The organism is Lysinibacillus sp. OF-1, assembly GCF_028356935.1.
Taxonomy (GTDB): domain Bacteria; phylum Bacillota; class Bacilli; order Bacillales_A; family Planococcaceae; genus Lysinibacillus; species Lysinibacillus fusiformis_D.
The window spans coordinates 576,514-634,184 of sequence record NZ_CP102798.1 but is presented as its reverse complement, the minus strand read 5'-3'; the positions used below and the strand labels follow the sequence as shown (position 1 = coordinate 634,184).

The window sequence follows — 57,671 nt, the reverse complement described above, 5'->3', positions numbered from 1 at the left end:
GCCACTGAAATTGAACAACAGCAACAACAAATTGTGAATCTTCTATCCAATGACGATATCAGAAGTGATACCTTTATTCGTGTGACATTGGAGGACTCAGAAGTACGGTCTTTTTTACGTGAGGATCTCGCCAGATTACAGGCACTTGGTTTTGATGTTGTACTCCCTGCATGGCTAAAAGATTTAAAACAATCCAAATTACGTGTACGTGTAACAACTAACAATGTCTCCACTAAGAAGGTAGCAGGATTAGATGATATTTTAACGTTTAAATGGCAATTTTCTATGAATGGGCAAACGATTTCAGCTGAGCAATTTAAAAAGCTGGTGGATGAGAAACGTGAATTTATTCGTATAGGTACGGAATGGTTCCGAGTCGATGCCAATTGGATGCACGAAATGCGTGAACTAATGCAGCAGGCAGAAGATGAAAGTTGGACTGTTCGAGAATTGTTGTTTAGAGAATTACCCGAAGACTTGTCTGCGCCTCTCGAAGAAGATGCCGATGATGCGTTAAGAGATGATCCAATTTTCGCACTGGAAATACAACAATCATTAAAATCATATATGGAGCAGCTTTTGGAGAAGAAGGGCTTGCCAGCAGTACCGATTCCTTTATCCTTACAAACCGAATTACGTCCTTACCAACAAGAGGGCTTTGAATGGTTAATCTTTATGCGCGAACAAGGTTTTGGTGCATGTCTAGCCGATGATATGGGACTTGGGAAAACGGTACAACTAATCACCTATTTACTTCATATTTATGAGACAGCAGCTGATTATACGAAGCCAACCATTATTATTTGTCCAACCTCAGTCCTCGGTAACTGGCAAAAAGAACTCGCTCGATTTGCCCCTTCACTGATTGTGCATACGCATTATCAGACAAATCGAGCTAAGGATGAGGATTTTAAAGAGCTAGTGACTGCCGAAAAACCACATGTTATTTTATCAACCTATGGTACTGTGTCACAGGATACTGAATTTTTACAGAATATAGAATGGGCAACTGTTGTGCTTGATGAAGCTCAAAATATAAAAAACATGCAGACCTTACAATCAAGAGCCATTCGTAAATTGTTAGGAGACCATCATATTGCCCTTACAGGAACACCTGTAGAAAACCGCTTATCTGAGCTATGGGCTATTTTTGATTTCATTCATAAGGGTTATTTAGGTAGCTTTGGCCGCTTCAATGAAGAATTTATTTTGCCTATTGAACGAGACGAATCTGAATCACATAAGCAGAAGTTACGAGCTAAAATTCAACCTTTCTTATTGCGTCGTACAAAGCGTGATCCCCATTTACAGCTTAACTTACCAGATAAGCTAGAATCGAACGAATACTGTCCATTAACAGCCGAGCAAGCTTCTCTCTATGAAGGATATATTTTAGAGACACTCGATCAGCTAGAGCAGTTAACAGGTTTTCAAAAAAAGGGACGTGTTTTAAAGATGCTTAGTAAGTTAAAGCAACTATGTAATCATCCTGCCTTATATTTAAAGGAATCTTTCGAGGATGCCGAAACAATGCTTGCACGTTCGACTAAGCTAGAGCGCATTGTACAAATGGCAGCAGAGATTGTGGACAATGGCGAACAATGCCTTATCTTTACACAGTATATCGGAATGGGGCAATTGCTACAGCATTGTTTAAGTGAACTATACAATGTGGATGCACCGTTTTTAACTGGTGCTATGCCTAAGCAGCAGCGTGACCGCTTAGTAGAGGCTTTTCAGGCAGGAGACTTCCCTATATTTATTCTTTCCTTAAAAGCAGGTGGAACAGGTCTTAATTTAACAGCTGCTAATCATGTTTTACATGCAGATCGCTGGTGGAACCCCGCTGTCGAAAATCAAGCAACTGATCGTGCTTATCGCATTGGGCAGACACAATTTGTGCAGGTCCATAAATTTGTAACCATCGGTACAATTGAAGAAAAAATTGATAAAATGCTGGTGCAGAAATCTGCATTATCCGAAGAACTCATTCAATCAAGCCAGTGGTTGACCGAGTTAGAAGATCAAGAACTTCGTGATCTAATAACATTGGACATATAGTAATTAGATGCGCCAAGAGCTACATTGTTCTTGGCGCTCTTTTAGTGGAACCTCGTTACTTCTTATCCCTACTTACTTCAAACATTCTTATTTAGTTGTGTCAAAACATCCATTGCTGTGCGGTCTTCAGCAATGTCTTTTTAATATGTGTATACATCATTCCTTTCTGTTGCTACGGTGCAAGAAATATAAGGAGAATGGCGGATCAGACAACGATATTTCTCTTGCTCCGTATGTAAATAGCTTGTCTATGGTAAAACAAAATCTTTTAAGTCTTCCTGTTCATTCGGTGGCTGTGGCGGTACAATAGCCGTTTCGTCACTATTCCTTTGTTTGAGATGATAAAATCGTATATCTTCTACAACCACCTCTGTCATAAAAATCTTAGTGTTTTCTTCATTTACAAATGATCTTGTTTGAATACGACCATTTGCACCGATTAAAGAGCCTTTACCGCAATATTTGACGATATGTTCTGCTAGCCTTCCCCAAGCTGTACAGAAAATAAAGTCTGCATCTACTTCTCCACGATTGTTTTTAAAATTGCGGTTAATGGCCAATGAAAAATGAGTCTGTACACGATTTCCAGATAAGTAACGTAACACCGGATCTTTCGTAAACCTTCCGACCAGTCCGACTTGATTCATTCGTTCACCACCTTTCTGTTGGATTGCTTTCATCTTACAAAAGGATATCCGCATTGGCAAAATCCGATATTATAAATTTCCTTCTGTTTTGCAGCATAAATTGGGTAAATTAGCATTTTTAATTTGCTAATTTTTTTTAATTTTCTAGCTGAATGCTTTGGACTGTAATGGCAAATGCTATTTCATGAAATCAGCATTTTCGCAGGTTTTGAAATATCGTCACAGGTGCACATAACAAACAGCCACTACTTCATGTGTTATAATAAAAGAATGACAGACTTAGGAGGAATATACATAATGAAAACATTTAAAATGCTTTCCTTTGACCTTGTCACGAAAGATGGCGTACAACCATTCCCTTTAGTCGATGGCATTATTATTAATCAGGAAAACAGCCATCAATCTTGGATACTAGAATTGTTTATGGAAAAACAATATCGCTCAACCTTTGATGAACTCTTAGTAAATGCTACCGTCTGCAATGTCCGTGCAGTTATTTCATTTCCAGATAATGAACCCGCTCCTTTTCAGGTAATCGTACATACAGTTCAAGAAATTGGTGATCATGTTTCAGTACTACTAAAAGGAACACTCAAAATTAAACGCTCTAAATATGCTGAACAATTGCTTTCCGAGCTACTTGCTGAGGGTGTATCCCTAGAGGATTTACTGGAGCGCTTTACGAAAGATATGAAGCAGCGACCAAAATTAAAAAATGATTAGCGATGCGAATTTTGCATCGTTTTTTTATTGGACAAGCTGCCATTTTTCAGTACAATACAATTTAAAAAGGAGCGTTATATTTGGTTATTGCTATCAGAGAGAAGCCTTTAAAATTATTATGGCTTGAGGCTGTGATGAGGAGGCTTTTAAAGAATGATGTTGAGTTTCACTATTATCAGGAACAATATCGCCGACTGGATGCAGGTTTTGCTGGTGAACAAAAAGTGGACCGCGAATGGCATGAATTACTATGTCCAAATACTTTTTTCGTATTACATAATTTGTGTCTCAAGAACACTGCTCAACATATGCATCAGCTTGATACACTCTTTATTTGCTCTCAATTTATCTTCGTTTTAGAAATTAAAAATATTCATGGTCGACTAGAATTTAATCAACTCACACATCAATGTACACGCACAAAGGCAGATGGCACAGTAGAAGGATTTCCAAATGCGTTTACCCAAACTGAGCGTCATATGCGTTTTCTTAAAAGTCTTTCTTACTCACTCCCCATTGAAGGTGCCGTTGTCATAGCAAATCCTTCAGCGATCATCGTTAATCCTTCTAAAGCGCTCCCTATTTTTCATGTGTCAGGTCTTCATCAACATCTCCAGTCACTTTTTAAAAAGCATCCTCAAAAAATGCTAACAGATGATCAATTAGCTCAACTGGTTCAAGGGCTTCTCTCCAAACAAACGATTCCTCACATTCAAACTTCGATTGCCCCATCACGATTTCGGCATGGTGTGCTTTGTCCTAAATGTTCCTATCAACATAATATGTATTTCTATCGGGGCATTTGGAAATGTTCATTTTGTCATTATCGGAGTATAGAAATTTTTGCAGAAGCCATGCTCGATTATCAACTATTGGTTAGCCATTCTATTACTAATCAACAGTTACGTAAATTTTTCAAAATTGATTCTATCGATACAGCTACACGATTGCTTCAGAAATTTCAGTTCCCTTATACCGGAACCTATAAAAATCGTGTTTACCATTTACCTGAAAATTTATTGGATTACATGAAGAGATTTTTTGAGGGTTGATTGGCTCGCTTCACTGGCGAGAGTATTTGCAACGCTCATGGGGCATACACTTCGCTTTCGCGAGTATTCACCTTTCTTCCGCGAGTATTCACTTTCCTTCCGCGAGTATTCACTTTCCTTCCGCGAGTATTCACTTTCCTTCCGCGAGTATTCACCTTCCTTCCGCGAGTATTCACCTTTCTTCCGCGAGTATTCACCTTTCTTCCGCGAGTATTCACCTTTCTTCCGCGAGTATTCACCTTTCTTCCGCGAGTATTCACCTTTCTTCCGCGAGTATTCACCTTTCTTCCGCGAGTATTCACCTTTCTTCCGCGAGTATTCACCTTTCTTCCGCGAGTATTTACCTTTCTTCCGCGAGTATTTACCTTTCTTCCGCGAGTATTTACCTTTCTTCCGCGAGTATTTACCTTTCTTCCGCGAGTATTTACCTTTCTTCCGCGAGTATTTACCTTTCTTCCGCGAGTATTTACCTTTCTTCCGCGAGTATTTACCTTTCTTCCGCGAGTATTTACCTTTCTTCCGCGAGTATTTACCTTTCTTCCGCGAGTATTTACCTTTCTTCCGCGAGTATTCACCTTTCTTCCGCGAGTATTTACCTTTCTTCCGCGAGTATTCGCTTTCCTTCCGCGAGTATTCGCTTCTTTTTATCAAAAAAGAGTGTTTTCCATTTAGGAAACACTCTTTTTTATGTTATCGGTTGTTCATACCATCACGGTACTTTTCAGTGTCTTTGACTTTATCGTCGACAATATCATTATTATTGTTTACGTTGTCATTACGTTCAACACCGTTTACACCATTAGCATTTGGTACGTTGTCATAGCCGTTTGTGCTGTTGATATCGGCATTTGATCCAGGTGTTGTCGCTTCAGGCAATGTTGTATTTTCGTTAACAGTACCTCGGTTAGTACCATCTACGTTGCGATCGTATGCATCGTCACGATTATTCGGGTCTAATGCATCTTCCACATTGTCTACACCACGACGAACGTCATTTTCGACGTCTCGAACAGGGTGATCTTCGACTGCATTATTTCCCCAGTTACATCCTCCAAGGAATACAGTTGCAAGAATAATGGTTAAAAATGACATTTTCCACATAGTAAAAAACCTCCTTTCTTGGGTACTATGTCAGCAAATACATCGTGTGTATTTGTGATCCTACATAGATTGCCCGGGAAAGGAGGGAACTATCCGATATTTGTACAAACTATTTTTGTTTTTCTTTTAATACTTGTTCAATGTATGCTGCTTCTGCTTTACAGTCATAGCTATAGTTTGTGCCTAGCTCTTTTTGCAATGCCTCGATTGTTTCGATCTGCTGCGCTGTTGGTTCTTCATTTAAAATTTTAGCAATGACCTCATCGATTTTTTGTGCCATCTCTTCATGAAACTGTGCACTCAACAATATATCAGCAGGGATTTTTTCGATCCATGCGGCATTCTCCTGAAAATAAGTCTGCCAGCTTGCAATGAAGTCTTCCATAGAAAAGCGTTCTTCATCCCAACCAATACTTGCTAAGTATGCTTCAAAAGATGTCGAAATCGAACGAGTAATGCTAATTTTAATACCTGAAGACAATTCCTTATACATCTTAATAATCCTCCTACGTTTGTAAAACCTAAAAATTACATCTATTTCAATTCCCAAACGCTTTTTCGCCACTGCAATTTAAGAACCTACTAATCAACTTTTAACTTGACTTTATCTATTTTATATCTTTTGGTCTACAAATGCAAATTAGGCTTGTTTAGGCTGTTCAGGTCCAATCGCAAATAGAATATCGGCTTCACATACAAGTTCTCCATCTACAGTCGCTATACCATGACCTTTACCCATTGCGCCACGAAGTTTAACAAATTCTACTTCCAATTTAAGTTGGTCGCCAGGAACTACTTGACGCTTGAAACGACAATTATCCACACCTGTTAAAAAGGCTAAACGTCCCTTGAATTCTTCTGCATTTAATAAAGCGACTCCACCCACTTGTGCTAATGCCTCTACAATTAATACACCTGGCATTACAGGATAGCCTGGGAAGTGTCCATTAAAGAAGTTTTCATTGATCGAAACATTTTTTAAACCTACTGCGCGTTTACCTTCATCTAATTCAACAATGCGATCAACGAATAAAAAAGGATAGCGATGTGGTAAAATTGCTTGAATTTGTTCTGCTGTTAACATGTAATTTCCCCCTCGAAATTAAGTATGTATACACAAAGTAAGGTAAAGAATATTGCTATTCTTTACCGTTCATAATATCAAATATATGCTGCCATGTGTCCCTTTTAAAAATATCCATAGCATTGCCTTCTCCAATCACACTGAAGCCAAACATTGCGCCTAATGCTGCGGCAGCAACGACTAAGACGAGAACAATTACAATGCGTAACCAAATCGGAATCAGTCGGATTTGCACCCAGCGAACCTCGCGTTGCTCTCCATTTGAGCGGCGTTCTTTCTTTTCTGGTTGCGTATCGGTTTCTTGTGTCGGCACAGAACGTCGACGTGAATCGTTTGTCATAGATTGTACTCCTCTTCATTCCTAACTATGTGTTTTTGGATGACTTTTTATCGAATGCCGTTAATTAGTCCTAGCATTTGATCTGCTAATGTAACCGCTCTTGCATTGAACTGATAAGAACGTTGAGTTTGTATTAGTTCTGTCATTTCCTTTGAGAGGTTTACATTGGACATTTCTAGTGTACCACTTTGCATGCCAATTTGCTGACGGTTCGCACCCACAAGCTCTGTCAGAACTTCCGCTTGTGTAAAGCCAAGTTCAGCTAGATTGTCTGGTAAACCAACATAAGAACCAGAAACATGTTCCATTAATTGTGGTTTTTGGAATTCTGTTACAGCTAAATCCGTACGAATGATATCACCATTTGGATAAGATGCTTCTAAAACACCACCATCTCGAACGGCAAACTTTTGAACAGTATCTGGTAATGTAATAGCTTGTCCTGCTGCATTGGCTACGGGATAACCCTCTGCCGTTACGAGCATTACTGTTCCGTTATTCAACGGAGATAAATAAAAGTCACCTTGTCGAGTATACACTGTTTCAGTTCCATTTTCACCATTTGGCATTAAAATATTGAAATATTGTTTTGCTTTTGTGAAAGCAAAGTCTAAATCTCGATTCGTTGTTTGTAATGAGCCTTGCTTTTCATTGGATTTAATTTGTCCAAGCATGGCACCAGATCCATAGCGAATACCAACTGGTGTTTGGCGTTCAGCTCGGTCCTGCTTATCATTGTTAAATTGCTGATAAAGTAGTTCATTGAAGGATGCTTCCTTCGTTTTATAACCGGTTGTACTACTATTAGCAATATTATTACTAATTGTATCTAGTTTATTTTGTAATTGACCCATTGTGTTCGTTGCTGTCATCATTGTACGTAGCATTTATAAAACGCCTCCTGTTCGCCCGTTAGATTTTCCCGATTTCATTCACTGCCTTTTCCATGCTGCGATCATAAGCTTGTAATACTTTTTGATTTGCTTCGAATGCTCGGTAGGCTGTCATTAAATCTGTCATTGTGCGACCAGAATCTACGTTTGAACCTTCTAAAAAGTTTTGACGTAGCGTAAAGGAAACGCCATTCGCACCATAGGCTGTTGGTAAGTTCTCACCATTTTCCGTACGAATAAGACCATTATCCTGTTTACGTAGCATGTTCGGATTAGCAGCATATGATACGCCAACTCGTGCTACTTGCTGATCGTTTACAAAAATGGCTCCATTTTCATCGAGGCGAAAATCATCGTTTGGAAGCTGGATACGTTGTCCTGCATCATTGAGTACGTATAGACCCTGCCCGTTTACTAAATGGCCTTGACCATCTAATGTGAAATTACCATTACGTGTATAGGCCTCACCACCAGCTGGATGTTCTAGACGGAAGAAAATTGACCCCGTAATCCCATCTTCGTTTTGTGGTAAGTTTCCATCAATTAGCGCCATATCTGTTGTAAAATCAGTGCTATAGATTTGGCCTTGTATGTAATTTGGCAATGTTTCTTGTAAATATGTTCCTGTATTTAAAGCTCCTACTTGACTCATATATTCAGCGCCTGCTTGTTGATTGGCGGGAGCATTTGTTTTACCAATACTAGACATTAGCATGTCTGGAAATGAGCGAATAGTTGATTGATCTGCTTTAAATCCTGGTGTATTCGCATTTGATAAATTATTTGTTAGTAATTCTGTTCTTCTTTGTTGCGTGATCATACCTGTTGCAACTGTATAAAACCCTTTAAACAAAGAAATCACCTCATTTTATTTTTATAAGGATGCTGGCACACGATCAATGTTTTCTAGCATTATTCCCGTACCAATTGCTACACAATCCATAGGTCTCTCTGCAACGAAGACAGGTACCTTTAACTCTTCTATTAATAGCTGATCCATTCCATGTAATAGTGCACCGCCACCCGTAATAATAACGCCACGGTCAATGATATCGGCTGATAGCTCAGGTGGTGTTTTTTCTAAGACATTTTTTGCTGATTGGACAATCATCGCTACAGACTCGTGCAATGCTCGTTCAATTTCCTCGGAATGAATTGTAATAGTACGTGGTAAACCTGTTACCATGTCACGACCACGAATATCCATTGTATCGTTGCGGCTACCTTTGAAAACCGTACCAATTGTCATCTTGATTGCTTCTGCTGTACGTTCACCAATTAGCAATTTATATTCTTTTTTAATATATTGCAAAATGTCGTTATCAAACACATCTCCTGCTACTTTAATGGATTCACTTGTTACAATATCACCCATTGATAGAACTGCGATATCTGTTGTTCCGCCACCTATATCGACTACCATATTACCACTTGGTTGGAAGATATCCATACCTGCACCGATAGCAGCTACTTTTGGTTCTTCCTCTAAATATACCTTTTTACCGCCAGATTTTTCTGCGGCTTCACGGATTGCTTTTTGCTCAACACTTGTGATGTTCGTTGGACAGCAAATTAAAATTCGTGGCTTCGCCAAAAATCCTTTTACATTTAATTTATTGATGAAATGTCTTAACATCGCCTCTGTCACATCAAAATCTGCAATGACTCCATCTCTTAGTGGGCGAATTGCTGTAATATTACCTGGCGTTCTCCCTACCATTTGGCGAGCTTCTTCCCCTACCGCTAATACTTTGTTTGTCTTTTTGTCAATCGCCACCACAGATGGTTCATTTAGGACGATTCCTTTACCTTTAACGTGGATTAATACGTTCGCAGTTCCTAAGTCAATGCCAATATCTTTCGAAAACATTCTATAATTTCTCCTTCCCGCCAGTTCCAACTACATAACGTTCATTTTATCTCTTTATCTAGAATATTTTATCATATTCTATTGGTAATTTCACCTAAATTTAGTGAATGGGACTGTTTTCTTTTCAGGTTATGAACGGCTATAATATAGAATTACTATTCCATAGAATTCGTCATAAATACATTTCCAAGACAATAAAAAAGAACGAATCAGTCTTGACTCGCTCTCTCTTTCCACTTGTTTTTCGTTGCTTCTCCTCCACGAATATGACGTACGGCCTTATGGTAGGCGAGTATTTCTTTCACTTGGTCAGCTAATCCTTCATGAATTGTTGGTAATCGCTCTGTTAAATCCTTGTGCACCGTACTTTTTGAATAACCAGTCATTTTCGCGAGGACACGCACAGTCTCACGCGTCTCAATCAGTAATTCACCGAGGCGTATGCAGCGCTTCCGAATGTGCTCATGCACTTTCTTCGTCCTTTCCACACAATTTCACAAAATGCTTTGGCAATCAGATGCACATTTGCGCATTTCTTCACCTTATGTAAGGACAAAGCTATTCAGAACATTTTTTGCATTTTCCTGATAAAATGCTGACTTTTTATGCGTTACTAGCTTTTCGAATTAAAAAGCTAGTAATTTTTTCGGATTAATATATTTTCCGTCTTCAAGAACTTCGAAATGCATGTGGACGCCAGCCGCTTGATTCCACTCGTTATCAGTTGCTTTTCCTAATGCCTGACCTTGTGTAACCTCATCGCCTTCTTTAACAGCGATATCCTTTACAGAGCTATAATGTGTTTGCATACCGTTTGGATGCTCAATTACAATCTTATTGCCTGTAAATGCGTCTAGTTTTACCTCTAGTACTTTACCACTCATAGCAGCTAGTACTTCAAATTCTTCACCATTCATAGCGATAGAGATACCAGAAGACGTTGTAAATGTTTGATTAAATACCATTAGTGCATTTTCACGGGACTCTTCATTTGCCTCTAACTCGTAGAACTCTTGTAAAACTTGTACTTTACTAAGACTCTCTTCTTTGAATGGGTACTTCATGTTTTCAGTACGTGCATTTGTTTCTACTACAGGACCTGGATCAACTTCCGCTAAATCTGGTAAAGGAGCCTCTTCTACTTTTGATACGAGACTATTGTAACCAAATAACAATCCTGCTAGAACTAGTGCACCACCTGTGTAAACTGCTGGCCAAAACCAAGGTTTCTTTTGTAATTGACCATTTTCCTTTTGATTTGGATTTTGGTTTTGAGAAGTTTTATTGTTTTTATCCTCTCTCATTTTCATCACCTCTAGTTGCAGTGTGAACAACTAGAAGTTATTTTAAACATGCATCTATTTTTTTTATTTCAATATCTTGATAATAATAGTGTAAAATTTCGGCAGCCGTTTTCCCTTCGTTTGCCATTGCCTCAGCGCCATATTGACTCATGCCCACGCCATGACCATAACCTTGGGTTGTCACATGGACCTTTCTTGTCTTCGCGTCATAGACAATTGTAAAATCAGTTGATGGTATGCCAAGAAGTGTTCTAACCTCTCTACCAGTCCAGACATTGCTCCCTAACTGTAAACGCTCTACTCGCCCTGACTCATTGTAAAATAGCTGGATACGATTAAAATCACTAGCTTGCCACTGTACAGGCCACAACTTATTCCATTGTGCTAATGTCCATTCTTGCTGAGCCTCAAACTTCGGTGATGCTTGATCTGAGATACTTGCAACACTTTTCAAATATGGAATATCATTCCCACTATAGCCAAAGGCACTTTCTGTTTTACCATTGCTTGTCGAGTGAAACATGGCTGTAATTAGTTCCTTATTATAAAGAAGAACTTGTCCTTTCGTTTCATTGATTGCTTCGACAATTTTCTTTTCATTTCCCAGGAAATTGCTAGCCCAATTCGCCTTTCTTTGCTCCTCATCATAAAAAACTTGCCTTGCCACAGTTGGAGCAATTGCAGTTTTACCGTAATTTGTCGTTTTCAGTGCATATGTGCGTGCTGCAATCGCTTGGGCTTTCAATGCCTCCTTTTTAAAAGAAACAGGCATTTCCGCTGCAACAACACCTGTAATATACGTTTCCAAAGGGATTTTTTCCTCTTGTCCCTCCACTTCTATAAATATTTCACAGGCATTCTCATCACTAGGTGGAGGTTTGACAGCCTCTCGTCTTTCACTAAGCCCTATAACAGGAAGCATGTATAATACTCCAATCAAACAAATGACACCTATACTAATCATCCATTTTTTCATAAGGAATAATATGCTAGATCTCTTAAAGTTATGAGCAAACAAAAAACCCTCTGCTCCAAAAGCAAAGGGTTGAGAAATCCATTTAGTTTGTAGGTAATTCAATTATTGTGTCTTCAACTGTCACTACTTCTTCAGTAAGTTCAGTAATACGTTCAATGTTGGCACCAAGCGATGCTAGCTTGCCATGGAAATCAACATAACCACGGTCTAAATGATGAAGCTTCGTCACACGTGTTATTCCTTCAGATACAAGACCTGCTAAAATTAGGGCAGCCGCAGCTCGTAAATCCGTTGCCATTACTTCAGCTCCCTGAAGATTAACCGGCCCCTCGATAAACACAGAACGTCCTTCTATTTTAGCACCAGCATTCATGCGACGGAATTCCTCAACATGCATAAAACGATTTTCAAATACCGTTTCTGTAATAATACTCGTACCTTCCGCAGTTAACATTAATGCCATCATTTGTGATTGCATATCTGTTGGGAAGCCTGGATGTGGCATTGTTTTAATATCAACAGCTTTTAATGTATGAGGAGCACGTACACGGATTCCCTCATCCAGTTCAGTAATCTCTACACCCATTTCACGCATCTTAGCAATTAAAGCTGTCATATGCTCAGGAACAGCATTTTCAATGACTACATCACCCTTCGTAATAGCTGCTGCCACCATAAATGTACCAGCCTCAATACGATCGGGAATAATATGGTGCTCTACTCCATATAATGTATCGACTCCTTCGATACGTATTGTATTTGTACCAGCACCAATTACACGACCGCCCATGCTATTGATGAAGTTTGCAAGATCGACAATTTCGGGCTCCTTCGCAGCATTTTCAATTACAGTTGTCCCTTCTGCTAAAGATGCGGCTGTCATAATATTTTCAGTAGCACCAACACTAGGGAAATCTAAATACACATTAGCCCCTTTTAAACGACCTTCCGTTTTTGCCTCTACATATCCGTGACCAAATGAAATTTTTGCACCCATAGCTTCGAAGCCCTTTAAGTGTAACTCAATTGGACGAGAACCGATTGCACAGCCTCCTGGTAGTGCCACGCGAGCATATCCATTACGAGCAAGTAGAGAACCCATCACTAAAATAGATGCACGCATTTTACTAACAAATTCAAATTGAGCTTCACTTGAAAGTTCTTTAGTTGCATCTATATATACGGCATTATCTTCAGGTATATATGTAACTGCTGCGTTTAAACTTTTAAGTACTTCGTTTATTGTAAAGACGTCTGCTAAATTAGGGACTTCTTTAATTACATTTTCTCCTTTTGAAGCAAGTAAAGCTGCCGCAAGGATTGGTAACACTGCATTTTTTGCGCCCTCTACACGTACTTTTCCCTGTAGTTTTTGGCCGCCAGTCACTATTATTTTATCCACCCTATGTCCCTCCGAATTCAATCTATTAACCTATCGAATTTTTATTTTAAAAAGAAGTATAATGTCATAATCAGTAAACAAACAACTCTATAGTACAACTTTTCTAACGCTCGTTCAAGCGTCCAAATCACTATTTTAAGGCATTATTAGATATTTTGCTATTTATTTATTGTACGCTGTCATTTTTTTTTTGTGAATGACCAATAACCCGTTCACTTTCAATACATACCCAAAGATATATGCACAAAAAACCTATTTTATCTTCATTCAGTAAAATATTCCCTTTACTATATGAATGCATCATGTACATATTTTGTTAGCGTGCGTCTTACCAATAATAGACGCATCGTAAGCTGTAATGATGCCAAGGCAAAACTGGTACGAAAGATTTTTATACATAGTTCAAAGGGCCACACAAATGGTATTATAAAGTCCTTTGAAGCATGTAGGTGCATAAATCTTATAGTATTTAACAACGATTGCTTTAAAATAAATAGGGAAGTTTGCCTGACCAGCTAGATATTTGGAGAAAGAAATTAGATACTGCTGAGCCTATCGTAATACTGAGTAAAATATAAATAAGTTGAATTTGAAATACTCGATTCTTCTTAAATAGTTTCTCCACCATAAAAGCTTGTAATGCGTAAAAAGTAATAGCAATAAAAAACAGATGAGATAAAATGCCTAGTAATGCTTCTTGTCCTATCGCTTCATACAGTTCCATGCTACCCCTCCTTCAATTTATTTCACCTTAAAAAACGGGCAGATACTATATCTGCCCGTTAAAAATGAATTAGATATTACCCTCATGAACGTTGATACGATTCAACGCACGTTTTAATGCTAGGTCAGCACGTTTGAAATCAATGTCGTCTTGTTTACTTTGAAGACGTCCTTCAGCGCGTTTAACGGCTTCTTTAGCACGTTGAACATCGATATTTTCAGCAATTTCAGCAGAAGGCGCTAAAATTGAGATCTTTTCTGGACGAACTTCAATGAAACCACCGCTTACAGCAACAATATCAGTCGAACCGTTTTCTTTTTTCAGCTTCACTGCACCAATTGCAAGTGGAGCAACCATTGGAATATGGCCTGCAAGAACACCGATTTCTCCTGAAGTTGTTTTAGCGATTACCATTGATACTTCAGAATCGTATACTGGGCCGTCGGGAGTGACAATATTGACTTGAACTGTCTTCATATTTTTTCCTCCTCGTCCCTAGTATTAAACCTCTACGCCCATGCTTTTCGCTTTTTCAACTACTTCATCAATAGAACCAACTAGACGGAAAGCATCTTCTGGAAGGTGATCCCATTTGCCATCAAGGATTTCCTTGAATGAACGAACAGTTTCTTTTACAGGTACATAAGAACCTTTTTGACCAGTGAATTGTTCCGCTACGTGGAAGTTTTGTGATAAGAAGAATTGAATACGACGAGCACGTTCTACTGTTTGTTTGTCTTCATCAGATAACTCATCCATACCTAAGATTGCAATGATATCTTGTAATTCACGGTAACGTTGGATTGTACGTTGTACACCAGTAGCAATTGCGTAGTGCTCAGCGCCTACGATTTCAGGTGATAATGCACGAGAAGTCGAAGCTAATGGGTCAACCGCAGGGTAGATACCCATTTCTGATAATTTACGCTCAAGGTTAGTAGTTGCATCTAAGTGGGCGAAAGTTGTAGCTGGAGCCGGGTCAGTATAGTCATCGGCTGGTACATAAATCGCTTGGATAGAAGTTACAGATCCTTTGTTCGTAGATGTGATACGTTCTTGTAGTTTACCCATTTCAGTTGCAAGTGTTGGTTGGTAACCTACCGCAGAAGGCATACGACCTAATAGGGCAGAAACCTCTGAACCTGCTTGTGTGAAACGGAAGATATTGTCGATGAATAAAAGTACGTCAGCGCCTTGCTCATCACGGAAGTATTCCGCCATTGTAAGACCAGTTAAAGCTACACGCATACGTGCACCAGGAGGCTCGTTCATTTGACCGAATACCATCGCTGTTTGCTTGATAACGCCTGAATCGCTCATCTCGAAGAATAAGTCGTTCCCTTCACGAGTACGCTCACCTACACCAGCAAATACAGAGATACCTGAGTGCTCTTGTGCAATGTTATTGATTAATTCTTGGATTAATACTGTTTTACCTACACCAGCACCACCGAATAGACCGATCTTACCACCTTTAATATAAGGTGCTAATAAGTCTACTACTTTGATACCTGTTTCAAGAATTTCAACTGTAGTTGAAAGTTCATCGAATGCTGGAGCTTCGCGGTGAATTGAATCACGACGAGCATCTGCTGGAATCTCTTCACCTAAGTCAATTACTTCTCCAAGTACGTTGAATACACGACCTAATGTCACTTCACCAACTGGTACTGAGATAGCTTTTCCTAAGTCTGTTACTTCTGCTCCACGTTGTAAGCCATCAGTAGATGACATTGCAATTGTACGAACAGAATCATCGCCTAAATGAAGTGCAACTTCTAATGCAAGAGTTGTTGGTTCTTCATTAGGACGTTCAATCTTAACTGTTAATGAGTTATAGATTGCTGGTAATTGGCCGTTTTCGAATTTTACGTCGACAACTGGACCCATTACTTGAATAACATGTCCTTTATTCATTACTGTGTACCCTCCTATCGTATTCTTATACGACATTGGTGAGCTGAGCCTATTCTAAGGCTGCAGCTCCACCAACGATTTCTGTAATTTCTTGTGTAATCGCTGCTTGACGTGCACGGTTATATTGCAATGAAAGATCTGCAATAAGATCAGATGCATTATCAGTTGCATTTTTCATAGCAGTCATACGAGAAGCATGTTCACTTGCTTTTCCATCCAATAATGCGCCATAAACTAAGCTTTCCGCGTATTGTGGAAGTAATACTTCAAGAATTGCTTCGCCAGATGGTTCGAATTCATAAGAAGCTTTACTGTTTACAGGTGCGATATCTGTTAATGGAAGAAGTTTTTTCTCTGTCACTTCGTTAGCAATTGCGCTGACAAAGTGATTATAGTACATATAAAGCTCATCATACGTACCGTCAATGAACATACCAACAGCATTACGAGCGATTTCTTTAATATCAGCGAATGTTGGTTGGTCAGGAAGAGCAACAACACTGCTGATGACATTATGATCACGTTTCACAAAGTAATCACGAACAACACGACCTACTGCTAAAATAACGTATTCGTCTTTTGATTTATGACGCTCGTTAATTGTACGTTGTACTTGACGTAGGATACTTGAGTTGTAAGCACCTGCTAGACCACGGTCAGAACCAATGACCAAGTAAGCTGTTTTCTTTACAGGACGAGCAGTTAACATTGGGTGTCCACTGTCTTTTGTACCTGCTGCAATCGCGCCTACTACGTCTTGGATTTTTTCCATATAAGGAACGTAAGCTTTAGCATTTTGCTCTGCACGACGTAACTTTGAAGAAGAAACCATCTGCATCGCTTTCGTAATTTGTTTCGTACTCTTTGTTGAATTAATACGACCTTTTATTTCGCGTAAGTTTACCACTGGTATTTCACCACCTTTTGTTTTTTAATCAAGTGACTAGCTAGAACTTATTCTGATTTAGCGAATGTTTTCTTGAATGCATTGATTGCTGCTTCATAATCCGCATCCGGAGCAAGCTCTTTTGTAGTACGAACATGATCTAGAACGTTAGTGTGGTTTGAATCTAACCAGCTTAAGAATTCGTTTTCGAAACGAACGATATCTTGTACTGGGATATCATCTAAATGACCTTTAGTTAATGCATATAGGATAGCAACTTGTTTTTCAACTTTAAGTGGTTTGTTTAGGTCTTGTTTAAGCACTTCAACCGTACGTTTACCACGTTCAAGTTTAGCAAGTGTAATTTTATCTAAATCTGAACCGAATTGAGCAAATGATTCAAGCTCACGGAATGCAGCTAAGTCAAGACGTAGTGTACCCGCAACTTTTTTCATTGCTTTAATTTGAGCTGATCCACCTACACGTGATACTGAAAGACCTGCGTTGATCGCTGGACGTACACCTGAGTTGAATAAGTCAGATTGTAAGAAAATTTGACCATCAGTAATTGAGATTACGTTAGTTGGGATGTATGCAGAGATATCCCCAGCTTGTGTCTCTACGAATGGAAGAGCTGTGATAGAACCACAGTTGTAAGTTTCATTTAACTTCGCAGCACGTTCAAGTAAGCGGCTGTGTAAGTAGAATACATCACCAGGGTATGCTTCACGACCTGGAGGACGGCGTAGAAGAAGTGAAAGTTCACGGTAAGCTGATGCTTGTTTAGAAAGATCATCATACACGATTAAAACGTGTTTACCTTGTAACATGAATTCTTCTGCCATAGAAACACCAGCAAATGGTGCTAAGTATAATAATGGAGCAGGTTGAGATGCTGCTGCAGTTACAACGATTGTATAATCTAATGCACCATGTTTACGTAAAGTTTCAACAACACCACGTACAGTAGATTCTTTTTGACCGATTGCAACATAGATACAAATCATGTTTTCACCGTTTTGGTTTAAGATTGTATCGATTGCTACAGATGTTTTACCTACTTGACGGTCACCGATGATTAACTCACGTTGACCACGACCGATTGGCACTAATGCGTCAATCGCTTTAATACCCGTTTGTAGTGGTTCGTGTACTGATTTACGAGCCATTACTCCGAAAGCTGGGCTTTCGATTGGACGAGATTTTGTAGCGTTGATAGGACCTTGTCCATCCACTGGTTGACCAAGTGGGTTTACAACACGACCAATCAGTTCTTCACCAACTGGTACTTCCATGATACGACCTGTACGACGAACTTCATCGCCTTCTTTGATGTCAGTGTATGGACCTAAGATTACGATACCAACGTTACCTTCTTCTAGGTTTTGAGCCATACCCATAACACCGTTAGAGAACTCTAAAAGCTCTCCAGCCATGGCGTTGTCGAGGCCATGAGCAAGAGCGATACCGTCACCAATACGGATAACTGTACCAACTTCGCTTACTTTAAGTTCAGATTCATAATTCTCAATCTGTTGTTTAATCAGACTGCTGATTTCTTCAGCCTTGATGCCCATGTATGTCACCTCTCACATTTCTAAATTATTAACCGATTAATTCACGTTTTAGACGCTCTAATTTGTTAACTACTGAGCTGTCATAAATATGGTTACCGATTTGAACACGAATACCACCAAGTAAAGTTGGATCGATTTCGTTTGTAATGTTTAATGATTGTTTTCCAACAAGTTTCGCAAATGCTGTCGAAATATTAGCGCTTTCTTCTGCAGAAAGTGCACGTGTTGAAAATACTGTTGCATCTGCCATACCTTGTGCTTGTGCAGCAAGCTCAGCATATGCATTGGCAATTAGCTTAATCTCGTTTACACGTTTTTTCTCAACTAGAAGTTGAACCGTGTGTAAAACTTCTGGTGTTGCACCAGTGAAGATTTCAGCTACCATTTGTTTTTTACGTTCGATGGAGAACTTAGGCGCACTTAAAAGCGTTAAAAAATCAGGAGATTCTTTCATTACTTTTGTTAGTTCGTTTAAGTCTGCTCCAACTTCAGTAAGATTGTTTTTTTGTTGCGCTAATTCAAAAAGCGCTTGAGCGTAACGTTTTGCTACAGTTGAATTACTCATCGAGCTTCGCCTGCCTTCGCAATCGTCTCTTCAATTAGAGCACGGTTGTCTGCCTCAGAAATCTCTTTGCTAAGGACTTTAGATGCTGCAAGTACAGATAATGAAACGACTTCATCACGTACTGCTGCAATAGCTTTTTCTTTTTCAGACTCAATTTCACGTAAAGCCGATTCTTTTAAGCGGTTTGCTTCATTGCGCGCTACAGTAAGAATTTCTTCTTTTTGTAGTTCGCCTTGTTTCTTAGCGCCTTCAACAATCGATTGTGCTTCCGTACGAGCTTCTTTAAGAAGGCTCTTTTGTTCTTCTAAAAATTGGTGCGATTCTTTGCGCGCTTTTTCAGCTGCTTCGATTTCACTCGCTACTAATTCTTCACGTTGCTGCATGATGCCCATAAGTGGACCCCAAGCGAATTTCTTAAGTAATACCATTAACACGATGAAGATAACTAATGTTGCGATGATGTCTCCGCTATTAAAACTACCAGCGCTTGCACCTAGTACAAGATAATCTAAAAACACGATTGTTTCACTCCCTTCAAGAGCTTTAACTTCAACATAATTTAATGATTAAAAAAACTACCTATTTTAAAAAGCTATATTTACACATAGCTTTTATCCGTTCCAAAATGAAGGGCGAAGTTTCATCTGGTGAATCCTGCTTCGCCACTAGTAAAATTCAGTGTTCAACTGAATTATTTGTTCATTACGATGAATGCTACTACTACTGCGATGATCGGTAGGGCTTCAACTAATGCAACCCCGATGAACATTGTAGTTTGAAGAACGCCACGAGCTTCTGGTTGACGAGCGATACCTTCTACTGTTTTTGATACGATAAGACCGTTACCAATACCTGCACCAAGTGCACCTAAACCGATTGCGATTGCTGCTGCTAATAAACCTAATGAACCTGTCATTTGAAAATTTCCTCCTTGGAATTGTTTGTTTTTTTGTGATTCAAGCATAGGATATATGCTTTATATTAATGGTCATCGCTCACTTTATGAGCCATGTAAACCATTGTTAACATTGTGAAGATAAAGGCTTGGATAAAGCCGATGAAAATTGAGAAACCTTGCCATGCCATCATAGGAACGATTGCCCCGATGAATCCCACAGCACCTGATGATGCTAAACCTGCAAGTAAGCCAAGTAAAATCTCACCCGCGTAAATGTTACCGTAAAGACGTAAACCTAATGTTAATGTGTTTGCAAATTCTTCTACTATTTTCAGCGGAAACATGAATGACATTGGTTTGAAGAATGTACCAACATAATGACCTGTACCCTTCATTTTAACACCATAGTATTGCGTTAAGACTAAAATCATTGCTGCCAATGTCATCGTAACTGTAGGGTCAGCTGTTGGTGATTTCCACCATAGCTGATGATCATAGACGATAGAGAATGGAAGACCTAGTAAGTTAGATACTGCGATAAACATAATTAGCGTAATGGCTAGAACGTGGAATCGACCACCAGTTTTCCAGTCCATGTTGCTTTTAATAATATTCTTAACGAAATCCATAATCCATTCCATAAAGTTTTGCATACCAGTAGGTTTTAACTTTAGGCTTCTAGTTGAAATAAAGGCAATTAAAAATACGATAATTGCTGCAACTAGTAACATCATAACTGTTGATAAGTTAAATGTTAAAAAACCGACTTCTAGTAACGGAGCTTCATGATTCATTGTTATTTTTCACCTCTCTTTCTAATTTAAAGCACATTAGCGGTTCCTTACATGTGACACAATTCTCTCGACAAAGAGAAAAACGTACGGAATCATTAGCCCTATAACCGTGCTAATTAAGTGAAAATAGTTTGGCAACGAAATGGCTATTGCGACTGCCGCAACACCTGATCCAAAGCGAAGTGCTGTACCAAGTGAGCCTATTTTCTTCCCTTCACTAATGGATCTGTCAAACTTCTCCATACGTCGAACTAGAATCCAAAAATTATACGTACCAAAAAATGCACCTATTGCGATGCCCGCAAAAACAGTTTGATAGGGAGTAAATCCCCAGCCTAATGCGCAGAGTGCAAGCAAAAAAAATAACGCCCTCTTCTGCACAGCAAAAATGTGATGCAAATCTAGCATTGGTTATAATCTCCTGAATCATTTTTTCGAGTAATGAAAACGTTTGCTGACCACTATGTGAAATCAGAAAAGAGCAGTGAAAGACACTACTCACAGCGGAATAGTAATGGGAGAGTCATTTCAATTACAGGTGTAAATGCCCAAAAATAACTTACACCCCTTACCGACTCGGTAAAAACCGAAACGCACAAAACGTTGCAAATCGACAGTTTTATTTTGAACTGTCAATTTAGTAGAAAGTTGATATAACAAGTGTTTCAACGTCCTATTTATGAACTGAAACCCTTATCATTCTTACCCTTTGTAAGCATACAATAGGTGATATTTGAAGTCAATTGGTAAAGGAGAAAAACTTCACAGCCTATATACTCTTGTCAAATTGTTGACAAATTTGTGTATGAAATTTCATAGTTTCAAAAGTTCCCAACCTTCTCACACGAAAAAAAAGCTAATTTACGACATGATTATGCTCGTAAATTAGCTTACCCATTTCAATAGGTACATTAGACTTATTTTTCCGAATTAAATATAGTACATTAATTAGTTCTTTGTAAAAATTCTAGCAGTGCCTCAACAATACGCTTCGATGCATGCCCATCTCCATATGGATTCGATGCTTTCGCCATTACTTCGTAGGCATTTTTATCTGTTAGTAATTCCTTTGCTAAGGCATAGATTGTTTCTTCTTCCGTTCCTGCTAGCTTTAATGTGCCAGCTTCAATACCTTCTGGACGTTCTGTCGTATCTCTTAGAACAAGCACTGGTTTCCCTAATGAAGGTGCTTCTTCTTGTACGCCACCTGAGTCCGTTAAAATCATATATGAATTTGCCGCAAAATTATGGAAATCAAACACTTCAAGAGGCTCTATTAAATGTACACGTTCATTGTCTCCTAAGATTTCATTCGCAATTTCTCTAACAGCTGGATTCATATGCACTGGATATACAACTTGAACATCCTCATGCTCTGTTAGTATTCTCGTAATCGCTTTGAACATATGGCGCATTGGTTCACCCAGATTTTCACGACGATGTGCCGTTAATAAAATCATGCGATCTTCGCCAATCTTATCTAATACAGGGTGTGTGTAGTGCTCACTGACCGTTGTTGCTAATGCGTCAATGGCTGTATTTCCTGTCACAAAAATCGTGTCTGGATTTTTATTTTCATCTAGCAGGTTCTTTTTAGATACTTCCGTTGGAGCAAAATGTAAATCTGCCATCACACCTGTTAGCTGACGATTCATTTCCTCTGGATATGGTGAATACTTGTTCCATGTACGTAAGCCCGCTTCCACATGCCCTATAGCAATTTGGTTATAGAATGCCGCCAAGCTCGCAATGAAGGTTGTTGCTGTATCACCATGTACCAAAACGATATCTGGTTGTGCTTCTTTCATTACTTTATCTAAGCCCTGTAATGCGTTTGTCGTTACATCAATTAATGTTTGACGATCCTTCATTATATTTAAATCATAGTTTGGTGTTATGTTAAATGTCTCTAATACTTGGTCGAGCATTTGGCGATGCTGTGCTGTTACGGTTACAATAGATTCTATTTGCTCAGGATACTTTTGTAACTCCAAAACGAGAGGAGCCATTTTAATTGCTTCTGGTCTTGTACCAAAAATCGTCATTACTTTCCATTTTTTTATCAAAACGATCTGCACCGTCCTTTTTGTTATTGTATGAAATGGTCAACTACATCTATTAATGGTCATCAATAGACGTACTTGCCTACACATACTAGGAAACGCCCTTCAATTTGAAGGACGCTTTCACAAGTTATTAGTTTCCTAAATGAGGAAATTACATGTATTGATTTTTATTTTGTACCGAATAGACGGTCTCCGGCATCACCTAAACCAGGTACAATATAGCCATGATCGTTTAATTTTTCATCGAGTGCAGCAATATAAATATCTACATCAGAATGTTCTTCTTGAATAGCTTTTACACCCTCTGGTGCAGCGATTAAGCACATGAATTTAATGTTTTTAGCTCCACGTTTTTTCAGTGAGTGGATGGCTTCCACTGCTGAACCACCAGTTGCAAGCATTGGATCTACAATGATGAAATCACGCTCTTCCACATCTGCTGGAAGTTTTGCATAATATTCAACTGGTTTTAACGTTTCAGGATCACGATAAAGACCAATATGACCAACTTTAGCCGCTGGGATAAGCTTTAATACGCCATCTACCATACCGATACCTGCACGTAGAATTGGTACAATCGCAAGCTTTTTACCAGAAAGTACTTTTGTTTTGGCAATTGTTACAGGTGTTTCAATTTCAATTTCTTCTACTGGCATATCACGTGTGATTTCAAACGCCATAAGTGTTGCTACTTCGTCTACTAGCTCACGAAATTCTTTTGTTCCTGTGTTCTTGTCGCGAATATAAGTTAATTTGTGTTGGATTAGTGGATGATCAAATACATAGACTTTGCTCAAAGGGATTCTCTCCTCACCGTTCGGATTTCATTTTTATCTCAACTAGTATAACAGAAAAAAGGAGTCGCCTCAAAAATTAATTTAGGACGACTCCTTTTGTTATTTTATATTTGTCAAAAATAAGCTATTGATCAAGAATTTTATCTACTTGTTCAATGGGCATTGGCTTATAATAAAAATAGCCTTGTCCTACTGTACAGCCTAGTGCACGTAAAATTTCTACCTGCTCTTCCGTTTCAATGCCCTCTGCAACTGAAATCATCCCTAAGTTTAATGCCAACTGAATAATGGAGCGTACAATCGCAAGCGTTGCCGCATCTTCAATCGCATTAATAAAGCTACGATCAATCTTTAATTCAGTGAAGGGTAGCTGTTGTAGATAGCTTAATGATGAAAAACCTGTTCCAAAATCATCTACTGATGTTTTAAAACCATAGCTTTTTAATTCTTGAATAATTTTAAAGGCAGATTGAAAGTCTACTAAACCAATATTTTCAGTCACCTCTAAAATAATATAGCTAGGGTCAATATTATATTTTTGAACAAGTTTCAGTGTATCCTGAACGAAATGCGTATAGTAAAAATGATCAGGTGAGATATTAACTGCAATTTTCACTAATTTCTTTCCTAGCCGTTGACGTTCTGAAAGCCATGAAAGCACAGTCTCTAAAACAAGAACATCTATTTCCAGAACCTTCCCGGTACTCTCAGCTACTGGAATGAAGATGGCTGGTGACACAAAGCCTAGTTTTGGAGAAATCCACCGTGCCAGTGCCTCAATACTGTGTATTTCACCATTACGTAAGTCTACCTTAGGCTGTAAATGGACTGTAATTTCTTTATTTTTGATTGCTTGTGATAAATGATTTAAAACCGTCATTTTCTGTATAAGCACATCATTTTTTTCTGTTGTAAAAATTTCAGTATGTGTACCTGGTCTATCAATTGCAAAGGAAAGAGCATTATCAGCAAAGCGAATCGCATCAATGATTTTTGTGTCATTATTATAGGAAGCGATTCCTGTTTTTAGCGTGATATAGATTTGCTTTCCCCCTATAATAAAGGGCTGACGAATTGTTTCCTTTATCCGCTTATCATACTCCTGTAAATTTTCATTGTGTGCCAACGTAGACATAATAAGACTAGAGCTTGTAAATCTAGCAACATATTCATTATCTTCTGGCTTGTCTTGCTCCAATCTTTTAGCGAGTTGCCTTAAAAGCTCATCTCCAACCTCACGCCCGTAAAGTTCCACCACTTGATGAAATTCACTTGGTTTTAATATTTTGATAAAACCGCTTAAACCATGCTCCACTTCTTTTTCAATCGAATTAACAAAGCTATGACGATTAGGTAGACCCGTTGTAATATCCGTGTAGGCTAAATCCCAAATTTTTTTTTGAGTTCGAGCATAGGTAACAGCCAACGCAACAAGTGACCCCATTTTTTGAAGCATATTTTTAAAAGACATTTGGTCGCTTCGTGTTTTTTGAAAATAGATCGAAAATAACCCTATCACTTGCCGTTGTTGATTGCGTATAGGTACAAACCATCCATACGGCTTTTCAGATAATGTAGCATATTGTTTATGTTCCTCAGGGATATTTACTTCATCTAAATTTTCCACGAGCCTAGCATTTCCTGATTGCATTACTTCAATAAAAAATGCATTGTTTTCACAGCACCTTGGCACACTTTCCTCCGGATCATTACCTGTGAAAACTTGTAATTGATTGGACTCTGTTTTTACTAGAACCATACTTGCAATATTCGGCGTAAAAAAATCATCCAGTCCACGGCAAATAATTTTCATCTTTTGTTCAAGAGTGCTATCTCGCTCGATGGCCTTGTACATATCATTTTCTAATCTCATTAGGAAGTCTTCAGTACGGTAATACGTTACATCCTTCACAAGCACTAAAACATATTTCGTACGATTAGCCTCATTGCAAAATGGTAATGCTTGTATCTCTGCCCAAAAGGGCGATTTATTAATGCCATTATGATAGAGCTTTGCCTGGACCATTATGCCGTTATGTATTTTTTCTTTTATCATTTTTATGGTTGTCTTTTTTTCATCTATAGAGAGCCATGAAAAATAATCAGTATTTAGGATTTGTGAACGCGAAGCATTTGTAAGCATACAAAATGAATCATTACACGCTAGTATGCCATGATGATTTGTCGCATCAAAAATAACGTAGCTTTCTTTCGAATTATCCCCTAATTTACGAATGCTACTTAATAAAACATCATTTTCTATGTCTAATGATTTAGTGACCATCCAATCCCTCCATCTCTATCACTTCATCCCATTTCCATTGTACATAAAATTCAAATAAATTTTCACCTTTATGAAAAAAAACTTCTTTTCTAGGACATTATCTGTCCTTAAACTATTATAATAAAACCCTACTTATCTATTTTATGTAAATTTATTCAAAAACAAGATGATTATTCTATTTTTTCAGAAAAAATATGTTTTTTATAGTTTAGTCCTAAATTCACAAAATAAAAGGCTGTATTTAAAGTAACAAATGTACTTTAAACACAGCCCTCTCATTTCTATTATGCGTATAATGGGTGTCTATCTGTTAATGCTTTTACACGATCTTTTGCTTCTGCTTTAACTGCTTCATCTTCAGGATTTTTAAGAACCGCAGCAATAATTGCTCCAACTTCTTTCATATCCTCTTCTTTAAAGCCGCGAGAAGTAACAGCTGGCGTACCGATACGAATACCAGAAGTAACAAATGGCGATTCTGTATCGTAAGGAATTGTGTTTTTATTCGTTGTAATACCTACTTCATCTAGTGCATGCTCTGCTACTTTACCTGTTAAACCAAGTGATTTTACATTTAACAGTAATAAGTGGTTATCTGTACCACCAGAAACGATTTCAACACCTTCAGCAATTAGTACTTCTGCTAAAGCTTTGGCATTCGCTTTAATTTGCTTTGCATAGTCTTTAAATTCTGGTTGTAATACTTCGCCAAATGCTACAGCTTTTGCAGCAATGACATGCATTAATGGACCACCTTGAATTCCTGGAAATACAGATTTATTTAATTTTTGCTCCCATTCTTTTGAAGCAAGAATTAAACCACCACGTGGTCCACGTAATGTTTTATGCGTTGTTGATGTAACAAAATCAGCATACGGCACTGGTGATTGATGTTCACCAGCAGCTACAAGACCAGCAATGTGTGCCATATCCACCATGAAGTATGCACCCACTTCGTCTGCGATTTCACGGAATTTAGAGAAGTCAATTTCACGTGGGTAGGCAGAAGCACCAGCAACGATCAGTTTTGGTTTATGTTCTAATGCTTTTTGACGTACATCTTCATAATCGATTACTTGATTTTCTTTCGTTACACCATATTCCACAAAGTTATATAGGATACCAGAGAAGTTTACTGGAGATCCATGTGTTAAGTGACCACCATGAGAAAGGTTCATACCAAGAACTGTGTCACCTGGTTCTAAAATTGTATGGTAAACAGCCATGTTTGCTTGTGCACCAGAGTGTGGTTGTACATTAGCATATTCTGCTCCAAAAATTTCTTTCACGCGATCACGTGCAATATTTTCTACTACGTCTACATGTTCACAACCACCGTAGTAGCGTTTACCTGGATAGCCTTCAGCGTATTTATTTGTCAGTACTGATCCTTGTGCTTCCATAACCGCTTCGGAAACAAAGTTTTCAGATGCAATCAATTCAATATTTGCTTGTTGACGTTTTTTTTCTGCAAGAATTCCGTCTAATACTGCTTTGTCTTGTACTGCTAATTTTTCATATGCCATGTTTGAAAAAGCCTCCTAAAGTATCGTTAATTATCTATACCACTTATAATAAGGGTACTTATTTATATATTGCACGTTCTCCGCCAATTAGCTTTGGACGTGTTGTTGCAACCGTAACAATCGCTTCTCCCACCATTTTCACTGATGTTCGAACGGGAACAGCTACTGCTTTCAAATGCATACCAATTAATGTTTGTCCAATATCAATACCTGCATGTGCCTGTATTGTTTCAACAACCACTGGATTAGCAAATTGTGTATAGGCATAAGCAGACATCGATCCACCTGCTGTACGTACTGGAACTACTGCTACTTCATCATAGCCAAATCGTTCAGCCGTCGATGCCTCCATAGTAATAGCGCGGTTAATATGCTCACAGCCTTGGAATGCTAAATGTAATTGATGTTTCGATGCAAATTCTTGTAACGGCTCATAAATGGCTTCAGCTATTTCCAATGCCCCTGCTGTGCCAATTTTCTGACCAATCACTTCAGATGTAGAGCACCCTACAACAAAAATTGTATGAGGTCGTAACGTTACCTGCTCTTCAAACTCACTGAGTAACTGAGTCAAATGCGTTCGTATTTGTTTTACTACCATTAAGCTCAGCTCCTTCATCTATATCCATTAAAATCATGCCATATAGGACATCCTTGACGAATGCCATATATGGAATCATGAAACAATTATTGCTCTAGCTCAGCAATTTTTTCTATGCGGCGTGTATGACGACCACCTTCAAACTCTGTTTCTAGCCAAGTTTGGACGATTTCACGTGCAAGGCCTGGACCAATGACACGTTCACCCATGGCTATAATATTTGAGTCATTATGGCAACGTGTTGCCTTGGCACTGAATACATCATGCACTAATGCACAACGAATGCCCTTCACCTTATTAGCAGCAATGGACATACCAATTCCTGTGCCACAAATTAAAATACCTTTATCAAATTCTCCATTAGCAACACCTTCAGAAACAGGTTTTGCATAATCAGGATAGTCTACTGAATCCGCAGATTGTGGACCAAAATCTTCGTAGCTAATATGAAGTTCATCTAATAGCTGCATAATCTCACGACGTAAGTTGTTGCCTCCGTGATCAGAAGAAATTGCTATTCTCACTGGGTTCCCTCTTTTCGAATTATAGTCACCCTTAGTGTACCACTTCTTTCTGAAGAATAACATGATTTTTCTTGTTTTTTTATGCTGATTTCTCCTGAAAGACGAACATTTATTGTATATTAACATAAAAATATTCACTTTTAAACCCGTTTTTCTGTGGATAATGTGAATATCATGTTAATAAGTTCGGATAAAGGTCCTTTGTTGTAATATTCCATCTTCTGAAGTTTTTTTAGCTTTTCACTTACGATGGACATAAATACTTTGACAGAGTGTGATCTTAAGATGGACGCTCTCTAATAAAAAAGGCTATACATAAATCCGATTTTACGTCGCATTTATGTATAGCCTTTAGAACTATGCTTGTCTATCAAATTGTTGAATCATCTTATGCAATGCTTCCGATTGCTTTTTCAAACTTTGAGCCAAATGCTCTACCTGCTCGATAGCATAAGCTTGCTCCTCAGCGGCGCTACGAACTTCCTGTGCACCTGCTGACGTTTCTTCAGCAATGGCTGCAACTTCTTGTGATTGGCGAGCTGTCGTTTCAATATTATGCATTTGCTGTTCAATTAACGAGGAAATTTCAACAATTGCTGTTGCCATTTCATGTACGTTGGAAGCCATACCTTCAACGGCTGTCGTTGTTTCAGAAACGCGATCAGCTTCCTTCGTCGCAAATGCTACTTGTTCATTCATTTGTTTAACAACCACCTCTACATTTTGCTGCATGGACTGAATTAAAGCTGTAATACCTTGGACAGCTTTCGCACTTTCATCAGCCAAACCGCGAACTTCCTCAGCTACCACTGCGAAGCCCTTTCCATGCTCTCCTGCTCGTGCTGCTTCAATCGAGGCATTTAATGCCAGTAAATTTGTTTGTGCCGCAATGTCACCGACTAAGCTAATAATCCGTTCTACTTGGCCAGCATTTTCTTCAAGTGCATGAATACTTTTTAGTGCCTCATTATTACCTGTAGCAATTTGCTGAATACTATTCACTAATATTTCGATGGCCTTTGTTGTTGTCGATAAATTATGTAGAATCTCTTTTGATTGTGATGCTGATGCTTCTGCTCTACTATTTACTTCTGTTGCAAGAGCTCGCACATCTTCAATAGCTTCGGCAGTGTCTTGTACAGCTGTTGCAGATGCTTCTGCTCCTGCAGATATATGCTTCACAGTAGAGGCAATTCCTTCTGCCTTTCTAGTTGCCACTCCCGCCTCATCAGATAGCTGAATAATTGATTGATTTGTTTGCTGAAAGTTTTGATCGATACTTTCCACCATTTGACGCAGATTTAACACCATTTGTTGGAACGCCTCAGCAACGGATCGAATTTCATCATTTGTTTTAGGCATTTGCACATCCTGTCCAATTTTCCCCTCAGCTACAAGGATTGCTGAATGTTCGAGCTGCTGTAAAGGTTTGATTAAGATCACGCTTAACAACGCCGCTAATATACCTGACCATATAATACCTAATGCGTAGGTAATTACCTCAAAAACCATTCGATTCGTGTCTGGGAAGAAAGTAGGTTGTAAAAACTCAATGAATATAAAACTGACACTGTAGGTGATAAGCGCAAGTACACTAACAAATAATACCAATTTAAGCCGTAAACCAAATTGTTTTTTCATAGGGCCCCTCAATTCTTTTCAAGTTTTTGTATTAATTGATCAACTAATTCCTTTAATTCTGCAAATGTTGCTTCATATATTGCTTTATTGCCACCATAAGGATCTACTACATTTTCCAGACTGCCCTCATTTGTATATTCTTTCAAGGTAAATACTTTATGTTCAGCTTCTGGATAATTTGAAATCACGGCGTCTTTGTGAGCAGTCGTCATCGTTAAAATTAAGTCTGCCCATGCCATTTCTGTCATTGATAATTGCGTTGCAAAATGCTGATGTGACATTTGCGCTTCATTTAACACTAGTTGTGCATGTGCTGACATTTGTGCATTTGGCATGGCATAAATACCTGCTGAGCGCACCTCTACATTGTTGATTTGTTTATGTTTTAAAATAACTTCTGCCATCGGACTGCGACAAGTATTGCCTGTACAAACAAATAATATTTTCACACTTATCACTCTCCAATTTCATTTATTGTTGAATAGCTAGAATGCTCATGATAATAAATATAACGCCAGCAGCTATTTGAATTTTATTGCCAAAAAATACTTGGCTTCTACGGGCAATGACTAATGAACCATAAGCGCAAATTAGAGCGCTCAAGCCTGCACTCATGATAAAAATAGTTTTTTCTAAGTTAAGCATACCAAAAGAAACACTAACTGAAAAGGTATCTAGGCTTGCAGTCACAGCCAAAATTACAGGTGATATTGTTACTTTTTCATCTCGATGAGAGAATAATAGTAAATGCATACCAATACAAAATAATAAAATACTTGAAATCCATTGTCCCCATTCTAATAGAAATCGAACTAAATAGCTTCCTAGCTCAAAGCCTAACAACGGGAAAAGCATATGCAATGCTGCTGTCCATAATGACAAAAATAAGCGATATCTAACATTTGGCAGTAAGACATATAGACCAATCACATCAACAGACGTTAGTATACCTGCAAGAATTCCCTGCAAGAACGCACTCCTTCTCTCCCTAATATTTTATCATTTTATGCTCGAAAATACATTATTATCATAATTGTCCACAATAGTTTTTCTTTTATATTTTGTAATGATAAACAAAAAGGACAAAAGACATGATTTATATCAATGTCTTTTGTCGCTAATGTACCTGAACTATATTCATTTATAATGAATACCATTTGCCTCCAGAGGCCTTTTCAAGTCTATTCATGATAGCTGCTCCTACACCTTCTGTTGAGGTTGTTGTTGCTAATATAATGGTAGCGGCGGTTTTATCACATGCTCTAAGTGCATTGTATAAGTTCGCACCCATTTCTTGTTTACTTCCAGCTTCACCAATTGAGAAGTAAAAATCAGCTTTGATATCTTCAAAATTCACTGGTGCAAGCAATGCTACTACATGTCCTTCTCGCTGCATTCGCTGAACAGCCTCGCTGACTTTCTCATAATGACAATCTATTAAATACACAGGAGCATTTGGAGCATAATGTGTATATTTCATGCCTGGTGCTTTAGGCGTTGTTTCTAGCTTCTGCTCTATATTGGTTGGTTGAATAACGGGACCTATCTTCGCCTCAAGCATTTCCTTTGTAATGCCACCTGGACGTAAAATTACTGGAGGTTCATGTGTCACATCTAACACAGTAGATTCAAGCCCAATGCCTGTAGAACCTCCATCCAAAATATAAGGTATGTATCCTCCCAAATCATCTAATACATGGACTGCCTCTGTAGGGCTTGGTTTACCGCTACGATTGGCACTTGGTGCAGCAAGCGGTTTTTGAAGCTGCTGTAGCAATGCAAGTGCTACTGGATGATTCGGCATTCGAATGCCCACTGTTGATAACCCAGCTGTGACACTTTGTGCTAAAACATTTGGCTTTGCTGGCATTACAAGCGTTAAGGGGCCGGGCCAAAAGAAATCCATGCACTGTTTGGCTACTTCAGAAATTTGATCGATATAAATGGCTACTTCCTCTTTTGTCCCCACATGGACAATTAAAGGATTATCTGAAGGTCGGCCTTTTGCTTCAAATATCTTTTTCACTGCCAAATCATTTGTGGCCACTGCTCCTAAGCCATAAACCGTTTCTGTCGGAAATGCTACTACCTCTCCCGCATTTAAGATATCCACAGCTTGTGTATAATTAATCTGACTATTCACATTACTGTCCACAACCTTGCAAACGGTTTCCATCATTAAAACCTACCTTCAATTATTGGTTTTTACTGAATTATCCACATAATGTTTATAACTTACGAAAAAATGTGTATAAGTTGTCTGAATTTGTGCACAATTCATTCAAAAAGTCCTTTAATCCATTCCCATATAAAGAATGTTACTTGCTCTTTTTCTTCTTTTACTTCTTCTTTTACTTCTTCTTTTTCAGGCTCACAAATAGATGGAAAGATACTGCACCACCAGTTATCCCCACGTGCATCACCAATCTTCACAACAATCGAGTGATACACATTTTGTGGATAGAGTATAGCACCTTGTCTTTTTGGTGGAAATAAGTTATCCCCAATGACAATCTGTGTATCCATCTGTGGATAATTTTCGCTCAATTCTGTTTCAATTTGTTGTTTTAGCGAAAGAATTTGCTCACTCCCTACATTGCCAGCAGTGGCTACTTGCATAAAGTATGGCTTTAATTCTTGGACAAGCTGCTCTTTCTCTAGCTGATCTTGTGTCGTATTACTGTTCGCAATAACACGTATACGAAAATCGTTTTCTTGCTCATCATTGGTAGCTTCCTTGGCAAAGCCTACTAATGATGGAATATATAAAATACATAATTGTAAAGCAATCGCGATTAATACTAGTCTAGCAAAAGCTAGAAAGATATTTTGTTTAGGTAATCTAATAATCTTGTATTCATTTAACATATAAATCCCTCCTTGCTCAACATTGTTGGCAAGATTAAGAAACTTTATACATGAATCTCACAAAAAATCATTCGAGGCTTACCGTTAATATCTTTTTCTATTGAAACTGTCGCATGTGGAAAACTATCTTGAAAGAATTTGGCTACTTGCTCACCTTGTGTATAACCGATTTCTAACCCAATCAATGCTGGTTTATTCATGTAGGCTGGTAGTTGCTCAGCTAATTTTCTATACAAAATCAGACCATCTTCCTCAGCAAATAGTGCACTATGTGGCTCATGCTCTAGTACAACATTCGACATTTCCTGTGCCTCATCAAAGGCAATATACGGTGGGTTTGATAAGACAACATCCAATTTTTCTCCTGCAAGTGGCGCTGTTAAATCGCCCAACCTAAAATCAATATCAGCCTCTAATCGTTGAGCATTTTTTTGCGCCGTCGCTAGTGCATCCTGTGATAAATCAGTGGCTATAACAGTTAGCGCTGAACATTCCAGTTTCATCGAAATAGCAATAGCTCCACTGCCTGTACCGATATCAGCCAACTTCAGGGTTTGTTGTGAAAAAAGTTTAGGCAGGCGATTGATTGTACCAAGTACTAGCTCCTCTGTTTCTGGCCGAGGAATTAAGACAGATTCATCGACTAGGAAGGAGCGGCCATAAAATTCTTCACTTCCAACACAATATTGTACAGGGCGGCCATTGACATGTTCTTCTATGAGCGCTTTAAATTTCACTTGCTGTGCTGCTGTTAATTCATCCTGTAAGTGCAACATAACTTCTGAATAACTTGTACCAAGTACATGTTGCATGACGATACGTGCTGCTGTTTGCTCACGACCATTATCCACTAAAAAAGAAGAAGCCCACTCTAGGGCCTCCATCACATTTTTATAAGTCATCATTTAATCGCTCTAACTTCGATGCTTGTTCTTCTAAAATAAGGGCATCGATAATCTCGCCTAGTCTTCCTTCGACGATTTGATCTAGCTTTTGAATCGTTAAACCTATACGGTGATCTGTTACACGGTTTTGTGGATAATTGTATGTGCGAATTCGCTCGGAGCGATCGCCTGAGCCTACAGCAGATTTACGTGTAGCATCAATTTCTTTTTGTGCTTCTTGCATATACATATCAGCAACACGAGCACGTAGAATTTTCATGGCTTTTTCACGATTTTTAATTTGTGAGCGTTCATCCTGCATCGAAACCACAACACCTGTTGGTAAATGGGTCATACGAACAGCAGACATCGTTGTATTTACAGATTGACCACCAGCACCTGAAGAGGCAAATGTATCTACACGAATATCCTTTTCATGGATTTCAACATCTACTTCCTCCACTTCAGGTAAACACGCAACTGTTGCCGTCGATGTATGAATACGACCTTGAGATTCGGTAGCAGGGACACGTTGTACGCGGTGTGCACCATTTTCGAATTTGAATTTTGAATAGGCTCCTTGTCCGTTAATCATAAAGATTACTTCTTTATAGCCGCCCATTGGGTTTGGTGTAGCTTCCATAATATCAATTTTCCAGCCTTGTGTTTCCGCATAGCGAGAGTACATACGGAATAAATCACCCGCAAAAATATTGGCCTCGTCACCACCAGCTGCTCCACGAATTTCCATGATAACGTTTTTATTATCATTAGGATCTTTAGGAATTAATAAAATGCGTAGACGTTCTTCTAGCTCTTCCTGCTGTGCTTTTAATAGGTTAAATTCTTCCTTTACCATCTCATGCATATCAGGATCTTTTTCACTATCTAACATTTCACGAGTATCTACTATCTGCTCTTTAACACTTTTATATTCACGATAAGTATCCACTGTTTCTTGGATATCTGATTGTTCCTTAGAATATTCACGTAATTTCTTACTATCATTCACAATATCCGGATCGCTCAAAAGCTCTGTTAGCCTTTCATAACGATCCTCCACTGCTTGTAATCGATCAAACATGGATTTCACCTCTATTTAGTTTTTTAAGGTATGCTCCTTTTTGACAAAGAAGCTTTTATTCAGTAATTACAATGTTTATTTCCACTACTTAGTATAAGAAAAATTTCGCATGTATGCTACTTTTTCTTAGCGTATCCACCTGTCTATTGGCTTTAAAGTGGTGGCTGTGCGTGACATTTTCGACAAACCGGATAATACGAGTCATTACCACCAATTTGAATTTGATCACCTGTGTAGACTGGCTTTCCACTTTCATCTACTCGTAAATTCATTGTTGCTTTTTTATGACAGAACCAGCAAATTGTTTTCATTTCCTCAATTTTATCTGCATATGTAAGCATGTATTGGCTACCTTCAAATAGCTCATTTTGAAAATCATTTTTTAAGCCAAAGCCCATCACGGGGATGTCCAATTTATCCACAATGTTAGCAAGTTGTAAAACATGTGCTTTTTTTAAAAATTGAACTTCATCCACAAGCACACAGTATGGCTTGACAGTATTGGATTCCACTAGTTCAAAAATATTTGTATCCTCATAAACAGGGATGGCTTGTTGGCGTAAACCTACTCGACTGGAAACAAAGCCAACCTCATCACGTGTATCTAAACCTGAAGTAAACATCATCACAGGCTTTTGTTGTTCTTCATAATTATGGGCAACTTTTAGAATTTCTATTGATTTTCCACTATTCATTGCACCATGTTTAAAATATAGCTGTGCCATTCTGTCTTCTCCCTTTCTTTATGTCAATGTGGATTTTGAAAGGTATTGCATCAACGTGTATTATTTACTGAAAAAAATACCTGCCAAGCGCATGCTTGGCAGGTATTAAACTAACATTAGTTTTTAAGACCGTATTTTTTGTTGAAACGATCCACGCGACCATCAGCAGACGCGAATTTTTGACGGCCAGTGTAGAATGGGTGACATTCGTTGCAGAACTCGACAACGATGTTTTCTTTTACTGAACCAGTTTTGAAAGTGTTCCCACAAGAGCAAGTTACTGTTGCTTCTTTGTAGTCTGGATGAATTCCTTGTTTCATATTCGTTTTCTCCTCTCGCCCTGAACCATCTGGAACAGAGTATTATCGAACTGTACCTTACATAGCCCGAATATGTCGACTACAAAATTTGCGTCGAAAGGGTCAGCTACATATGTACACGTTGCATACTTTTGAAGTATAGCATAGTCATTTTATTATTTTCAAGTAAAAAATATTAAAAACGAACCTTTCATCTTTCTTATCCACGAACTTCGCGATAATCATTGTCTACTAACCCAATTTGCTCGTTTCGTTCTTTGAAGCGAATATTATGTGATGACACATAGGCTACTTTCGGTGCATCTGGCTCCAAATATAGCTTGGCACTATTTAATGCTAGTATTCCATCCGTAAATGCACCTGCTATTAATCTTACTTTACTAGGATGATCAATAAAATCACCCGCTCCATAGACACCTTCAATGTTCGTTTCACGCTTCTCATTGACAATCGCTACTTCATCTTGGATGTTTAATCCCCATTCTTCAAGTGCACCATAATCACATTTCAAACCATGGTTGACAATGACAGCATCTACCTCTACTCGTTCACTTTCACCTGTCTCTTTATTGACTATGGACACATACTGAATTAAATCACCGTCACCATGCAATTGAACAACCTCATATGGCGTTTTTACACGAACTGAGGATTCTTTCATGCGCAAGACATTTTTTTCATGGCCGCCAAAATCATCTCGGCGATGAACGACTGTAACACTTGCAGCAATTGGCTCTAGCTCATTTGCCCAATCAACTGCAGAATTACCACCACCTGAAATTAACACATGCTTGTGTCGGAAAATCTCTAGTTCCTGTACTGTATAATGTAAATTTGTTACTTCAAATCGGTCTGCTCCTTCTATTTCAAGCTTTTGCATAGAAAGAACACCATACCCCACTGCTAAAATAACTGTTTTCGAAAAATGCTTCTCACCTGTAGAAGATGTCAACATAAATGTTCCATCCTGTTGCTTTTCTAATTTTTCCACCTTTTGATTTAAAACAATTGTAGGATCGAATGTTTTAGCTTGCTCAACAAGTTGTTTAATCAGCTGTCCCCCTAAAATAGGTGTTACTCCGCCGACATCCCAAATCATTTTTTCAGGATAAATTAACATACGACCGCCAAGCTGTGAGCTGTATTCAATAATTTTCGTTTTTAAATCTCGCATCCCACTATAAAAGGCAGTATAAAGCCCAGCTGGACCACCACCAACAATCGTTACATCATATAGTTCTTCTGACATTTCCGTTCTCCATCCCCTTCTGTCTCGATTCGATCATACAGTTTTGAGGTTGTGTTAAGCTACTGCCTGTCTATTCTTTCCGACGAGGATCATACTATTCACACACCATCCACAAACTATAGTTACTCTTTCAATCGCGCCAATAAATATAAGAAATAAGGTGCTCCTAAAACAGCAACCACAATCCCCGCTGGAATTTCTGAAGGCTCTAATATAGAACGACCGATTGTATCTGCCATCAACACTAAAAATCCTCCTAACAGAGCTGCAGTTGGCAGTAAAAACTGATGTTTAGCGCCAACAAGTTGTCGAGCTAAATGTGGTGCAACAAGACCCACGAAACCAATGCCTCCACTTACAGAAACACTAGCTCCAGCTAAACCAACAGCAGCAGCCAATAACCAACGGCGCTCTTTTTCAATAGAGGCACCTAGCCCTACAGCTGTTAATTCGCCTAGATTTAGTACGTTTAATACCCGTGATTTTGCATAAACAAAAGGCAATAAGATAATTAACCATGGTAACAGCGACAGCACAAATCGCCAATTCGAGCCCCAAATGCTACCTGCTAGCCATGTCGCTACAAATTGATAATTTTCTGGTGATAGGCGTAGTGTTAGCACAATCATAGCCGAGCTAATCCCTGCTGCTACAGCTACCCCTGTTAAAATTAAACGCATTGGTGTAATACCTTCATGTCGTCTATAAGAAAGTGAATAAATCAGAACAGCTGTCAAACCTGCCCCTACAAAAGCCAGTACTGGCAGTAAATAAACAGGTGCTGCTTTCGTAGTTGGGAAAAATGATACATAGAGCATGACAGCAAGTCCTGCCCCAGCATTAATCCCTAAGATTCCTGGATCCGCTAAAGCATTTTTGGAAATGCCCTGTAAAATAGCGCCTGAAACCGCTAAGCCCATACCTACTAACACAGCAATCACAATTCTAGGAAGTCTGAACTCAAATAATATAAGTTGCTGTTGTGCATCACCTTGACCAAAAAGTGTGCGCAGAACTTCCATTGGCGTCAGTTTAATAACGCCAGTATTCATACTAATAATAAAGGTAATAATGATTAACACAATGAGTGTAACAAGGATGGAGAAATTTTTTCTTTTCGCCTTAAGCTGACTCGGTGTTAAATAGCTGTTACTCATAGTTCTTTCCCTCCTTTACGTGCTAAATAAAGGAAGAATGGTACACCGATAAAGGCAATTAGTGCGCCAATCGGTGTTTCATAAGGTGGATTGATAATACGTGCTACTAAATCAGCTAACACAACAAGCAATGCCCCATATACTATAGAACAAGAGATAATCCAGCGATAATCATGTCCAACTATGTATCTCGTTAAATGAGGGATAATTAACCCTACAAAACCAACCGCACCGACAACAGACACGGCTGCACCTGCTAAAACTAAAACAATGATCATTCCCCATACTTTTACAACTGCTGTCCGTTGCCCAAGTCCAACTGCAATTTCCTCACCTAAGCTCAGTACAGTGATTGAACGTGATAGGATAAGCGCTCCTATCATCGCAATAAAGATCCATGGGGATAATATTTGTAGATGACTCCATTTTGTACCTGAAACACCGCCAGCATACCAAAATGCTAGGTCTTGTCCAATACGATAATAAAGTGCAATCCCTTCTCCTAACGCTCCAAGCAATGCACTAACAGCTGCACCTGCTAGAACTAGCCGCATCGGTGTTAAGCCACCTTTTGACAGTGAGCCAATACCATAAACAATGGCTACGCCAAGACCTGCGCCTACAAAGGACCATAAAATTAAATACATGTAAGGCAGACCAGGGAAGAAGGCAAAGCACAATGCTAACATAAAGGCCGCTCCAGAGTTCAGACCAAGTAGCCCCGAGTCTGCTAATGGGTTACGTGTCATCCCCTGCATAATAGCACCCGCTACTGCAAAGCTTGCACCTACTAATGCTGCTCCAAGTACTCGAGGTAAGCGAATATCATGGATAATTTGATGTGTTGTTAATTCTGGTGAAAAATGGGTAACTGCTGTCCAAACAGTACCCAATGAAATATCTGCTGCTCCAAAAGAAATCGATAAGCCAATGGCAAATATTAATCCAATTACTCCTACGATTAAAGCCACTACTCCACGGATCGGATGAGATCGTTTCTGTAGCTCCTCTAAATCGTTGAGCTCTCCTACTCCTGTCGACGTAGTCATTTTACTTCCTCCTCATAACTTTCAATTAAACTTTTATTCCTTCATGTCGTACAACTGATAAGATAGGCAGATTGGATTTTTACTATATGGACAAACAGCCATTTCTGCATCGATATTAAATACTTTTTGTAGATTTTCCTTTGTCATCACTTCTTTTGGACTACCGTTCACCATTAAATCGCCGTCTCTCATAGCCATTATGAAGTGGGAGAATCGTGACGCATGATTTAAATCATGCAAGACCATGATAATTGTTCGTCCTTCTTCCTTATTTAGTTTTTGCAGTAGCAATAATATATCTAGCTGGTGCGCTAAATCTAAATAAGTTGTTGGTTCATCCAGTACTAAAATATCCGTGCCTTGCGCCAATGCCATAGCAATCCATACTCTCTGACGCTGGCCACCTGATAATGCTTCAATTGGTCGATCACTAAATTCTCTTAGCCCCGTTACATCAATCGCCCAGTGGATATATTCGTAGTCTTCCTTTTGCAAGGAACCAAACCCAACTTGGTGAGGAAAGCGACCATATGATACCAATTCAAAAACCGTTAATCCTCCGGGTGCTGTTGCTGTTTGAGGTAAAATAGCCATTCTTTTGGCCACATCTTTCGTTTTTAATTGATGTATCGCCTTGCCATCTAAATAGACAGCTCCATTTTGTGTTCGTAATACACGGGCAACAGCCTTTAATAAAGTAGACTTGCCACAACCATTTGGGCCGATGATTGTGGAGATTTGCCCTTTAGGAATCTCCACACTTAAATCGTTGACGATGAGCGCTGAAGAATAACCAATCGCAACATGATCTATTTCGAGTACTGACATCTTTAACTTCCTTTCATTTTTGAGAATGCGTTCCACTCTTACATTTGTAAACCAAATTGAGCTGTATACAAGCCATAGTAAGCATTTTGGCGTTCCATTAATTGCTCGTGTGTACCTTCTTCAATGATGCCCTTTTTCGACACAACGACAATTCTGTCTGCATCCTTAATTGTTGCTAATCGGTGAGCAATCACTAATGTAGTACGTCCAATGGAAAGTTCATTTAATGCCTGTTGGATAGCTTGTTCAGTTTCTGTATCCAATGCAGATGTTGCTTCATCTAGTATTAAGATTTTTGGGTTTTTCAAGAAAATACGGGCAATGGATAATCTTTGCTTTTGACCACCTGATAATTTCACACCACGCTCACCAATTAATGTATCCATACCTTCAGGTAGAGCATTGATGACATCCGTCAGTTGCGCTCGTTGTGCTGCATACCAAATATCTTCTTCACTGGCATTTAAATCACCATAGGCAATATTTTCACGAATGGTACCATCGAATAAAAAGACATCCTGCTGGACAATCCCAATATGCGAACGTAAGGAATGCAGTTTAAAATCGCGTATATCCATACCATCAATACTAATGGATCCTTCATTGACTTCATAAAAACGTGGCAATAAACTACAGATTGTTGATTTCCCTGCACCAGATGGACCTACCAAGGCAACGGTTTCGCCAGGATTTACTTTTAAATTAATATGATGTAGGGCACGGTTATTGGCAGCATAGCCAAACGATACATCGGAGAAAGTAATTTCGCCATTAATTTCATCAACCATTTTTGCCTCTGGACGATCCGCAATTTCAGGTTCCGTTTCTAAAAATTCGATATAGCGTCTAAATCCTGCCATACCTTTCGGATAGCTTTCTATAAACATATTAATTTTGTTAATTGGGCCTAAAAGAATACCTGATAGTAAAATAAATGCGATAAAATCTCCATTTGTTATATGTCCATTTAAAACAAAATACGCTCCTACAAATAAAGTAAAGAGTGATAATACTTTAGTGAGTATGCCTGAAATAGCCTCATTCCAAGCCATTACTTTATAGGAGAACAGCTTTGTCATACGGAATCGTTCATTATTTACTTTAAAGCGTTTAATCTCATGATCTTCATTTGTGAAAGCCTGTACCACACGAATACCACTTACATTATTTTCAACTCGCGCATTGAAATCTGCGATATCTCCGAACATTTGACGGAATGCTTTGGACATTAACTTCCCAAAAATAATCGTTAAAATTAAAATGATCGGTACAAGTAAGAAAATAAGAATTGTAAAGGTTGGATCAATATAGTACATAACCCCAAACGTCCCAATAATCGTCATTGCCGCAATAAAAATATCCTCTGGACCATGGTGAGCAAGTTCACCAATATCCATTAAATCGTTCGTTAATCGAGAAACAAGATGCCCTGTTTTATTGTTATCAAAATATCGGAAAGATAGTTTTTGCACATGGCTAAAAGATTCCTTCCTCATATCTGTTTCAATATTAATCCCTAGCATATGCCCCCAGTACGATACGATAAAGTGAAGAATAGAATTGAAAATATATAGACCAAACAGCAATAAACTTGCCATAAGAATCCATTTTAATTCCCCATCTGGCAGAATATCATCAATTACTTTATTTAAAACAAGTGGAAATGCCAGCTCGATTAGTGCCACTAATATCGCACAGCTAAAATCTAAAATGAATAAACCTTTATAGGGTTTATAATATGAAAAAAAGCGCCTTAATAACATGTTGCAACCTCCTATGGTAATGTCATTTTCGTATCTAATAAATGAGCTATCTGATTCTACATACAGATAGCTCACATGTTTTCACAGTTATTGTTGCTGAGCCTTCGTAAAATCAACTATTTTGTCAGCTAGTTCTTCAGCTTGATGTAAGCCAGAGAGCGGATCAGAAGCAAAATAATATTCAGATGGAAGCTCTAATACTTGATTATTTTTAACGACATCTAAATTTGTCCACGTTGCTGGCAACTGGCCATCTTTGTTAAAGAAATTAATCATGAAGTTATAGTCACCTACATAATCACCTACTACTTCATAGGAAATCTCATAACGTCCATTACTTGCTTCCTTTGTATCAAAAATCTCCTGCACCTTTTCTTGAGGTTTCATACCCAAAATTTGATAGAGTGCTCTACCGCCTGATACACTTGATTGCCCCACAATTGTTGCATTTTTTTCAAACATTTCATAAATAGTAAATGTGGATCCTTCTGGAGTCACATCCATGATTTTTTCCTTAGCTTTTGCTATACGGTCTTCAAATTCTTTTGTAAAGTTTTCAGCCTCTGCTTGTCTTCCTAAGTAATTTCCCATTGCCTTAATTTCCTCAATCGCTGATTGATGAGCATCTTCAGCGAAGACAATTGTCGGGGCAATTTTTTCATATTTTGCTACATCTTCCACATTCCAAGTAATAATCAAGTCTGGCTTTAACTCTAAAACTTTTTCTAATGATACCTTACCATCTGTACCAATATTCGTAATTTCCCCATCCTTATAGTGTTGCTTTAAGAAAGCTGCATAATCAAGGTTAGCCGTTACGCCTCCAACTGGTACAACATCTAACGCTAAAATTTGCCCAAGATACCAATCGGTTACGATTCTCTCTGCCTTCACTGGAATTTCAACTTCGCGTCCACTATCATCTGTTACGGTTCTAGTCTCTGCCGTATCAGACGAAGTTTGTTCGTCAACCTTAGATTGGCTCGTATCTTCATTACATGCTGCCAGTAAAACAATCAGGCTTAGTAAAAAAGGTAGCTTTATATGCTGAATCATCTTTCTCATCATGATTTCATTTTCTCCATTCTCAAATCGTTTTGCTTGCGCGAGCTGATTATTATTGTATTGAAAATGATTCTCATTTGTAATGGCAATTTCGGACATACTAGCTGTATATTTCAGCCTAAAGCTACTTGGAGCCATATTTGTTGCTTTTTTAAAAGCACGACTAAAATAATATTCATCTTCAAAACCAAGAGAAATGGCAATTTCTTTAATGCCATATTGATTGGTTAATAAATACTGCTTAGCTTGCTCTATTCTCAATTGCTGTAAATAAATTTGTGGACCTATTTCATAACGCGCTTTAAAGATGCGTAATAAATGCCGTGTACTAATCTGAAGCATATCTGCTAATGTCTGTATAGATAGTGGTTGATGAATGTGTTGCTTAATAAACAATCGTGCAGCTTCTGCCTTATCCATCTCATGTGGTTTACCTTGCCCTTCCGATAATTCTCGAAAGACATGATAGACAAGCTCATAGAAGGAGGCCCTTACAGATAAATGCTCCTGAATGGAACCAGATTGCCATTTACTGTACATATCTTGAAGGATACTGTGAATGACGATCGGATTAGCGGGTACACATGAAAAATGTGTTTGAAATGGTTGATAATGCATGTGCAAATGTTGCATAAAAGCATCTTTGTACATGACATCCCCCTTATAGCTAATGAGAAAGTAGCTAACACTCTGTTGTGCTGTAATCTGAAGGCATTGAGATTTTCCTATATGAAAAATACTGAAGCGCTGCACGTGATAGGGTTGATCATCAATGACAACCTGTGCACCACCTCCTGTGACAATAAGAAACGAGCTATATGTTAAAACCTTTGACACATGAACATCTGATTTATTTATGTAATCGATTTGCTTCAACTGGATAAATGCATTTTGCCAAAGAAGCATATAAGCGTCATAATTCATCTTCGTCTCCTTCAATAAACATACTTTATAGCCTCATTATATTGATAATGATTATCAATTTCAATATACATTTATAAAATAAAACATATACAAAAATACCTGCCAAGCGCGAACTTGGCAGGTATTAAACAAACAATTGTTTTTAAAGCCTCTTTTTATTCAAAGGATCATCCAGACGCCAAATTTTAACGTCTAATATGAATGAGGGTCCTTCGTTGCAGAACAAGACAACAATACTAGAAGGTTGCTTCTTTTTGATAAAATAACTTGTCCATGTGTTAGTGCCATATGGATACGTATTTGTGAACTGTCTTCTCTTCAATAATTTTCTTTGAAGCTATTAATTTCTTATATTAAAAAACTTAAATAGTCCCCTATTGTTGAGTCAATAATAAAAGAGAAGATAATTGAAGTTAAGATAGCTGTTACAACTAGATAAAAAATAAAACTATAGAAATTATCAATAATTTTAGATGTATTACTCAATAATTTAACCATAACAAAAATAGGTATGATCCCGATAGCTAACACAAATCCAATATATAACATAATCATGGAATATGTATAAGATTTCAACAAGCCAAATAAAATACTTAAAATCGTAACTGCAATAGGAAGAGCGTAGTAACTTCCTATTTTACTAATCACATTTGTAAAACTGAGGTTTTCAGAAAATAATTTTGAAGTTAAGAATATGGCTAATACGTTTATCGCCATTAGTAAAATTAGAAATAATGACACATATAGAATCACTTGAATTATAGAAGGTCCATAACTTTCGAAAAGCCCAAACGTCCGTGAAGTGAAACTTTTTATTAATAAAAATACAGATAAAGCCGTAATTAAAACATAGATAATCATACTAGTAAGATTATTTTTCCAAGCTATTTCTACATTAAAACCTGCAGATGGTTTTTTTAATTGTTCTAGAAAATGATTAAAGTATAATTTAGATTGTTTTTTTAATAATTCAATTTGATCACTACTGTGCGAAGTTTCCTGAGCAGCCTGTCCGGCTTGTGGCTGCGGCTGATTTTGATAATCCGTCATATTATTTATTGTTGCTGCTTGTTCAAGAGCAGCGCTTTCTAGTGGAGTCCCGCATTTCCCACAGAATTTTCCATCCTCCTGCGAATGTCCACATGTTAAACAATTTTTCATCTACACATACCTCACTATAATTTTGTCTTTTTCGTATCTAAATCCACAATTTCATCAATAAAGTATTTTCCATTTTCAAATGAGAAAATATATTTCTTTTTACGTTCATAGTTAATAGAACCTTCTTTATCTGAAGAATAATTAAAAGTTTCATATGACTGTAACTCAAATTGTTTATCTGATAATGTATTAAATGATATTATTTCATTTAACAAAAATTCATAGTTATAGCCAGGAATATTATCATGATCCGTTACAAATTTCGCATAATCTTTTTTTATTTTACTTCCCTCTCTGAAATAATCACCTATGTAATCAAAATTTGTGTATCGAATAGCAGAGGAATAGTCTGAGCGGAAATTTTTATAAATATCCCTTATGATATCTTCATGTTCTGCTAATTTTTGTTCCGTTCGAATATGTTCAAATGGTAAATAAATAGTATCACTATCTAGTGGCAATACATCTGACTTTACCGTTTTACCATCTTTATCTTGACTTTGTGCATAAACTTCTATTTTACTATTTAGTTTCGCAGGATAAAGCTCTCTTAATTCACTTACTTTTTTTTCAGTCGATTTTCCATTTACATATAAAATCGCATCCTCTAAATCGGAGTCTACAGATACTGTTTGGAAACCCCAGTCTACATCAATTTGTGCAATATTGTCTGCTTGTGCTTCAAGCATTAGTTTTCCTTCGTCTGCTAAAGGTATATAACCACCTTCATAACTATAAGACCAAGCATACTCTCCTGGAATATAGTGACCAAATCCTACATTTTCCTCATCACTCTTACTGACAATTTCCTTATCCCCAAACTGTAAAGTCATATTTTTAAAAGGTGCATAAATAAACACTTCAGTCGGAATAATGATGAATTCAACCCTGTCATACAACCCAAATAAAATAGGTTTACTATGTACAGAAATAAATTCACCCCCATTGTATATAATATCTGGATTTTCATTATTCATAATACGTTCTACTTCATATGTAAGTTGATTTCTCAAATTTGTCCAACCGTACTCTTTAACAATCGCATAAAAATTTTGAGCATCTGCTACAGTGCCCTCTTTAACTTCAAACTCTTGAAAGAAAGCATCTTTATCTTGATTATTATACGCATCATTCATCGCACTAATCTGCTTAGTTGGCTCATAAATGCTACTTAAAACGAAATGTGTAATAGCAAGAACTAATAGTAGGACACTTGAGATAGAAAATATCCATTTCTGTTTTTTAGTCATTTTTTTACGATGCTTCTTTTGAGCACTTAGTTTTGGTTCAATTTTCATAGATGTTTTATCTTGTACATCGCTAAGACTATTGCCACAATTTGTACAATACAATACTTCTTCACTATTTTTTTCACCACAACTTATGCAAAATCTCATTAAAAATCACCATTCCTTATGTATAATAACATAATTATACAATACATTTATGGTAAATTGTAGTTTTTTAATTCAAATTTCATAGTTTCTATTTTGATACATTTAGTTTCTAGCTCCCTTTATCAGTAAAATAGTATTAGGAAAATGATTATACAATCATACAATATTTTCCTTTTTATATCACAAAAAATCACCATCAACTAATTTTAGTTAATGGTGATTCTTTTCTGAAGATTATAATCAGCAATATGAAGAGCTAACTAAATTTTAAGTTAAAGTAGCCCCTTACCTTTTGTGGCTTTTTTCATATCTTCGTTCAATTTCTCAAAAAATTCTTCATTTGATTTTGTCGTGCGCAGCTTTTTCAGGAAGCGCTCTGCAAAATCAGGCGCATCTGAAAATGTTTTACGGATCGCCCATAGTTTTTCAAGCTGTTCTGGCTCAAGAAGAAGCTCTTCTTTACGTGTACCTGAGCGGCGAATATCAAGCGCAGGGAAAATACGGCGCTCCGCCAACTGACGGTCTAGATGAAGCTCTAAGTTACCTGTACCTTTAAATTCTTCATAGATGACTTCATCCATACGAGAGCCTGTATCGACTAAAGCTGTTGCTAAAATTGTTAAGCTACCGCCTTCTTCAATATTACGAGCTGAACCAAAGAAACGTTTTGGTCTATGGAAAGCAGCAGGATCAATACCACCTGAAAGTGTACGTCCACTTGGCGGAATGACTAAGTTAAAAGCACGTGCTAAACGCGTGATAGAGTCCATTAAAATGATAACATCACGCTTATGTTCAACTAAACGGCGTGCACGTTCTAATACAATTTCTGCCACTTTCACGTGATTCTCTGGTACTTCATCAAATGTTGAGCTGACAACATCTGCATTTACAGAACGTTCAATATCTGTCACTTCCTCAGGACGTTCATCAATCAGCAAGACAATTAATTCAGCTTCTGGATGATTGGTTGTAATAGCGTTTGCAATTTCTTTTAATAAAGATGTTTTCCCTGCCTTTGGTGGTGCAACGATTAAACCACGCTGACCAAAACCTACAGGAGCCACTAAATCCATTATACGTGTTGATAAATTGCGCTGTGTTGTTTCAAGCTTAATTTGTCGATCAGGATATAAAGGTGTTAATGCAGGGAAATGCACACGTTCCTTTGCTACTTCAGGATCTTCGCCATTGACAGCATCTACTTGTAAAAGGCCGTAATAGCGTTCATTTTCCTTCGGTGGTCGCACCTTCCCAGACACCTTGTCCCCATTACGTAGGTCAAAGCGACGGATTTGAGATGCAGAAATATAAATATCTTCTTTACTTGGTGAGTAGTTTATTGGTCGTAGGAAGCCAAAGCCCTCTTGCGAAACAATTTCTAATACGCCTTCCATAAAGAAATAGCCCTCTTGCTCTGAACGCGTTTTCAAAATAGCAAATATTAATTCTTTTTTCGTTAGCTTGCTATAATATGAAATTTTATATTGGCGTGCGAGGGCGTAAAGCTCTTTTAACGTCATGTTTTCTAATTGAGCGATTGTCAATGTAGACATATGCACAACTCCAGTCTTTTTCAAAATATAATACAATTATTGGGGTTATCATTGAAGTTTTCGATAGGCTCTGTTAATGCTTATATGGTAGCCTGAGTTTAATAATAACTACTGATACACTTTCTACCATACAACTAAACATTGCCTTAAAATATGGGATGGTTAATTTAAGAAGAAGGTACCTAGCACAATAGATGTACTAGGTATATTTTAGAAGAAAATATCATTAATATCTAGGTTTTTTCTCAAGAGCGTGACGGCCTTCTACAAAGCGAACCGTACCGGATTTAGCTCGCATAACTACTGAGTGTGTTAGGGCATAAGCACCTTTATATTGAACACCCTTTAAAAGCTCGCAATCTGTTACAGCAGTTGCTGCAAAAATAGCATCATCGCCTTTTACTAGGTCATCTAAATAAAGCACTTTCTCAACATCTACACCCATTTTTGTGCAGCGTTCTAATTGCTCTTCATCCTCTGGTACTAGTTTTGCTTGGAAGTCCCCACCGAGGCATTTTAAGGCCACTGCCGAAATAACACCCTCTGGAGCGCCACCTGTTCCAAACATAATATCAATACCCGTTTCATCAAAAGCGGTGTTGATTGCTGCGCCAACATCGCCATCTTGGATAAACTTAATACGTGCGCCAGCTTCACGAATTTCATCAACAATTGCTTGATGGCGAGGTCGATCTAAAAGAGTAGCAACTACATCAGAAATATCTTTATTTTTAGCCTTTGCTACTTGTAATAAGTTATAAGTGACAGAAGCATTTATATCCACTTTTCCAGCCGCTTCTGGCCCTACAGCAATTTTCTCCATGTACATGTCTGGCGCATTTAACAAATTGCCTTTATCTGCAATAGCAAGTACTGTCATGGCACCGTTCGTACCTTTTGCCACAATATTTGTACCTTCTAAAGGATCCACTGCGATATCTACTTTTGGACCACCATTTCGTAAACCAAGTTCTTCACCAATATAAAGCATTGGTGCTTCATCCATTTCACCTTCACCAATTACTACTGTAGCATGCATTGGAATTGTATCGAACATTTTGCGCATCGCTGTTGTTGCTGCATCATCTGCTTCAATTTTCAAACCGCGTCCCATCCATTTCCCGGATGCGATTGCTGCTGCTTCTGTTACTCGTACTACTTCCATCGATAAACTACGTTCCATTGTTGCTTTGCCTCCCGTTATCGGCATCTTTTTATGCCAAAACATTCAAATTACCTCTATTGTAACATAATTGGCTGAAAACTTTTAGCTCTCATTATTCCTTTGTCTCAGCTACACGTGCCATGATTGTTTCACGTCGAATATCAGCGCCTAAATCACGTAATTTCTCAATAAGTGAGCTATAGCCACGTTCAATATGATAGATATCCTGAACCTCTGTTTCGCCTTCAGCTAAGAGACCAGCTAAAACTAAAGCTGCACCCGCGCGAAGATCTGTAGCTGTTACCGTTGAGCCATGTAATTTACTCGGCCCTTTAATAATAGCTGTATTTCCTTCTACACGAGCATCTGCATTCATACGACGAAGCTCATCAATATGTTTAAATCGAGCTGTATAAATAGTATCTGTTACTTTAGAAGAACCGAATGCCTGTGACATTAACACCGCAAGTGGCTGCTGAATGTCCGTTGGGAATCCGGGGTATACCAGCGTTTTGACATCCACTGCCTGTAATGTCGAGAGATCTGTTTTTGGTACATAAATACTTTCTTCACCAATTTCGATTTTCACACCCATTTCACGAAGCTTTGCGATAATCGCTTCTAAATGCAGTGGAATAACGTTATCAATGGTAATACCATCACCAACTGCTGCAGCCATTATCAAAAATGTAGATGCTTCAATGCGATCTGGTATAATCGTATGCTCGGTACCATGTAGCTCTTCTACACCTTCAATACGGATGACACTTGTACCTGCACCTTTAATATTGGCCCCCATATTCGTCAGAAGTGTCGCTACATCGATGATTTCAGGCTCCTTTGCGGCATTTTCAATGACAGTCCGTCCCTTTGCAAGCACTGCTGCTAACATAATATTAATCGTTGCCCCAACACTTGCTACATCTAAATAAATTTTTGCCCCAATCAATTCATCTGCACGTAAATAGATGGCTCCATGTTCATTGGTAATTTTAGCTCCCAATGCCTCAAAGCCTTTTATATGTTGGTCAATTGGTCGTGGTCCTAAAAAGCAGCCTCCAGGTAACCCTATGACTGCTTTCTTAAAACGTCCAAGCATAGCACCCATTAAATAATAAGAAGCGCGTAACTTTTTCACGTTTCCATTTGGTAAAGGCAATGCAATCATATCTGTAGGATCAATTGTCATTGTGCCATCCTCAAATGAAACTTCTCCACCAATTTCCTCTAATAAAGCCTTTAACGTCCAAGCATCTGAAATTTCGGGTATCCCCCCAATAGTCACTGGAGAGTTCGCCAAAATTGATGCAGGAATTAAGGCGACTGCACTATTTTTTGCACCACTAACTTTAATTGTACCTCGTAGACGATTTTCGCCAGTAATTTTATAAACATCCATTTTGCGTTCTCCCTCATGATTGGAAAGTAGTATTTTTTGCAATTGGCTCACTTTATAATCTTATTATTCGCCTTTTCTCGTATTCCAATCCGTTAAAAATCCTTCAATTCCTTTTTCCGTTAATGGATGGTTGAAAAGTTGCTTTAATACTTTAAACGGTGTAGTTGAAATATGTGCGCCAGCTAAAGCTGCTGCTGTAACATGCTGAGGATGACGAACAGAAGCAGCAATAATTTGCGTATCGATATTATGAATGGTAAAAATATCTGCTATTGTTTCAATTAGCTCGACACCATTTTGACCAATGTCATCTAAACGGCCGATAAATGGTGATACGTATGTAGCACCTGCACGCGCAGCCATTAATGCTTGGTTCGCACTAAAGATTAATGTCACGTTTGTTTTAATACCTTTGTTTGCAAAGAAACGACATGCCTCTAATCCAGCTGGTGTCATTGGTAACTTTACTGTTATGTTTGGAGCAATCGCAGCTAATTCCAAACCTTCTTTAATCATACCTTCCGCATCAAGTGCAATAACTTCTCCGCTTACAGAGCCATCAACAAGCTCAGCTATTTCACGAAGACGATCATGGAAAGAAACATTCTCTTCTTTAGCCACTAATGATGGGTTTGTTGTAACCCCTGATAAAATACCCCATGCATGTGCCTCTTTAATCTCTTCAAAGTTTGCTGTATCAATGAAAAATTTCATTTTTATTTCCTCCTGATCATTTTTCTTATATTATTAAATATTTTCCAAAATTTCATTATTTCAAAAACAAGAGAAGGTCGATTGAAAGCATCAACACTTCTCTTAGTATGTGTATTTAACTATGCTTTTGTAACATATTAAATGCAAAAATTATGCTTTTTGTGCACTACCAAATTCACGAATTTTACCAATAACCGTTGCCTTAATGGCTTCACGTGCTGGACCAAGGAATTTACGTGGATCGTAAACAACTTTGTCGTTGTCTAGAATTTCACGGATTACTTTTGTTGCTTCAATTTGATTTTCAGTATTGACGTTGATTTTAGCTGTACCTAATGAAATGGAACGTTGAATATCCTTTGTTGGGATACCTGTACCACCATGTAAGACAAGTGGAAGATCCGCTAATTTAGAGATTTCTTCCATTTCTTTAAAGCCTAAGTTTGGCTCTCCTTTGTAAGGACCATGTACAGAGCCAAGTGCTGGTGCTAAGCAATCGATGTCTGTCAGTTCAACCATTTTGCGGCATTCTTCTGGATTAGCATAAATAATACCACCGATTACGCCATCTTCATCTCCACCAACTGTTCCTAATTCTGCTTCCACAGAAACGCCTTTAGCATGTGCGTATTCTACTACTTCTGAAGTAATTTTTACATTTTCCTCAAATGAGTGATGTGATGCATCAATCATCACTGAAGTAAAGCCTGCATCAATTGCCTCTTTACATTTTGCAAAGCTAGAACCATGGTCAAGATGAATCGCTACAGGAACTGTAATACCGTAAGATTCCATTAAACCTTTTACCATATGAACAACGGAAATAAATCCGCCCATATATTTACCTGCACCTTCAGAAACACCAAGAATCACTGGAGATTTTTCTTCTTCAGCTGCTTGTAAAATTGCTTGAGTCCATTCAAGGTTATTAATGTTGAATTGACCAACCGCATAACCTTCTGCTTTTGCTTTAATTAACATCTCTTTCATAGATACTAATGCCATACTAAAAATCCTCCTCATAGGACTATTCTTTACATAAACATGCCCCTCAATCATAGCAAAAATAATAGCCCCTGAAAAGCAGGGGCTATTATTTTCTACACGAAAGCGGAGGGCAACGTAGCGGCAGTGTCGCCAAAGTGTAGTGCAACGTAACGGCGGCGCTTGAACCTGAAATGCAGGGGCTCTTATTTTCTACACGATAGCCGCAGTATAACGTAGCGACAGTGTCTGCCGTTGTGGAGTGTAACTCAACAGAGGCTTGCACCTGAAATGCAGAGGCTCTTATTTTCTACACGACAGCATAGTGCAACACACTGAAATTGAAGGCAATACCCTGTCGCTTCTTTCAAAATAAACATAAAAAACAGACCGTGTGTCCACTGTCTGTTTTTTACACCTGTAAAGCCTTATTTACTTCATCTCGCACCTCAAAAATATCAAATGGTTTTGTAAAGTAACGAATAGCTCCTAATTCTAAAGCTTCTTGCACTACATCCAATTCGCCATATGCTGTCATCATAAATACAGGTAACTTCGGAAATTTTTCTTTTAAGCGTTTCAAGATTTCAATACCGTCCATCCCTGGAATCTTCATATCCAGTAAAACACAATCCATCTGTTGCTCATCTGCATATTTTAATGCCTCTGAACCATTAGCCGCTAAATATGTAAGATAACCTTCCTTTTTCAACACTTCATTTAAAAGTAAACGAATTCCCTGCTGATCATCGACAATTAGTAATCGTTTCACATTTCATTCCGCCCTTTTTTAGTTTTATTCTTACACAAAAACTTTCTTTATTATGTATAATTCTCCTTTTTCAGCTTAATACCTTCTAGTATTATAAATTATCTGCTTTTGCTTTCTACCTTTTCCGCCCCTATAATATGGTTAGAGGTGGGAACATGTCAAAAATTCTAACAACACAATTAAGTGGATTATTACAAAGAATAACACAAAATGAAGAGGAGGCTATTGAGGAAACAGCAAGACTCCTTGCACAAGCAGCCATTGGAGAAGGTCATGTGTATTTCGCTTGCTTTGGTGAAATGCAAGTTATTGAATCCAATGCATCTCAAGCAGTTGAACCATTTAGCAAATTAGCTCCTTGGACTTCGAGTACAAGCTTAACTGAAGCTGATCGTGTTTGCATTTTTACACGCAGTGCGCACGATGAGGAGGCACTGGCTTTAGCTCAAGACTTAAATAAACGGTTTATTCCTTTCGCTGCTGTTGCGAGTGAAGTAGCGAATACGGAAAATCCTCTTGCAGATTTGGCCTATACGTATGTTTCTACACGCGTTAAAGGTGGTTTATTGCCTAATGATTTAGGGCAAAGAATCGTTGTACCACATGCAATTGCTGGACTTTTTGTATATGAAGCAGTGAAAATTGCTTATGATGAAATGCTTGGTATTGATGAAGAAGAACTATAAACATTCATTTAAAAAGAGTTGTCTCATTAATAGAGAGACAACTCTTTTTGATTATTTAAATGTTGCTCCGATAAAATCACGGAACAATGGTTGTGGACGATTTGGACGTGAAACTAGCTCTGGGTGGAATTGACATGCTACAAAGAAGTTGTTACCTGGTAGCTCAATAATTTCAACCAATTTGCCATCAGGGCTTGTACCTGAGAAGACAAGACCTGCTGCTTCCATTGCCTCACGATATTCATTGTTAAACTCATAGCGGTGACGGTGACGCTCATAAACAAGCTCTTTACCGTATGCATTGCTTGCCTTTGAACCATCTTTCAATTTACATGGGTATAATCCTAAACGTAATGTACCGCCAATATCTACACTATCATTTTGATCTGGTAAGAAGTCGATAATTGGGTACTCTGTATTTGCATCAAGCTCTGTAGAATGTGCACCTTTTAAACCAAGGACATTACGAGCAAATTCTATTGTTGCTAATTGCATACCTAAGCAAATACCAAGGAACGGTACATCATTTTCACGCGCATATTGTGTCGCTAAAATTTTCCCTTCAACACCACGATCACCAAAACCGCCTGGTACTAAAATGGCATCTGCACCTTTTAATAGTGAAGCAACGTTATCTGCATTGACATGTTCTGCATTAATCCAGTCAATTTCAATATCAGAGTTAAATGCGTAGCCCGCATGCTTTAATGCCTCAACTACTGAAATGTAAGCATCTTGTAGTTCCACATATTTCCCTACTAATGCTACTTTTCTTTTATTTGGTAAGTTCTTCACTTTGTCTACCAGCTCGCGCCATTCTTCCATATCTGCCTCTGGTGCTTCAATGCCAAAATGATCAAGAACGATATCATCAATATCTTGTGCATGCAGGTTTAATGGCACTTCATATAAATGCTCTGCATCACGAGATTCAATAATTTCATGTGGTTGCACATCACAGAATAATGCTAATTTCTCTTTCATATCTTGTGGTACTTCTTGTTCTGTACGTACGACGATAATATTTGGCTGGATACCTAAAGAGCGTAATTCTTTAACAGAATGCTGAGTAGGCTTTGTTTTCAATTCACCAGCTGCTTTAATATAAGGTATAAGTGTACAGTGAATATACATCACATTGTCATGACCTAAATTTGTTTTCATTTGGCGAATCGCTTCAAGGAATGGCAATGATTCAATATCCCCTACTGTCCCACCAACCTCTGTAATAACAACGTCTGCATTAGTTTCACGACCAGCACGTTGGATACGGTCTTTAATTTCGTTTGTAATATGAGGAATTACTTGTACTGTTCCACCATTATAATCACCACGACGTTCTTTCTGTAATACAGATTGGTAAACGCGACCTGAAGTTACTGTAGAATGTTTCCCTAGGTTAATGTCAATGAAACGTTCATAATGTCCTAAGTCTAAATCAGCCTCAGCACCATCATCTGTTACAAAAACCTCACCATGTTGATAAGGGCTCATTGTACCTGGGTCAATATTGATATATGGGTCAAACTTTTGAATCGTAACTTCTAAACCACGGTTCTTTAATAAACGACCTAGAGATGCTGCAACAATCCCTTTTCCAAGTGATGATACAACCCCACCTGTTACAAAAATATACTTCGTCATGAATAAATTCCTCCTTATGATGTTCTAAAATTACTAGCTCGCTTAGGGGGGAACAGAATCCTTTATATTCTAATACCCTAAAAAAAGAAAAGCCGAGAATGTCTACAAAAAATGTAGTCGATTCGAAGCTGTAATCGGTTCTATCTCTTTTCCACTTTCCTTTAAACCTTAAAACTCTAACATTTATCCAGTCACCGTTTACTATACATCATGAATAAATCCAAACTTTTATATTCATTTCTGGATGAATGTATGGGAGAACTGAATATAGTTAAAAACAAAAAAACGCTCCTCCTGCATAGGTTTGCAGGGGGAGCGTATTATATACACGGTCTTTCTCCTTCTTTTAAGGAGCCCAAGTAAAAGATTAAACGGAACCGTGATAGAAGTCAAGATTTTTTACTCCATGCCTAATAGAAAGAAAATTCTAAGAGTACTGTATTAGTTTTCTTCCTCTTCTTCGTCGAACTCTTCTTCCTCTTCATCAATAAAGTCTTCATCAATTTCTTCATCAATATCTTCGATTTCTTCATCGTCAAAATCGATTTCTTCTTTTTCTTCGTCCTCTTCTTCAATATCTTCTTCATCAACAAACTCTTCGAAGTCTTCGTCAAAGTCGATATCTTCTTCTTCTAAATCTACATCCTCATCAAGATCTTCATCATCAAAGGCAGCTTTAGATTTTTTCTTTTGAGTCTTAACAGAAGGTGCTGTTTCTTCTTCAATTTGCTCTACTTTAAACCATTCACGTAGGCCCCATCCTGCTTCTTGATTATATAAGAAGCGGCCATCAATATTAATATCTGTATAAAATTGTAACAGACGGGATTTCATTTCTGCATCACTATAGCCCACAAGCTCTTGAATTAATTTTAGTAAATCATTAAAAGACACTGAGGCACGTTTTTCATTTAAAATTGCATAAGCTAAGTTAATTAACGATTCTTCCGTTAATTGTTCCTTTGTCATTTCACGAAAATTCAATTCGTGCACTTCCTTTCCCTCATCACAATGGACGTTTTAAAATTACATGGTGCTTTATTTTCCAAGCGCAGCAAAAAAGGCCACGCAAAAGGTACTTTCTATACATAAGCATAATACCCATTATATACAAAGTTTTAGCCCCTTTGCTAGCTTCAATTACTGTTTTTTATATTACGCATTTTTTTTATTCCAAGATAAAACAAATAAACAGATAATAGTAGTAAAGGAATAGCGCCAATTTGCTTATTATACAGGAAAATGGCTACCAATACTAAAGCTAATATAATTATGTAGTGAATAAATGATTTCATCCCTACTGCGCCTCCCCTTTTTTTACATTTCTATTATAACGAAAATAAAAAGAAGTGCCTAATCTTAAGACTAGACACTAGAAACTAGAGAAGCTTGTTACATAAATTAGAAAAAAATGTTAGAAAAAAAGCAGTTTTGAATGTCTACAATTACATATTTCGACGATATTGTCCGCCAACTTCATATAAAGCTTTTGTAATTTGTCCTAAGCTTGCTACTTTTACTGATTCCATAAGCTCAGCAAAAATATTACCATTGTTAACAGCAACTTCTTGTAAACGTGCGATTGCAGCTTCACTTTCTTCTTCATGCGTCTTCCAGAATGCTTGTAAATTGCGAATTTGCGTTTCCTTCTCTTCTGTGGATGCACGAGCAATTTCCATATTATCGATAGCAGCGTCTGAAGGTGGATTTGGATTCAGGTACGTATTGACACCAATGATTGGTAGCTCCCCTGAATGCTTTAACATTTCATAGTACATGGACTCCTCTTGAATTTTACCTCGTTGATATTGCGTTTCCATTGCACCTAAAACACCACCACGATCATTAATACGATCAAATTCCTCAAGGACCGCTTCTTCTACAAGATCTGTCAATTCTTCTATAACAAATGCACCTTGCAGAGGATTTTCGTTTTTTGCCAAGCCATGCTCTTTCGTAATAATCATTTGGATAGCCATGGCACGACGTACAGATTCCTCTGTAGGTGTTGTAATAGCTTCATC

General features: G+C 38.0%; 58 protein-coding genes (2 of these 58 only partly in view). 4 read left to right on the top strand and 54 right to left on the bottom strand.

What is annotated here, in order from left to right; all coding sequences use genetic code 11:
• Positions 1–2,061 carry the 3' portion of a DEAD/DEAH box helicase gene (locus NV349_RS02995; RefSeq protein ID WP_271912368.1) on the top strand. 702 nt of this gene lie to the left of the window's left edge, so 2,061 of the gene's 2,763 nt are visible here — the last part of the coding sequence; its start codon lies off the left edge, out of view; it ends in the stop codon at positions 2,059–2,061.
• Between the two features lie 248 nt (positions 2,062–2,309).
• Here the strand turns inward: NV349_RS02995 and NV349_RS02990 are convergent, their stop codons facing one another.
• Positions 2,310–2,708: a single-stranded DNA-binding protein gene (locus tag NV349_RS02990; protein WP_036124475.1), complete on the bottom strand. Its 399-nt coding sequence runs from the start codon at positions 2,706–2,708 to the stop codon at positions 2,310–2,312.
• A 297-nt stretch (positions 2,709–3,005) separates the two neighbouring features.
• On the opposite strand from NV349_RS02990, the gene NV349_RS02985 reads away from it, so the two are divergent.
• Positions 3,006–3,431 (top strand): YwpF family protein, encoded by a 426-nt coding sequence (locus tag NV349_RS02985; RefSeq protein ID WP_036124472.1) that lies wholly within the window; start codon positions 3,006–3,008, stop codon positions 3,429–3,431.
• A gap of 80 nt (positions 3,432–3,511) precedes the next feature.
• Positions 3,512–4,483: a nuclease-related domain-containing protein gene (locus tag NV349_RS02980; RefSeq protein ID WP_271912367.1), complete on the top strand. Its 972-nt coding sequence runs from the start codon at positions 3,512–3,514 to the stop codon at positions 4,481–4,483.
• Between the two features lie 690 nt (positions 4,484–5,173).
• Here NV349_RS02980 and NV349_RS02975 read toward each other — a convergent pair.
• The 50 genes from NV349_RS02975 to NV349_RS02730 form a co-directional block, all read right to left on the bottom strand.
• Positions 5,174–5,584, bottom strand: a complete 411-nt coding sequence (locus tag NV349_RS02975; protein ID WP_036124468.1) for a hypothetical protein — start codon at positions 5,582–5,584, stop codon at positions 5,174–5,176.
• A gap of 109 nt (positions 5,585–5,693) precedes the next feature.
• Positions 5,694–6,077: a hypothetical protein gene (locus tag NV349_RS02970; protein ID WP_036124467.1), complete on the bottom strand. Its 384-nt coding sequence runs from the start codon at positions 6,075–6,077 to the stop codon at positions 5,694–5,696.
• A 147-nt stretch (positions 6,078–6,224) separates the two neighbouring features.
• On the bottom strand, positions 6,225–6,668 hold the full coding sequence (fabZ, locus tag NV349_RS02965) for a 3-hydroxyacyl-ACP dehydratase FabZ (RefSeq protein ID WP_271912366.1): 444 nt from the start codon (positions 6,666–6,668) through the stop codon (positions 6,225–6,227).
• 55 nt (positions 6,669–6,723) lie between these two features.
• The gene (locus tag NV349_RS02960) at positions 6,724–7,008 is read right to left on the bottom strand and encodes a DNA-directed RNA polymerase subunit beta (protein ID WP_036124463.1); all 285 of its coding nucleotides are present in this window, start codon (positions 7,006–7,008) and stop codon (positions 6,724–6,726) included.
• Positions 7,009–7,055: 47 nt separating this feature from the next.
• Positions 7,056–7,895, bottom strand: a complete 840-nt coding sequence (locus tag NV349_RS02955) for a flagellar hook-basal body protein (RefSeq protein WP_058843805.1) — start codon at positions 7,893–7,895, stop codon at positions 7,056–7,058.
• 25 nt (positions 7,896–7,920) lie between these two features.
• Positions 7,921–8,754 (bottom strand): flagellar hook-basal body protein, encoded by an 834-nt coding sequence (locus NV349_RS02950; RefSeq protein WP_271912363.1) that lies wholly within the window; start codon positions 8,752–8,754, stop codon positions 7,921–7,923.
• Positions 8,755–8,775: 21 nt separating this feature from the next.
• Entirely contained in the window at positions 8,776–9,771 is a 996-nt protein-coding gene (locus tag NV349_RS02945; protein ID WP_036123595.1) for a rod shape-determining protein, read from the bottom strand.
• A 209-nt stretch (positions 9,772–9,980) separates the two neighbouring features.
• The gene (locus NV349_RS02940) at positions 9,981–10,241 is read right to left on the bottom strand and encodes a sporulation transcriptional regulator SpoIIID (protein WP_025114760.1); all 261 of its coding nucleotides are present in this window, start codon (positions 10,239–10,241) and stop codon (positions 9,981–9,983) included.
• A 156-nt stretch (positions 10,242–10,397) separates the two neighbouring features.
• Positions 10,398–11,075: a M23 family metallopeptidase gene (locus NV349_RS02935; RefSeq protein ID WP_036123599.1), complete on the bottom strand. Its 678-nt coding sequence runs from the start codon at positions 11,073–11,075 to the stop codon at positions 10,398–10,400.
• A 37-nt stretch (positions 11,076–11,112) separates the two neighbouring features.
• Positions 11,113–12,051, bottom strand: coding sequence for a stage II sporulation protein D (spoIID, locus tag NV349_RS02930; RefSeq protein ID WP_442916403.1), 939 nt, complete (start codon positions 12,049–12,051; stop codon positions 11,113–11,115).
• Between the two features lie 82 nt (positions 12,052–12,133).
• Positions 12,134–13,453 carry a UDP-N-acetylglucosamine 1-carboxyvinyltransferase gene (gene murA / locus NV349_RS02925; protein WP_036123602.1) on the bottom strand — a complete coding sequence of 440 codons (1,320 nt, stop codon included), beginning with the start codon at positions 13,451–13,453 and terminating at the stop codon, positions 12,134–12,136.
• A 484-nt stretch (positions 13,454–13,937) separates the two neighbouring features.
• Positions 13,938–14,177, bottom strand: coding sequence for a DUF1146 family protein (locus NV349_RS02920; protein WP_036123606.1), 240 nt, complete (start codon positions 14,175–14,177; stop codon positions 13,938–13,940).
• Positions 14,178–14,246: 69 nt separating this feature from the next.
• Complete coding sequence (locus tag NV349_RS02915) at positions 14,247–14,654, bottom strand: F0F1 ATP synthase subunit epsilon (RefSeq protein ID WP_036123609.1); 408 nt, start codon at positions 14,652–14,654, stop codon at positions 14,247–14,249.
• Positions 14,655–14,678: 24 nt separating this feature from the next.
• On the bottom strand, positions 14,679–16,094 hold the full coding sequence (atpD, locus tag NV349_RS02910) for a F0F1 ATP synthase subunit beta (protein WP_036123612.1): 1,416 nt from the start codon (positions 16,092–16,094) through the stop codon (positions 14,679–14,681).
• Positions 16,095–16,143: 49 nt separating this feature from the next.
• On the bottom strand, positions 16,144–17,001 hold the full coding sequence (gene atpG / locus NV349_RS02905; protein WP_036123615.1) for an ATP synthase F1 subunit gamma: 858 nt from the start codon (positions 16,999–17,001) through the stop codon (positions 16,144–16,146).
• 47 nt (positions 17,002–17,048) lie between these two features.
• Positions 17,049–18,557 carry a F0F1 ATP synthase subunit alpha gene (gene atpA, locus NV349_RS02900; protein WP_036123620.1) on the bottom strand — a complete coding sequence of 503 codons (1,509 nt, stop codon included), beginning with the start codon at positions 18,555–18,557 and terminating at the stop codon, positions 17,049–17,051.
• 28 nt (positions 18,558–18,585) lie between these two features.
• On the bottom strand, positions 18,586–19,122 hold the full coding sequence (locus NV349_RS02895; RefSeq protein ID WP_036123623.1) for a F0F1 ATP synthase subunit delta: 537 nt from the start codon (positions 19,120–19,122) through the stop codon (positions 18,586–18,588).
• Positions 19,119–19,640, bottom strand: a complete 522-nt coding sequence (gene atpF / locus NV349_RS02890; protein ID WP_036123625.1) for a F0F1 ATP synthase subunit B — start codon at positions 19,638–19,640, stop codon at positions 19,119–19,121. Before atpF ends, NV349_RS02895 begins: the two co-directional genes overlap by 4 nt.
• A 173-nt stretch (positions 19,641–19,813) precedes the next feature.
• A complete protein-coding gene (gene atpE, locus NV349_RS02885) occupies positions 19,814–20,038 on the bottom strand; it encodes a F0F1 ATP synthase subunit C (protein ID WP_004269474.1) in 225 nt (74 codons plus the stop codon).
• A gap of 65 nt (positions 20,039–20,103) precedes the next feature.
• The gene (gene atpB, locus NV349_RS02880; RefSeq protein WP_036123628.1) at positions 20,104–20,814 is read right to left on the bottom strand and encodes a F0F1 ATP synthase subunit A; all 711 of its coding nucleotides are present in this window, start codon (positions 20,812–20,814) and stop codon (positions 20,104–20,106) included.
• 36 nt (positions 20,815–20,850) lie between these two features.
• Positions 20,851–21,222: an ATP synthase subunit I gene (locus NV349_RS02875; RefSeq protein WP_036123631.1), complete on the bottom strand. Its 372-nt coding sequence runs from the start codon at positions 21,220–21,222 to the stop codon at positions 20,851–20,853.
• Between the two features lie 536 nt (positions 21,223–21,758).
• Entirely contained in the window at positions 21,759–22,880 is a 1,122-nt protein-coding gene (wecB, locus tag NV349_RS02870; RefSeq protein WP_036123633.1) for a non-hydrolyzing UDP-N-acetylglucosamine 2-epimerase, read from the bottom strand.
• Between the two features lie 167 nt (positions 22,881–23,047).
• Positions 23,048–23,677 carry a uracil phosphoribosyltransferase gene (gene upp / locus NV349_RS02865; RefSeq protein WP_004269470.1) on the bottom strand — a complete coding sequence of 210 codons (630 nt, stop codon included), beginning with the start codon at positions 23,675–23,677 and terminating at the stop codon, positions 23,048–23,050.
• 124 nt (positions 23,678–23,801) lie between these two features.
• Positions 23,802–25,961, bottom strand: coding sequence for an EAL domain-containing protein (locus NV349_RS02860; RefSeq protein WP_058843802.1), 2,160 nt, complete (start codon positions 25,959–25,961; stop codon positions 23,802–23,804).
• A 284-nt stretch (positions 25,962–26,245) separates the two neighbouring features.
• Entirely contained in the window at positions 26,246–27,487 is a 1,242-nt protein-coding gene (gene glyA, locus NV349_RS02855; protein WP_036123640.1) for a serine hydroxymethyltransferase, read from the bottom strand.
• A 58-nt stretch (positions 27,488–27,545) separates the two neighbouring features.
• Positions 27,546–28,088: a TIGR01440 family protein gene (locus NV349_RS02850; RefSeq protein ID WP_101966466.1), complete on the bottom strand. Its 543-nt coding sequence runs from the start codon at positions 28,086–28,088 to the stop codon at positions 27,546–27,548.
• 86 nt (positions 28,089–28,174) lie between these two features.
• Entirely contained in the window at positions 28,175–28,612 is a 438-nt protein-coding gene (rpiB, locus tag NV349_RS02845) for a ribose 5-phosphate isomerase B (RefSeq protein WP_036123645.1), read from the bottom strand.
• Between the two features lie 357 nt (positions 28,613–28,969).
• Entirely contained in the window at positions 28,970–30,253 is a 1,284-nt protein-coding gene (locus NV349_RS02840; protein ID WP_058843798.1) for a methyl-accepting chemotaxis protein, read from the bottom strand.
• Positions 30,254–30,261: 8 nt separating this feature from the next.
• Positions 30,262–30,702, bottom strand: a complete 441-nt coding sequence (locus tag NV349_RS02835) for a low molecular weight protein arginine phosphatase (protein ID WP_089933002.1) — start codon at positions 30,700–30,702, stop codon at positions 30,262–30,264.
• Positions 30,703–30,724: 22 nt separating this feature from the next.
• On the bottom strand, positions 30,725–31,222 hold the full coding sequence (locus NV349_RS02830; RefSeq protein ID WP_036123667.1) for a manganese efflux pump MntP: 498 nt from the start codon (positions 31,220–31,222) through the stop codon (positions 30,725–30,727).
• A gap of 172 nt (positions 31,223–31,394) precedes the next feature.
• Positions 31,395–32,429, bottom strand: coding sequence for an L-threonylcarbamoyladenylate synthase (locus NV349_RS02825; RefSeq protein ID WP_036123693.1), 1,035 nt, complete (start codon positions 32,427–32,429; stop codon positions 31,395–31,397).
• A gap of 101 nt (positions 32,430–32,530) precedes the next feature.
• Positions 32,531–33,121 carry a stage II sporulation protein R gene (locus NV349_RS02820; RefSeq protein WP_271912349.1) on the bottom strand — a complete coding sequence of 197 codons (591 nt, stop codon included), beginning with the start codon at positions 33,119–33,121 and terminating at the stop codon, positions 32,531–32,533.
• A 44-nt stretch (positions 33,122–33,165) separates the two neighbouring features.
• Positions 33,166–34,026: a peptide chain release factor N(5)-glutamine methyltransferase gene (prmC, locus tag NV349_RS02815; RefSeq protein WP_271912348.1), complete on the bottom strand. Its 861-nt coding sequence runs from the start codon at positions 34,024–34,026 to the stop codon at positions 33,166–33,168.
• Complete coding sequence (prfA, locus tag NV349_RS02810) at positions 34,013–35,089, bottom strand: peptide chain release factor 1 (RefSeq protein ID WP_036123674.1); 1,077 nt, start codon at positions 35,087–35,089, stop codon at positions 34,013–34,015. The genes prmC and prfA overlap by 14 nt, the downstream gene beginning before the upstream one ends.
• 152 nt (positions 35,090–35,241) lie before the next feature.
• Positions 35,242–35,814 carry a thymidine kinase gene (locus NV349_RS02805; protein WP_036123677.1) on the bottom strand — a complete coding sequence of 191 codons (573 nt, stop codon included), beginning with the start codon at positions 35,812–35,814 and terminating at the stop codon, positions 35,242–35,244.
• A gap of 116 nt (positions 35,815–35,930) precedes the next feature.
• Positions 35,931–36,134, bottom strand: a complete 204-nt coding sequence (rpmE, locus tag NV349_RS02800) for a 50S ribosomal protein L31 (RefSeq protein WP_004269457.1) — start codon at positions 36,132–36,134, stop codon at positions 35,931–35,933.
• Between the two features lie 199 nt (positions 36,135–36,333).
• Complete coding sequence (locus NV349_RS02795) at positions 36,334–37,383, bottom strand: NAD(P)/FAD-dependent oxidoreductase (RefSeq protein WP_036123680.1); 1,050 nt, start codon at positions 37,381–37,383, stop codon at positions 36,334–36,336.
• A 122-nt stretch (positions 37,384–37,505) separates the two neighbouring features.
• Positions 37,506–38,540 (bottom strand): FecCD family ABC transporter permease, encoded by a 1,035-nt coding sequence (locus tag NV349_RS02790; protein WP_036123683.1) that lies wholly within the window; start codon positions 38,538–38,540, stop codon positions 37,506–37,508.
• Positions 38,537–39,589 (bottom strand): FecCD family ABC transporter permease, encoded by a 1,053-nt coding sequence (locus tag NV349_RS02785; RefSeq protein WP_036123687.1) that lies wholly within the window; start codon positions 39,587–39,589, stop codon positions 38,537–38,539. The genes NV349_RS02790 and NV349_RS02785 overlap by 4 nt, the downstream gene beginning before the upstream one ends.
• A gap of 33 nt (positions 39,590–39,622) precedes the next feature.
• On the bottom strand, positions 39,623–40,417 hold the full coding sequence (locus tag NV349_RS02780; protein WP_036123689.1) for an ABC transporter ATP-binding protein: 795 nt from the start codon (positions 40,415–40,417) through the stop codon (positions 39,623–39,625).
• A gap of 38 nt (positions 40,418–40,455) precedes the next feature.
• On the bottom strand, positions 40,456–42,180 hold the full coding sequence (locus tag NV349_RS02775; protein WP_036123690.1) for an ABC transporter ATP-binding protein: 1,725 nt from the start codon (positions 42,178–42,180) through the stop codon (positions 40,456–40,458).
• Between the two features lie 87 nt (positions 42,181–42,267).
• Complete coding sequence (locus tag NV349_RS02770) at positions 42,268–44,169, bottom strand: AraC family transcriptional regulator (protein WP_271912342.1); 1,902 nt, start codon at positions 44,167–44,169, stop codon at positions 42,268–42,270.
• A gap of 348 nt (positions 44,170–44,517) precedes the next feature.
• Positions 44,518–45,330 (bottom strand): hypothetical protein, encoded by an 813-nt coding sequence (locus NV349_RS02765; protein ID WP_271912341.1) that lies wholly within the window; start codon positions 45,328–45,330, stop codon positions 44,518–44,520.
• A 14-nt stretch (positions 45,331–45,344) separates the two neighbouring features.
• Positions 45,345–46,727, bottom strand: coding sequence for a TcaA 3rd/4th domain-containing protein (locus tag NV349_RS02760; protein WP_036121417.1), 1,383 nt, complete (start codon positions 46,725–46,727; stop codon positions 45,345–45,347).
• Positions 46,728–46,999: 272 nt separating this feature from the next.
• A complete protein-coding gene (gene rho / locus NV349_RS02755) occupies positions 47,000–48,283 on the bottom strand; it encodes a transcription termination factor Rho (RefSeq protein WP_036121419.1) in 1,284 nt (427 codons plus the stop codon).
• A gap of 226 nt (positions 48,284–48,509) precedes the next feature.
• Positions 48,510–49,466: a class II fructose-bisphosphatase gene (gene glpX / locus NV349_RS02750; protein WP_036121428.1), complete on the bottom strand. Its 957-nt coding sequence runs from the start codon at positions 49,464–49,466 to the stop codon at positions 48,510–48,512.
• 94 nt (positions 49,467–49,560) lie between these two features.
• A complete protein-coding gene (locus tag NV349_RS02745; RefSeq protein WP_036121421.1) occupies positions 49,561–50,847 on the bottom strand; it encodes a UDP-N-acetylglucosamine 1-carboxyvinyltransferase in 1,287 nt (428 codons plus the stop codon).
• Positions 50,848–50,910: 63 nt separating this feature from the next.
• Entirely contained in the window at positions 50,911–51,561 is a 651-nt protein-coding gene (gene fsa / locus NV349_RS02740) for a fructose-6-phosphate aldolase (protein WP_036121423.1), read from the bottom strand.
• Positions 51,562–51,711: 150 nt separating this feature from the next.
• Complete coding sequence (locus tag NV349_RS02735; RefSeq protein WP_036121426.1) at positions 51,712–52,566, bottom strand: class II fructose-bisphosphate aldolase; 855 nt, start codon at positions 52,564–52,566, stop codon at positions 51,712–51,714.
• A 391-nt stretch (positions 52,567–52,957) separates the two neighbouring features.
• The gene (locus NV349_RS02730; protein WP_036121440.1) at positions 52,958–53,317 is read right to left on the bottom strand and encodes a response regulator; all 360 of its coding nucleotides are present in this window, start codon (positions 53,315–53,317) and stop codon (positions 52,958–52,960) included.
• 155 nt (positions 53,318–53,472) lie between these two features.
• On the opposite strand from NV349_RS02730, the gene NV349_RS02725 reads away from it, so the two are divergent.
• The gene (locus tag NV349_RS02725; RefSeq protein ID WP_036121442.1) at positions 53,473–54,003 is read left to right on the top strand and encodes a DUF2529 family protein; all 531 of its coding nucleotides are present in this window, start codon (positions 53,473–53,475) and stop codon (positions 54,001–54,003) included.
• A 51-nt stretch (positions 54,004–54,054) separates the two neighbouring features.
• Here the strand turns inward: NV349_RS02725 and NV349_RS02720 are convergent, their stop codons facing one another.
• The 3 genes from NV349_RS02720 to icmF all read right to left on the bottom strand — a co-directional run.
• Positions 54,055–55,647, bottom strand: a complete 1,593-nt coding sequence (locus NV349_RS02720; protein WP_036121444.1) for a CTP synthase — start codon at positions 55,645–55,647, stop codon at positions 54,055–54,057.
• Between the two features lie 441 nt (positions 55,648–56,088).
• Positions 56,089–56,631: a DNA-directed RNA polymerase subunit delta gene (gene rpoE / locus NV349_RS02715; protein WP_058844289.1), complete on the bottom strand. Its 543-nt coding sequence runs from the start codon at positions 56,629–56,631 to the stop codon at positions 56,089–56,091.
• Positions 56,632–57,092: 461 nt separating this feature from the next.
• Positions 57,093–57,671 carry the 3' portion of a fused isobutyryl-CoA mutase/GTPase IcmF gene (icmF, locus tag NV349_RS02710; protein ID WP_271912339.1) on the bottom strand. Its footprint extends 2,670 nt past the window's final position, so the window shows 579 of its 3,249 coding nt (coding positions 2,671–3,249); the start codon falls outside the window, past its right edge; its stop codon occupies positions 57,093–57,095.

Excerpts from the sequence above, each read along its gene's own strand:
- rho (WP_036121419.1), bottom strand. The coding sequence starts at position 48,283 with ATGTCTACATTGACAATCGCTCAATTAGAAAACATGACGTTAAAAGAG.
- NV349_RS02960 (WP_036124463.1), bottom strand. The coding sequence starts at position 7,008 with ATGACAAACGATTCACGTCGACGTTCTGTGCCGACACAAGAAACCGAT.
- NV349_RS02915 (WP_036123609.1), bottom strand. The coding sequence starts at position 14,654 with ATGAAGACAGTTCAAGTCAATATTGTCACTCCCGACGGCCCAGTATAC.
- NV349_RS02735 (WP_036121426.1), bottom strand. The coding sequence starts at position 52,566 with ATGGCATTAGTATCTATGAAAGAGATGTTAATTAAAGCAAAAGCAGAA.
- fsa (WP_036121423.1), bottom strand. The coding sequence starts at position 51,561 with ATGAAATTTTTCATTGATACAGCAAACTTTGAAGAGATTAAAGAGGCA.
- rpmE (WP_004269457.1), bottom strand. The coding sequence starts at position 36,134 with ATGAAACAAGGAATTCATCCAGACTACAAAGAAGCAACAGTAACTTGC.
- NV349_RS02970 (WP_036124467.1), bottom strand. The coding sequence starts at position 6,077 with ATGTATAAGGAATTGTCTTCAGGTATTAAAATTAGCATTACTCGTTCG.
- NV349_RS02780 (WP_036123689.1), bottom strand. The coding sequence starts at position 40,417 with ATGTCAGTACTCGAAATAGATCATGTTGCGATTGGTTATTCTTCAGCG.
- NV349_RS02775 (WP_036123690.1), bottom strand. The coding sequence starts at position 42,180 with ATGTTATTAAGGCGCTTTTTTTCATATTATAAACCCTATAAAGGTTTA.
- NV349_RS02790 (WP_036123683.1), bottom strand. The coding sequence starts at position 38,540 with ATGAGTAACAGCTATTTAACACCGAGTCAGCTTAAGGCGAAAAGAAAA.
- prfA (WP_036123674.1), bottom strand. The coding sequence starts at position 35,089 with ATGTTTGATCGATTACAAGCAGTGGAGGATCGTTATGAAAGGCTAACA.
- NV349_RS02860 (WP_058843802.1), bottom strand. The coding sequence starts at position 25,961 with ATGGTCACTAAATCATTAGACATAGAAAATGATGTTTTATTAAGTAGC.
- NV349_RS02725 (WP_036121442.1), top strand. The coding sequence starts at position 53,473 with ATGTCAAAAATTCTAACAACACAATTAAGTGGATTATTACAAAGAATA.
- NV349_RS02745 (WP_036121421.1), bottom strand. The coding sequence starts at position 50,847 with ATGGATGTTTATAAAATTACTGGCGAAAATCGTCTACGAGGTACAATT.
- NV349_RS02765 (WP_271912341.1), bottom strand. The coding sequence starts at position 45,330 with ATGAAAAATTGTTTAACATGTGGACATTCGCAGGAGGATGGAAAATTC.
- NV349_RS02850 (WP_101966466.1), bottom strand. The coding sequence starts at position 28,088 with ATGGTAGTAAAACAAATACGAACGCATTTGACTCAGTTACTCAGTGAG.
- NV349_RS02760 (WP_036121417.1), bottom strand. The coding sequence starts at position 46,727 with ATGAGATTTTGCATAAGTTGTGGTGAAAAAAATAGTGAAGAAGTATTG.
- NV349_RS02920 (WP_036123606.1), bottom strand. The coding sequence starts at position 14,177 with ATGGAACTGTATGAAGCGATAGGACAAGAAGCATTACTAGGCATTTTA.
- NV349_RS02975 (WP_036124468.1), bottom strand. The coding sequence starts at position 5,584 with ATGTGGAAAATGTCATTTTTAACCATTATTCTTGCAACTGTATTCCTT.
- atpE (WP_004269474.1), bottom strand. The coding sequence starts at position 20,038 with ATGACAGGTTCATTAGGTTTATTAGCAGCAGCAATCGCAATCGGTTTA.
- NV349_RS02990 (WP_036124475.1), bottom strand. The coding sequence starts at position 2,708 with ATGAATCAAGTCGGACTGGTCGGAAGGTTTACGAAAGATCCGGTGTTA.
- spoIID (WP_442916403.1), bottom strand. The coding sequence starts at position 12,051 with ATGAAAAAATGGATGATTAGTATAGGTGTCATTTGTTTGATTGGAGTA.
- NV349_RS02770 (WP_271912342.1), bottom strand. The coding sequence starts at position 44,169 with ATGAATTATGACGCTTATATGCTTCTTTGGCAAAATGCATTTATCCAG.
- atpB (WP_036123628.1), bottom strand. The coding sequence starts at position 20,814 with ATGAATCATGAAGCTCCGTTACTAGAAGTCGGTTTTTTAACATTTAAC.
- NV349_RS02955 (WP_058843805.1), bottom strand. The coding sequence starts at position 7,895 with ATGCTACGTACAATGATGACAGCAACGAACACAATGGGTCAATTACAA.
- atpD (WP_036123612.1), bottom strand. The coding sequence starts at position 16,094 with ATGAATAAAGGACATGTTATTCAAGTAATGGGTCCAGTTGTCGACGTA.
- NV349_RS02785 (WP_036123687.1), bottom strand. The coding sequence starts at position 39,589 with ATGACTACGTCGACAGGAGTAGGAGAGCTCAACGATTTAGAGGAGCTA.
- NV349_RS02895 (WP_036123623.1), bottom strand. The coding sequence starts at position 19,122 with ATGAGTAATTCAACTGTAGCAAAACGTTACGCTCAAGCGCTTTTTGAA.
- NV349_RS02825 (WP_036123693.1), bottom strand. The coding sequence starts at position 32,429 with ATGGAAACCGTTTGCAAGGTTGTGGACAGTAATGTGAATAGTCAGATT.
- NV349_RS02795 (WP_036123680.1), bottom strand. The coding sequence starts at position 37,383 with ATGTCAGAAGAACTATATGATGTAACGATTGTTGGTGGTGGTCCAGCT.
- glyA (WP_036123640.1), bottom strand. The coding sequence starts at position 27,487 with ATGGCATATGAAAAATTAGCAGTACAAGACAAAGCAGTATTAGACGGA.
- atpA (WP_036123620.1), bottom strand. The coding sequence starts at position 18,557 with ATGGGCATCAAGGCTGAAGAAATCAGCAGTCTGATTAAACAACAGATT.
- prmC (WP_271912348.1), bottom strand. The coding sequence starts at position 34,026 with ATGATGACTTATAAAAATGTGATGGAGGCCCTAGAGTGGGCTTCTTCT.
- NV349_RS02875 (WP_036123631.1), bottom strand. The coding sequence starts at position 21,222 with ATGCTAGATTTGCATCACATTTTTGCTGTGCAGAAGAGGGCGTTATTT.
- NV349_RS02985 (WP_036124472.1), top strand. The coding sequence starts at position 3,006 with ATGAAAACATTTAAAATGCTTTCCTTTGACCTTGTCACGAAAGATGGC.
- NV349_RS02720 (WP_036121444.1), bottom strand. The coding sequence starts at position 55,647 with ATGACGAAGTATATTTTTGTAACAGGTGGGGTTGTATCATCACTTGGA.
- glpX (WP_036121428.1), bottom strand. The coding sequence starts at position 49,466 with ATGGAACGTAGTTTATCGATGGAAGTAGTACGAGTAACAGAAGCAGCA.
- fabZ (WP_271912366.1), bottom strand. The coding sequence starts at position 6,668 with ATGTTAACAGCAGAACAAATTCAAGCAATTTTACCACATCGCTATCCT.
- NV349_RS02805 (WP_036123677.1), bottom strand. The coding sequence starts at position 35,814 with ATGGCACAGCTATATTTTAAACATGGTGCAATGAATAGTGGAAAATCA.
- NV349_RS02840 (WP_058843798.1), bottom strand. The coding sequence starts at position 30,253 with ATGAAAAAACAATTTGGTTTACGGCTTAAATTGGTATTATTTGTTAGT.
- NV349_RS02820 (WP_271912349.1), bottom strand. The coding sequence starts at position 33,121 with ATGTTAAATGAATACAAGATTATTAGATTACCTAAACAAAATATCTTT.
- NV349_RS02935 (WP_036123599.1), bottom strand. The coding sequence starts at position 11,075 with ATGAGAGAGGATAAAAACAATAAAACTTCTCAAAACCAAAATCCAAAT.
- NV349_RS02945 (WP_036123595.1), bottom strand. The coding sequence starts at position 9,771 with ATGTTTTCGAAAGATATTGGCATTGACTTAGGAACTGCGAACGTATTA.